The organism is Bacteroides sp. GD17 (genome assembly GCF_038448625.1).
Classification (GTDB): domain Bacteria; phylum Bacteroidota; class Bacteroidia; order Bacteroidales; family Bacteroidaceae; genus Bacteroides.
The window spans coordinates 115,344-173,014 of record NZ_JBCEZS010000009.1 but is presented as its reverse complement, the minus strand read 5'-3'; the positions used below and the strand labels follow the sequence as shown (position 1 = coordinate 173,014).

The following is a 57,671-nucleotide window of genomic DNA, read 5'->3' as shown; positions in this document are numbered from 1 at the left end:
CGCAACTTGGCGAGGTGGATGAGCTGCTCGTATATCTGCCTGCGGGTAAGTCCGGTACGTGCGGCAAGCGAACTTTCGTTGATGAAAGCATAGTCGGTGAACAGGCCGGTGTAGGAACGCAATACGGTTTGGATGAGCTTGTCCATATCTTCTCCCATCTCACGCAGCTTGTAGAGCTCGTCCCTGCGGATAGTAAAGAGCAGGCGGGAGGCGTTGTCCTGCTCGTCGGTATATTCCAGATAGCCTGCTTGTGTCAGTATCTTCAGGGCGCTGTCTACGGGGACAGGGAAGTACTTGAACTTCCGGCAGAAGTCTTCGATGTTGAATTCGCGCACGCAGTCCAGTCCGTCGCCCATAGCCATCTGGTAGTAGTATTGCAGATGCTCATACACTTCCTTGATATACTCTTTCTCGGGGAAAGTGTCGGGGATGCGTTTGTGGAGCGTGGTCTTGTCCGACTTGCCATAGAGGATGACGGCGTAAGCTTTCTGCCCGTCGCGTCCGGCACGTCCGGCTTCCTGGAAGTATGCTTCTATGGAGTCGGGGAGATCCAGGTGGATGACGATGCGTACATCCGGTTTGTCTATACCCATGCCGAAGGCGTTGGTGGCTACCATGACGCGGCTTTCACCCGTCTGCCAACGTTGCTGGCGGATGTCTTTGGTGGCATCGTCCAGTCCGGCATGATAGAAGTCGGCGGTGATGTCTTCGTTATGCAGCAGTTCGGTGATTGCTTTGGTGCGGCGTCGGTTGCGCACGTAGATGATGGCACTGCCGGGCATGCGGCGCNAAGTCGGCGGTGATGTCTTCGTTATGCAGCAGTTCGGTGATTGCTTTGGTGCGGCGTCGGTTGCGCACGTAGATGATGGCACTGCCGGGCATGCGGCGCAGGATGTGCAGCAGTTCTCCCGTCTTGTTCTCTGTTTTCCGTACGATGTAGGCGAGGTTCTTGCGTTCGAAGCTCATGCGGAAGACATTCTCCTTGCGGAAGTGCAGGCGTGCCTGGATATCTTTTACTACTTCGGGGGTGGCAGTGGCGGTCAGTGCAAGGACGGGGACGCCGGGAAGCAGTTCGCGTATCTCGGCTATTTTCAGGTAGGCAGGGCGGAAGTCATATCCCCATTGGGAGATGCAGTGGCTTTCGTCTACGGTGATCATGCTGATTTTCATCTTCTGCAATTTGGTGCGGAAGATTTCCGTGCCCAGCCGTTCGGGGGAGATATAGAGGAACTTGAAGTTGCCGAAGATACAATTCTCCAGTGTGACGATAATCTCTTGCCGGCTCATGCCGGAGTAGATGGCAAGTGCTTTGATGCCTCGCTTCTTCAGGTTCTGCACCTGGTCTTTCATCAAAGCTATCAGGGGGGTGATGACCAGGCAAAGCCCTTCCTGGGCAAGCGCCGGGACTTGGAATGTTATGGATTTGCCGCCTCCCGTCGGCATTAGTCCCAAGGTGTCTTTTCCTTCGCCAATGCTGGTTATGATGTCTTCCTGGATGCCCCGGAAGTCATCATAACCCCAGTATTGCTTTAAGATAGACTTGTACATATATAAGAAGGTGATAGAGTGATAAGGTGGTAGGGTGATAGGGGGGATGTTGCTTCATCACTCTATCACCTTATCACCCTATCACTTTTTAGTTAGGTTTTATATCCTCAATCTGCAACTGTACCTCGCCGCGCTTATGCGTATTTTCCTCGATGGTATAGCAGATGTCGAACGAACGTTTGGACTTGATGAAACGTACATGCGAACTTTGTCCGAAGGCAATGCCGTTCATGACATTGTTCGACTTGTTGTCTACCAATTCCAGCTTGATGTGCTCCTGGTCGCGTCCTACGACTTTGCTGGTGCCATAGTCGTACACATTGTGCGTGCAGAATACGGGCTTGGTGTTGTCGGGACCGAAAGGATTGAACTTCTTCAAGTCGCTGGCAAACTTCGGAGTTATGTCTCTGAAGTCAATCTCGGCATCTATATCAATCACCGCACTGGTCTGTTCGGGCAGGATATGTTTGGAAACAAATTCTTCAAAGCGCTCCGTAAAGGCTTGTACATTCTCCACTTTCATGGAGAGTCCGGCAGCGTATGTATGCCCGCCGAAGTTTTCCAGCAGGTCGCGGCAGTATTCTATGGCCTTGTATACATCGAAGCCTGAGACGGAACGTGCAGAACCGGTTGCCATATCATCCGTCCGGGTCAAAACCACGGCAGGACGGTAATAGACTTCCGTCAGTCGGGAAGCCACAATGCCGATAACACCTTTGTGCCAGTCTTCATTATACAGTACGATGGAACGGCGGTCTGCCAGTCCGTCCAGCCCGGCAACAATCTGATTGGCTTCCTCGGTCATGGTCTTGTCGAGGTCTTTGCGGGTTTCGTTATATTGGTTAATCTGCCCGGCCTTTTCCAGTGCCAGGGAGAAGTCTTTTTCCGTAAGCAGGTCTACGGCCTCTTTTCCGTTCTGTATGCGCCCCGAAGCGTTGATGCGGGGACCGATCTTGAACACGATATCACTTACCGTGATGTCCTTGTCCGTCAGTCCGCAGACGTCGATAATTGCTTTCAAGCCCACGCTGGGGTTGCTGTTCAGCTGTTTCAGTCCGTGGTAGGCCAGGATGCGGTTCTCTCCCATGATGGGCACGATGTCCGAAGCAATGCTGACAGCGCAGAGATCCAGTAAAGGGATCAGGTGATGGAATTCGATGCCGTTGCTTATGGCGAATGCCTGCATGAACTTGAAGCCTACTCCGCAACCGGACAGGTGTTCGTAAGGATAGGTGTTGTCTTCCCGTTTGGCATTCAGGATGGCTACGGCAGGAGGCAGCACGTCGTCGGGAACGTGGTGGTCGCAAATGATGAAGTCGATGCCTTTCTCTTTGGCATACGTTATTTCATCGACGGCCTTGATGCCGCAATCCAGCACAATGATAAGCCCTACGCCGGTTTCGGCAGCGTAGTCCACTCCTTTGGTCGAAACCCCGTAGCCTTCGTTATAGCGGTCGGGGATGTAGTAGTCAATGTTCGAATAGAACTGTTGAATAAACTTGTAGACCAGTGCCACGGCTGTGGTGCCGTCTACGTCATAATCTCCATAAATAAGAACGCGCTCTTTCTTTCCCATTGCCTTGTTCAGGCGCTCTACGGCCACATCCATATCCTTCATAAGGAAAGGGTCGTATAGGTCCGGTAGTTGCGGGCGGAAAAACTTCCGGGCACTGGCTGCCGTCGTTATTCCCCGCTCCACCAGCAATCCCCCAAGTATCGGGCTAATTCCCAATTCTTGGGCCAGTTGTTGGCTTGCTTCTGCCTGTTCGGGTGTAATGGGTTGATAATTCCATTTGTGAGTCATTTTATATATTATTTTTTCTTTTTTCTATCTCCAAGTGCCAGAGCATAAAACTCCAACAAGGTGTAAAGGTATGAAAAACTCTTGAAACGGAGGTGAATTCTTTAGAAAATATTCTTAATGATATGTATTCTCTGCCGAAAAGCCCTTATTTTTGCATGAATTTTAAAAAGGACGATTATGCTTACTTTTATCTCTTGCGCCAAGACGATGGCATCGCGCAGTTCCGTAGCCGTACCCGAAGTAACGATCCCGAAGTTTGAGAGGGAGGCTGTGGAGAACGCACTCGAAATGTCGCAGTACCCGGCACCGGAGTTGGAAAAACTCCTGCGTGTGAATGCGAAGATTGCTGCTGAGAACCGTTTGCGCTACCACGATTTCTGTTCGGCAGACAATCGTCCGATGCCTGCCATTTGCGCCTATACGGGTGCCGTCTTTAAACGTATTCTTCCGAAGGACTTCACAGTGGACGATTTCTATTACGCGCAAGAGCATCTGCGTATCACTTCATTTCTTTACGGTCTGCTTCGCCCGCTGGATGGCATCAAGCCTTACCGCCTTGAAGGGGATGTACGCCTGCCGGAGAAGGGAGGAGTCTCCATGTTCGATTATTGGAAGCCTTTGCTGACCGATTATTTCATCTCGGAAATCAAGAAGCAGGGAGGCGTACTCGTCAATCTGGCAAGCGGCGAAATGAAGGACCTGTTCGATTGGAAGCGGGTGGAGCAGGAAGTACGCGTCATCACTCCCGAATTCCAGGTGTGGAAAGGCGGGCAGTTGAAAACAATCGTTATATATGCCAAGATGTGCCGCGGAGAAATGGCACGCTTCATCATTAAGCACCGCATCGAACACCCCGAAGATTTGAAGGCTTTCTCGTGGGAGGGGTTTGAACTGGATGCGGAGAAATGTTCGGAAAATCACTTGCAGTTTACTCTTCTAAACCCTTAGTCTCCTGGAGATCGTGTGAAAGGTATATGCATATTGTACCATGAACGTAATTATTTACAATGAGAAGGGAGAAAAATTCAGTCGTTATTTGAGGGTACCTCAGTCGTATACTTAGGGTATCTCTGTCGTATACTTAGGGTGCCTCAGTCGTATACTGAGATACCCTCAATTCATCATGTTGGTAATCAGGTGATTATAAACCTGCATTTTGAAGCTTTCAGAATTAATTTATTCGTACAAACAAGCTTATCTCCTGGTCATACAAGAAATTAATCTTTTATTTGCGCAAAGTGAGGATTCTAATGCGCAAAAAGAGCGTAAAATTTGTAAATGAACGCATACTTTTGCCATTACGAAAGACGTCTGACGAAAAAATAATAACTTTAACACGAAGGAATAAAGGTGGGCAAAGAGAATCCCCCCCCCTCTAAATGTCTCTTTGCCTGCTTAGTTCCTATTATAAACAAAGGAGAAATGAAAATAGGTGTCGATTTAGGTGGAACCAATATGCGGGTTGCCCTGGTAAAGAATGGAGTAATTGTAAAGAAAGAGATTATCCGGTGTCCTTCCAAAGGTACCGAGCAGGAAGTGTTACTCTGTCTGGAGAGTTTGATTGACCGTATGATGTGTGCGGAAGTAGAAGGCATAGGTGTCGGCGTACCTTCGGTGGTGGATGCTAAGGAGGGTATTGTATATAATGTGACAAATATACCTTCGTGGACGGAAGTGCCGCTGAAGAAGCTGCTGGAAAAGCGTTTCTCTGTTCCCGCATACATCAATAATGATTCTAATTGCTTTGCTTTAGGTGTCAAACTGTTTGGTGAAGGGCAAGGATATCGCGATATGGTTGGTATGACTATCGGCACCGGTGTAGGAACGGGTATTATTATTAACGGTGAATTGTATTGTGGACGAAATACCGGTGCGGGTGAAGTGGGAGAGCTTCCTTATCTCTCTTCCAACTTCGAGCATTATTGCAGTAGCGGCTTCTTTGTCCGATATCATAATATGACGGGAAAGGAGGCTGCGGAGAAGGCTGCTTCGGGCGATGCGGATGCTTTGGCTATTTGGGATGAATTCGGTTCCCACTTGGGTGAGTTGATGAAAGCGGTTCTCTTTACGTATGATCCGGAAGCTATCGTGATAGGCGGGGGAATTGCATCGGCTTTCAGTTTTTATGAGCCTTCCATGCGCAGGGCGATGCAAAGTTTTCCTTATGCAGAAACAGTAAGGCGGGTGAAGATCCTTGTGACCCGGGTAGAGGATGTGGCTTTGTTGGGAGCTTCGGCTTTAGTTCGTGATTTGAATTAGATAATAGATTAAGTAAGAATAGAAATAAACGTTTTTAGTTATGAAAAGTAACCTGATAAAATCGTTGGCTTTGTGCGGCTGTTTTGTAGCTGCTGCGACTTCTTGCCAGAACCGTGATTTGTTGGCAGACGATCTTTTGCTTTCCGATGGGTGGAGCGTACAGTCCTCTGCCAAGACAGCCTTGTCGGGCGAACAGTTGTCTGTACCTCAGGCGGAAATAGAAGGTTGGTATGATGCGGTAGTACCTTCTACCGTAATGGGAACATTGACCCGGAACGGATTGTATAAGGATGCGTTGGAGGGTATGAATTATAAGGATATCGACAAGTCGCTGTTTGATACGACCTGGTGGTACCGGAAAGAGTTTGAATTGCCGCAACCGGCCAAAGGGCAACATGTATCGTTGATGTTCGATGGCATAAGCTATGCTGCCAATATCTGGCTGAACGGAAAGCAGATAGCAAACCGTGATTCTTTTTATGGAACCTTCCGCCGTCATAAACTCGACATCACGGATGTGGTCGGTGAAAAGAATGTATTGGCAGTCGAGGTATTCCGTGCCCGGCCCGGAGAACCGAACATCGGTTTTGTGGACTGGAATCCGCGTCCGGTGGATGAGAGCATGGGTATCTTCCGTGAAGTACGCGTCTTGACAAGCGGTGAAGTGGAAATGGCGGATGCTGCCGTACACTCCAAAGTCAATACAGAAACTTTGGATGAGGCTTGGCTGACGGTAGAAGCCCGATTGACAAACAACTCAGGGGAGGCCGTGACAGGACAATTGAAAGGTGTATTGGAAGGCCAAACGTTCAGCATTCCGGTATCACTTGCTGCCGGAGAAGCCAAAGTGGTGAAAGTGACTTCGGAAGAAGCTGGTTTGCTACATCTGAAGAATCCCCGGCTGTGGTGGTGCCAGAATATGGGCAAACCGGAAATGTACAGCATGGATCTGGCTTTTGAAGTCAATGGCAAAGTGTCGGATAAAGAAACGGTGGACTTCGGTGTGCGTGAGGTAAAGGATTACCTTACGGAAGAAGGCGCCCGTGGCTTCTTGCTGAACGGCAAGAAGGTGCTGGTGAGAAGTGCCGGTTGGACGGATGATATTTTTCTGCGCGATACTCCCGAGAGTAATGAAACTCAGGTGAAGTATGTACGTGATATGAATTTGAATTCCATCCGTTTTGAGAATATCTGGGGTACTTCACAGAATGTATACGACCTTTGCGACCGTTACGGACTGTTGGTATTGGTAGGTTGGAGCTGCCATTGGGAATGGGACAATTATCTTGGTTCGCCGTGCGATGAATATGGTGGTATAAAGACGGAGCACGATATGGACTTGATAACCCGTTCGCTGAACGACCAGGTGTTGTGGTTGCGCAATCATCCCAGCATCATCGCATGGTTTGTAGGTAGTGACATGATGCCGCGTCCTGAATTGGAGAAACGTTATAAAGCATGCTTGGAACAGATAGACAATCGCCCGTATATCACTGCTGCCAAAGAAATGACCAGTGAGATAAGCGGCCCCAGCGGTATGAAGATGGCCGGTCCTTACGAATACGTAGCACCCAATTATTGGTATGCCAAGGAAGCCCCCGGCGGCGCTTTCGGTTTTAATACGGAGACGGGTATCGGTGCACAACTTCCCGTCATCGAGTCCATTCGTAAGATGATACCGGCGGATAAACTTTGGCCGCTGAATGAGGAATGGGATTATCATTGTACGGCTTCCTCCACGGATATGAATACCCTGCGTGTACTTACGGAGAATATTACATCCCATTACGGAGAAGCAAAAGATCTGGACGATTATCTCCGGAAAGCCGATTTGCTGAATTATGAGGGCACACGTGCCATGTTTGAAGCCTTCCGTGTCAACATTCCCCGTGCTACGGGCATTGTGCAATGGATGCTTAATTCTGCGTGGCCGTCATTGTACTGGCAGTTGTATGACCACTATTTAGTGCCTACTTCCGCTTATTATTCGGTGAAGAAAGGCAATGCAACTCAGCAGTTGATTTACGACTATGGCAAGAAAGCCGTCTTTGCTGTGAACGAAGGATTGGATGCACGGCAGGTGAAAGGCAAAATGATGCTTTATGACCTGAACGGCAAGTTACTGACAGAGAAAGAAGTGGATTTGCAGGTTCCTCCTTATGAAGTGGTAAAGGCTTTTGATATTCCTACACCGGCTGACAATGCTTTCCTGATGCTGCAATTGTCTGACGGACAAGGCACCCGTCTGGCAGATAATTTCTACTGCTTGTCTGCTACCGATGATGTGTACGATTGGGCAAAGTCGAGCTGGTATCAGTCTCCGATCAAGAAACCGGCTGATTTTACGAAACTGGCTTCTATGCCGCAGGCTGATTGCACGGTGGAGACCTTGACGAAGCAAGACAGTGACGGCACATTGGTAGAAGTAAAGTTGACGAATGCTTCTTCCGCTTTGGCATTCTTCCTCCGTTTGTCATTGATGGATAGTCAGGGTGAATTACTCAAGCCGGTATTTTGGGAGGACAATTATCTTTCTCTCGCTCCCGGGGAGACAAGAACCGTGCAATGTCTTATCCCTCAATCGGTAGACTTTGCATCTCCCGTTACCTTGACTGTTTCCGGCTGGAACTTGGCGAAGAAATATCTGGAGCTTGATTTGCAAAAGAAGAAATAAGTGGCTAACTTGCACTCTGTATGGTTAGATTGATACTATTGACTGATTTTACAGAAGCATTTGCCCATAATTTATTAAGGGGCATTCTGGAGTATTCCAAAGGTCGCGAGCCTTGGGTGGTATGCCGGATGCCCCCTTCTTATAAGCAGTCTTACGGTATTCCCGGTGTATTGGAATGGGCTAAGAAGTGGCAGGCCGATGCCATTATAGCCCAATTCAATGATAATGATGAAGTGGAATTGTTCCGGGAAAATGGTATCGTTGCACTGGCTCAGGATTTCCAATCCCGCTTTTCCGTTATTCCTAACATCACGAGTAGATACGAATTGACCGGGCAGATGGCTGCCGACTTCTTCTTGCAGAAAGGTTTCCGGAATTTTGCTTTCTATGGTTATAAGGATGTGGTTTGGTCCGAGGAACGCTATATGGGGTTCCGCAACCGGATTATGGAGAAAGGATTGGGTGATAATTTCTTTGAATATAAGAATCAACCCCTGGAAAATCTTTGGTATTATGAATCAGAGCCTTTGGCCGATTGGATAAAGTCGTTGCCCCACCCGGTTGCATTGATGGCTTGTGATGATACGCGGGGAAACAAGATTATGGAGATGTGCCAGGTGTTAGGCATCAATATCCCGGAAGAAATTGCCGTATTGGGAGTGGACAATGACGAGATTATCTGTAACTTGTCCGAACCTCCCCTGTCCAGCGTAAGCCTGAACATCGTGAAAGGAGGATATGAAGCAGCCCGGCTGATCGACAGATTGATTCATAACGAAGCTACTTCTTGTGAGGATGTCATCATACAACCCATAACTATTGTAAACAGACTGTCTACCGATATTTATGCCACTGATAACCCTGCTATATTGGCAGCACTAAAATATATCCACCAGAACTTGGCGAATAAGATCAATGTGGAAGATATTGTAAAACAAGTCCCCCTATCCAGGCGTTTGTTGGAGATTCGTTTCAGGCAAGTGACGGGGCAATCTATTTACCAATATATATCCGATCTGCGGATGGAGCGTTTTTCCCAGTTGCTGCTGGCAAGTACCGAACCGATTGCAGATCTTGCCATGCAGGTAGGGCTTGCCGATTCCAAAAATCTGGCACGCCAGTTCAAACTGTGGAAAGGCTGTACCCCCGTTGAATACCGCAAACGGAACAAAGTCAGTTAAGACTTACTTCTTCTTTCTCAAATCCCGTCCCTCATATTTACAGATAGCCTCAATCCATTCCTCTTCCAGCGGCTTGGACTCATGTTTGTCAAGGTCGAAGGTTACCATGACGGAGGTACAGATGCACTTTACTTCTTGTGTCTCTGTATCAATGACACGTTGCACCAGATGAAAACTCTTGGTGCCGATTTCTGTTACGGCAGTCTGTACGGCAATGTGGTCGGAACCATAGATTTGTGCAAGGAAGTCTGCTTCGATGTGAACAACGACGATGCCGTCTTTTTCCCAATCGACGTGCGGGCATACGGAAGCAAAGTATTCGGTCTTTCCCAGATCGTAAAAAGAGAAATAGACCGTGTTGTTTACATGGCCGAATTTATCAACATCATTGAAGCGTAGTTGTATAGGCAGGGTGTGGTTAAATTGAATTTCTTCCATTGTTTTCTCTTAAACTTTGTTTATTTCGCTGCAAAAATACTATTTTTGCACGTTAATCACTGATTTATGCATCAAGAAATGATAGAAGATATTAAAAAAGCCTGCCAGGTGATGGCTGAAGGCGGGATTATTCTATACCCTACCGATACAATCTGGGGCATAGGCTGTGACGCTACCAACGAAGAAGCGGTGCGCCGTGTGTACGAAATCAAGCAACGCTCTGACAGTAAGGCGATGCTGGTGTTGGTGGACTCTTCCGTAAAGGTGGATTTCTATGTGCAGGATGTGCCGGAGGTAGCTTGGGATTTGATTGAACTGGCGGACAAGCCTCTCACCATTATTTATTCCGGAGCACGCAATCTGGCTCCCAACCTGATAGCCGAAGACGGCAGCGTGGGCATCCGGGTGACGAATGAGGAATTCTCAAAACGCCTTTGCCAGCAGTTCCGTAAGGCGATAGTCTCTACTTCCGCCAATATCAGCGGACAACCTTCGCCAGGCAATTTCAGTGAAATAAGTGAGGAGATAAAGTCAGCAGTCGACTATATTGTAGGAGTACGTCAAGAGGAAATGGGACGTCCGAAACCGTCCAGTATCATCAAACTGGATAAAGGCGGAGTGATTAAGATTATCCGCGAATAAAAAGAAAGATGGCAGGAGAAAAGAGAAGTTTATTACAGCGCTTTATTATATGGCGCGAACAAAAGATTAAGGAAAAGCAGTTCATTCTGATACTCAGCTTTTTGGTCGGTATCTTTACGGCGTTTGCAGCATTGATACTGAAGGCCATCATACACTGGATTCAGAATTTCCTGACGGAAAACTTTAATTCTACGGAGGCCAACTACCTCTATTTGGTTTATCCGGTAGTAGGTATCTTCCTGACAGGATTATTTGTTCGCTACATAGTGAAGGACGATATCAGTCATGGAGTTACCAAGATTTTGTATGCCATATCCCGGAGGCAGGGACGCATCAAGCGCCATAATACTTGGTCGTCTATCCTGGCCAGTTCTATCACGATCGGCTTCGGTGGATCAGTAGGAGCGGAGGCACCTATTGTTTTGACCGGTTCGGCTATTGGTTCCAATCTGGGAAGCATCTTCAAGATGGAACACCGTACGCTGATGCTGTTGGTGGGGTGTGGTGCTGCCGGTGCCGTGGCAGGTATCTTTAAGGCGCCGATTGCGGGATTGGTATTTACGCTGGAAGTCTTGATGATAGATTTGACCATGTCTTCCCTGCTACCCCTGTTGATATCTGCCGTAACGGCGGCTACGGTCTCTTATATTGTGACAGGGACGGAAGCCATGTTTAAATTCCATCTGGATCAAGCTTTTGAGCTGGAGCGTATTCCGTATGTCATTATGCTCGGCATTCTTTGCGGACTGGTTTCGCTGTATTTTACCCGTGCCATGTATTCGGTAGAGGGCGTTTTCGGTAAACTGAAGACACCATACAAAAAGCTGATACTGGGAGGAACCATGCTGAGTATTCTTATCTTCCTCTTTCCGCCGCTCTATGGTGAAGGATATGACACGATAGAATTGCTGCTGAACGGAGTAAGCAATGCTCAATGGGACACGGTGATGAACAACTCCTTCTTTTATGGACATGGAGATATGCTGTTGATTTACCTGGTGCTGATAGTCCTTTTTAAAGTCTTTGCTTCGAGTGCGACGAATGGCGGCGGTGGTTGTGGTGGTATATTTGCACCTTCCTTGTATTTGGGGTGTATTGCCGGCTTTATTTTCTCGCATTTCAGCAATGAATTTGAGATGACAGCTTTCCTGCCTGAGAAGAACTTTGCTTTGATGGGGATGGCGGGTGTTATGAGTGGCGTTATGCATGCTCCATTGACGGGTGTCTTCCTGATAGCCGAGTTGACGGGAGGTTACGATCTCTTCCTGCCGTTGATGATTGTTTCCGTAAGTTCATACCTTACTATTATTATGTTCGAACCGCATAGTATCTACTCCATGCGTTTAGCAAAGAAGGGTGAACTATTGACACATCACAAGGATAGGGCTGTACTAACCTTGATGAAAGTAGAAAATGTAGTAGAGCAGGACTTTGTAGTGGTACATCCCGAAATGGATTTAGGTGAATTGGTCAAAGCAATTTCTGCTTCACACCGTAATATATTTCCGGTGACAGATAAGGCTGGGGTATTGATTGGCATTGTCTTATTGGACGATATCCGGAACATAATGTTCCGTCAGGAGTTATATCATCGTTTTACGGTAGGCAAGTTGATGACTTCCGCTCCCGCACGTCTGTACGATACGGACAGTATGGAACAGGTGATGCGTACTTTCGATGATACAAAGGCCTGGAACCTGCCGGTAGTGGATGCAGATGGCAAATACCTCGGCTTCGTTTCCAAATCAAAGATATTTAATTCGTACCGACAAGTGCTGGTACATTTTTCAGAAGACTAAAATGGTATGGTGAAGAAAGAAGATTTAAGAATTGTGTATATGGGTACTCCCGACTTTGCGGTGGAGGCTCTCCGTTGTTTGGTGGAAGGTGGCTATAATGTGGTAGGTGTCATTACGATGCCGGACAAGCCTGCCGGGCGAGGACATAAACTTCAGTTCTCTCCGGTGAAGCAGTATGCACTGGAACATGGTCTTCCGCTTCTTCAACCGGAGAAGTTGAAGGATGAGGCTTTCGTAGAGGCACTGCGGGCATGGAAAGCCGATCTGCAGATTGTTGTAGCATTCCGTATGCTGCCGGAGGTGGTATGGAACATGCCCCGCTTAGGCACTTTCAATCTGCATGCTTCTTTGCTGCCGCAGTATCGCGGTGCTGCCCCCATCAACTGGGCGGTAATCAATGGCGATACGGAGACAGGCATCACTACCTTTTTCCTGAAGCATGAGATTGATACGGGTGAAGTTATCCAGCAAGTACGCATACCTATTGCCGATACGGACGATGTGGGGGTGGTGCACGATAAGTTGATGATGCTTGGCGGGCGTTTGGTAGTAGAAACAGTAGATGCTATCTTGGACGGTACGGTAAAAAGTATTCCTCAGGAAGAGATGGCTGCGCCCGGTGAATTGCGTCCGGCACCGAAGATCTTTAAAGAAACTTGCCGCATCGATTGGAATCAACCCGTGAAGCGTATTTATGACTTTGTGCGCGGACTGTCGCCTTATCCGGCTGCGTGGACAGAGCTGGTTCAGCCTGACGGAACGACGGTGGTTATGAAGATTTTTGAGACAGAAAAGATATTGAAACCTCATCAATTGTCTCCCGGTACTTTACTGACGGATGGCAAGACTTATATTCGTATTGCCGCTACGGATGGTTTTGTAGGTGTACATGCCTTGCAATTGCCCGGTAAGAAGCGGTTGAAAACGGATGAACTGCTGCGTGGCTTCCGGTTGACGGAAGGGTTCAAGATAAGATAAACTCCCCTTTATAGTAACAATTCTCTGTTCGCGCCTTGCGAATACATATTCAAGCCTTGTGAATATCCGTTCGCAAGGCTTGAATATATATTCGCGAGTTCTGGATGGAGCTCTATCTATAGTCTTTGTACTTTTTATCCATATTCAGAATACTTTTTATCTATATTCAGCGCTTCTTTTATATATATTCAGTACTCTCTTTTTCCGCTTCATTCCTTATTTATTCCACTTCACTGACTTTTCTCCGCAACTAATTGCTTGCTGAGCTACTTTTGCATTATCATTTAAAACCCGATAAAAATGTTTAATGCAATAGTACGTTTCTCTGTCAGAAAGAAGTTGTTCGTCGGATTGACAACACTCTTCCTCCTTATCGGAGGTATTTATGCAATGCTCACATTGCCTATTGATGCAGTGCCGGATATTACCAATAATCAGGTACAGATTGTAACCGTCTCGCCTACCTTGGCACCACAGGAAGTGGAACAACTGATAACTTTCCCTATCGAAGTTGCCATGAGCAATATCATGAATGTGGAAGAGATCCGTTCGGTCAGCCGTTTCGGTTTGTCTTTGGTTACGGTTGTTTTCAAGGAAAGTGTTCCTACCTTGCAGGCACGCCAGCTCATTAACGAACAGATACAAACGGTGGCAGGGGAGATCCCTACGGAATTGGGTACTCCCGAATTAATGCCCGTCACTACCGGATTGGGAGAAATCTATCAATATACGCTAACCGTAGCTCCGGGATATGAAGATAAGTACGATGCCATGGAACTGCGCACCATTCAGGACTGGATTGTAAAGCGGCAACTGTCCGGTATTCCCGGTATTGTGGAAATTAACAGCTTTGGCGGATACCTGAAGCAATATGAAGTGGCGGTCGATCCCGATGCACTGTACTCCCTTAATATTACCATCGGTGAAGTTTTCGAAGCTTTGAACCGTAATAATCAGAATACCGGAGGCAGCTATATAGAAAAGGTGAACCGTGCTTACTATATCCGTTCCGAAGGTATGATAAACAGCCTGAAAGACATTGAACGCATTGTGGTGACCAACCGTAATGGCATTCCTATTCATGTGAATGATGTAGCTACCGTCCGTTTCGGCAGTGCCAAGCGCTTCGGTGCCATGACGATGGATGGTGAAGGCGAGTGTGTGGGCGGCATCGCCATGATGCTGAAAGGCGCCAATGCCAACGTTGTGACGACAGAACTTGAGAAACGCGTTGAGAAGGTACAGAAGATGCTTCCCGAAGGTATTAGCATTGAACCTTATCTGAACCGTTCGGAATTGGTAAGCCGTAATATTTCCACCGTAGTCCGCAATCTGATAGAAGGCGCGGTGATTGTTTTCCTTGTCCTTATTGTTTTCTTGGGCAATGTGCGTGCCGGACTTATTGTAGCTTCCGTCATTCCTTTGGCAATGCTTTTTGCTTTTATTCTGATGCGTATTTTCGGGGTTTCTGCCAATCTGATGAGTTTGGGCGCTATTGACTTCGGTATTGTGGTGGATGGCTCTATCGTTATTCTGGAAGGAATCCTGGCACATATTTATGGCAAACAATTCCGTGGCCGCACGCTGACGTACGAGGAGATGAATACGGAGGTGGAGAAAGGAGCCGGCAATGTGGTGCGTTCCGCTACTTTTGCCGTCTTTATTATCCTGATTGTATTCTTCCCTATATTGACATTGACAGGCATTGAAGGCAAGTACTTCACTCCGATGGCGAAGACGTTGGTTTTCTGTATTATCGGTGCTTTATTGCTTTCCCTTACTTACGTCCCGATGATGGCTTCCCTTTTCTTGAAGCGTACCATTAAGAACAAGAAAGTGTTTGCCGATTACTTCTTTGAGAAACTGAACATCGGATATCATCGGGCACTGGAATGGTGCTTGCATCATGTGCGCACAACTGTTTCCGCCGCTTTTCTGGCATTGGCTTTCAGTTTGTTCCTGTTTACCAAACTGGGCGCAGAATTCATCCCCACGTTGGACGAAGGAGACTTTGCCATGCAAATGACGCTTCCCGCGGGAAGTTCGCTTACGGAAAGCATTGAAGTTTCCCGCCTGGCAGAAAAGACATTGAAAGAGAGTTTCCCCGAAATCAAGCATGTGGTGGCAAAGATTGGTACGGCCGAAGTACCCACTGACCCGATGGCCGTTGAAGATGCCGACGTGATGATTATTATGAAACCGTTTAAGGAATGGACCAGCGCTTCCAGTCGTGCCGAGATGGTGGAGAAGATGAAGAATGCTTTGGAACCCCTTGCCGAGCGTGCCGAGTTCAACTTCTCCCAGCCTATCCAGCTTCGTTTTAATGAATTGATGACCGGTGCCAAAGCCGATATTGCAGTAAAACTGTATGGTGAGGATATGGAAGAGTTATACTCCAAGGCGAAAGAGGTAGCAGGATATGTGGAAAAGATTCCTGGTGCTTCCGACGTCATTGTGGAGCAGGCCATGGGGTTGCCCCAATTGGTGGTACAGTATAACCGTGCCAAGATAGCCCGTTACGGAATTAATATCGAAGAACTCAATACGATTGTCCGCACGGCTTATGCCGGTGAGGCTGCCGGTGTGGTCTTTGAGAACGAACGGCGCTTTGACCTGGTGCTTCGACTGGATTATGATAAAGTGAAGGATCTGAATCTTGACAAACTGTTTGTCCGGACTACGGACGGCATACAGATTCCGGTCAGTGAGGTGGCTACGATTGATTTGGTAAACGGTCCGTTGCAGATAAACCGGGATGCTACCAAGCGGCGTATTGTCATCGGAGTAAACGTACGTGATGCGGATATACAGCAAGTGGTCAGTGAAATCCAGAATACGTTGGAAAAGAATATCAAGCTGAAGCCGGGTTATTACTTCTCGTATGGCGGACAGTTCGAGAATTTGCAGAATGCCATCGACACTCTGCTGATAGTGGTACCCGTGGCATTGTTGCTGATTTTATTGCTGCTCTTCTTTGCATTCAAGTCGGTTACTTACACGTTGGTGGTATTCAGTACGGTGCCCTTGTCCCTTATCGGAGGCATCCTGGCATTGTGGTTGCGCGGACTTCCTTTCAGTATCTCGGCGGGCGTAGGTTTTATAGCCTTGTTCGGAGTGGCGGTGCTCAATGGTATTTTGATGATTAACCATTTTAATGATAGTCGTGCAAGCACTCGATATCCAATGAGTACATCGCGCATCATCCGTGAAAGCTGTCCTCACTTGCTTCGGCCGGTATTCCTCACCGGGCTGGTTGCTTCGTTAGGCTTTGTGCCGATGGCTATTGCCACTTCTGCGGGAGCGGAGGTACAACGTCCGCTGGCAACGGTGGTGATTGGCGGTCTGATTGTCTCTACCGTGCTGACGTTATTGATTATCCCCGTATTTTATCACATAGTAAATTCTACTGTTATGTTGCGTCATAGTAAAATAATGAAATGGTTTGGTCTTGGTTTCTTCTTGTTGTTGATAGGCTCACCGATGTGTGCCGATGCTCAGGAAGCCCCTCGAACCATCAATCTGGAGCAAGCCATCGAGATGGCTATAAAGAATAATCCGCGTTTACGGATGGCCGAGACTGATATTAAACGTATCCGTGCTACTCGTGGCGAAGTCGTTGAACTCTCTTCTACCGAGTTTTCCTACTCTTGGGGGCAGCTTAACGGTACGGAGCGTAAGGACAAAGAAATGGCGGTGACCCAGCCTATCGGTTCCCTCTTGGCTCCATTTTATAAGAATGCTCTTGTCAACAAGCAGGTCAGCACCGGTACTTACTACAAACAGATGGTTGAGAAAGAAGTGAAAGCTGAAGTGAAACGTGCCTGGACCTACTATCTGTATGCCTGGAACCTCCGTGAAATGTATAAGGAACAAAGCAGTTGGGCCGACCGCGTACAAAAGGCCGGTGAGCTGCGCTACCAGCAAGGGGAGATCTCTCTTTTGGAGAAAAGCATGACCGCTACCATTGCTGCGGATATGCGCAACAAACTGTTCCAGGCAGAAGAGGAATTGAAGCTTGCCGCTTCCCGCTTGCAATGGACGTGTTATACGGACTATCCCGTTATGCCGGATGAAACGTCGATACAACTCTATCCGGTCAGTGCAGATACTTTGGCGCTTTCTTCGGCCCATCTGAACTACTTCCAAAGCCAGGTGGGTGAGAAGCAGGCGATGCTGAACATCGAACGCAGCCGCTTCTTCCCCGAGCTTTCGTTGGGCTATGTCCGCCAGAATATCCTTCCGGAGAAAGGGCTGGACTCCTGGATGGTAGGCGTATCATTCCCTGTTTGGTTCCTGCCGCAACGCAGTAAAATCCGTCAAGCCAAGTTTGAAAGGAATATAGCCCAAACACAGGCAGATGCCAATGTACGTGAGCTTAATAACAAAGTGACGGAACTTCGTGCCAGCATCCGCCGCTATGGAGAGAGCATCCGCTTCTACACCACGACTGCCCTTGCCGAGGCGGACAATCTGATAAAGACTGCCGACCTGCAATTCAGGGAAAGCGAAACGGATATCACCGAGTACGTGCAAAGCATGAATGCCGCCCGCGAGATAGAGAAAGGATATATCGAAGCTGTTTACCAATATAATGTAGCTGCTTTGGAATACGAATTGTACCACCAATAATACTTGTTTAAGATATGAAAAAGATAGTTCTCCCCATTGCAGTTCTGCTGTTAGCATCCTGCGATTCCTCGAATAAACAAACTGAAAATGCAACCGAAGCTCCATCTTCTGATACAGCGGTTGTAGCAACTGCCCTTCCCGATACAGTGCAGGTAGATGGCGTAACGTCCGCAACCGCCATTGCCAATCCGGCTTCTTTCAATGGCGTACTGGTTATTCCGCCTCAGAACTTTGCCACTGTAACGCTCAGTATGGGTGGAATAGTGAAAGAACTCTCCCTGTTGCCGGGTACATACGTCCGCAAGGGAACCTTGTTGGGCGTTTTAGAGAATCCCGATTTTATTGATTTGCAACAAGCCTATCTGGATAGCCGTGCGCAACTGGAATATCTGGAAGCAGAATATCAACGCCAGCAGAATTTGTCACGAGAAGAAGCGGCATCGCAGAAGAAACTACAACAGAGTAAGGCAGACTATCTCTCCATGAAGAGCCGTTTGCAAGCTGCCGCTGCACGGCTCCGTTTGTTGGGTGTTGAACCGGAGGCTCTGAATACGACCGGCATTCATCCATACATAGAAGTGAAAGCGCCCATCAATGGCTATATCAGCAATGTGCAGGCCAATTTGGGTAAATATCTGAACGTAGGTGAACCGCTTTGCGACCTTATAGACAAGAGCCAGACGATGGTACGTCTTACCGCTTATGAAAAGGATTTGGAAGGAATGACCGTCGGCAGCCGTGTACAGTTCCGTGTCAATGGTTTGGGGAAAGTTACTTTCCATGCAACCCTGGTGTCCATTGGCCAGCAGGTAGATGATGCCAACCGTTCCATCGAACTGTATGCAAAAGTCGCAGATGCAAGCCCTTTATTCCGTCCCGGTATGTATGTATCTGCCAGAATGGAAAAGGAATAAATAAGAATCATTATCTTTGCGCCGAATACAAATGATTTTACGAATGATAAAAACAGATAAGAAGTATATCCAGCTGACGGTACTTGTGTCGCTTGTCGTCGGTTTCCTGATACATTTCCCGGAACTGGTATCGCTAACGGATGCATTGGAGCAACAAATGTTGTTTCCCGGCATGTCTCCGGTGGATGTGCTGTTTGAAGTAGGCTATACTTTTCTTTCCCTTTTGATACTTTTCATTGTGAATACGTTGCTGTTCGGATTTAACAATCCGGCGGTGCGCATGTCCTGGTGGAAAGTGCTGCTGTCATTCATGCTCACCTGGTTGTTGAGCAGATTGCTTGGGGAGTTGTTTGTCTATCTGCACCGTAATTTCAATATTCCCGCCATAGATGCGATGGTGCATCACTATCTTCACCCGATACGCGACCTTATCATAAGCCTGATTGTGACAGGAACCTGCTATATCAGCTATTTGATACGCGAACGTCAGGAAGTATTGCTGCAAAATGGCAAACTGCATGCTGAAAACATCCAGAACCAGTATCAGGCATTGAAGAATCAGCTGAATCCGCACATGCTGTTCAATTCTCTCAATACGCTTCAGTCCCTGGTGCGCGAAAGCCCGGAGAAGGCGCAGGATTATATTCGCGAACTCTCCCGCGTTTTGCGCTATACGCTTCAGGAAAATGATACGCATACCGTTACGCTGAGGGAGGAAATGGACTTTGTGGATGCCTATATCTTCCTGATGAAGATGCGTTATGAGGACAATCTTCATTTTGAGATAAAGGTGGACGAGCACTTGATGGACTATCGCTTGCCCCCGCTTTCGGTACAAACCTTGGTGGAGAATGCCATCAAGCACAATGAAATCAGCAACCGGAACCCGCTTACGATTGAGATTAGAACGGTGGCGGCATCCGGAGGAGAGGATACACGGCTTTGCATTGACAATGACTTGCAGCTTCGCCGCACTGTTTCTTCGGGTACTGGGATCGGTTTGGCTAATCTTTCCAAACGTTATGAATTGCTGCTGGGCAAGGAGATACAGATTACCGAAGCAAACGGAAAATTCAGCGTTTGCGTTCCACTCGTTAAACCTTAAAGCTCATATCTTATGAAGGCTTTGATTATAGAAGATGAGAAAGCTGCTGTCCGTAACCTGACGGCGGTTTTGGAGCAGGTGGCTCCCGATATGGAAGTTATCGGCATACTGGACAGCGTGGCAGATGCGATAGATTGGTTTGCCGCCCGTGCCATGCCGGAGTTGGTGTTCCTGGATATTCATCTGGCAGACGGCTCGGCTTTTGAAATCTTTGAGCATGCGGACATTACTTGTCCTATTATCTTCACTACGGCTTACGATGAGTATGCCTTGCGGGCATTCAAGGTGAATAGTATAGATTATCTGTTGAAACCTATCGGAGAAGAAGAGGTGCGGGCGGCGCTTGCCAAATTGGAGCATCTGCACGGAAAGCGCCCGGACGAACCGGAGTTCCTGCAACTGATAAGGACACTAAAGCGGGAGGATAGTTATAAAACTCATTTCCTGGTGCCGGTCAAGGGCGATAAGCTGATACCTTTGTCCGTAGAAACAGTCTCTTATTTTTATATTGCAGAAGGGATTGTGAAAGCGGTGGCTATGGACGGCAAAGAATATGTACTTAGTCAGACATTGGATGAGTTGGCAGAGTGTCTGAATCCAATTTCTTTTTTCCGTGCCAACCGGCAATATCTCATATCAAAGAGTGCGATCAAAGATATTGATTTATGGTTCAACAACCGGCTTGCCATTAATCTGCGTATCGCTACTCCCGAAAGAATTCTTGTCAGCAAGGCGCGTGTTGGGGAGTTTAAGGAGTGGTTTGCAGGAGAACATTAGGCTGTCTGAAATCTTTTGTCTACATTTGTACGTTATTAAGATATATAACCTTTAAGAATGTAGCATTATGAAACCAATCATATCTCCTTCTATACTGTCTGCCGATTTCGGTTATCTGGCAAAAGATATTGAAATGATTAACCGCAGTGAGGCCGGATGGGTGCATATCGACGTTATGGACGGTGTGTTTGTTCCGAATATATCTTTCGGCTTTCCGGTACTAAAGTATGTGGCGCAGTTGTCGCAGAAACCTTTGGATGTGCATCTGATGATTGTGCAGCCGGAGAAGTTCATCCCGGAGGTGAAGGCTTTGGGGGCGCATGTGATGAATGTGCATTACGAGGCTTGTCCGCATTTGCACCGGGTGGTACAACAGATACGTGAGGCGGGTATGCAACCGGCGGTGACAATTAACCCGGCAACACCGGTCTCTTTGTTGAAAGATATCATAGAAGATGTATATATGGTGCTGGTGATGAGTGTCAATCCGGGATTCGGAGGACAGAAGTTCATAGAGCACACCATCGTGAAAGTGCAAGAATTGCGGGAACTGATAACGGTTACCGGTTCGCAGGCCTTAATAGAAGTGGATGGCGGTGTAAATCTGGAAACCGGTGCACGGCTGGTAGCTGCCGGTGCCGATGTATTGGTAGCCGGGAATGCTGTATTTGCGGCACCTGATCCTGAGGAGGCGATCCGGGCATTGAGAAATCTGTAAAGATAATAAAAGCTAATACTATTTTGTGCTTTGATAATCGACGACTTGCAACGGCATCCTTTCCTTCGACTTTTGATGCCGTTGGCAGGTGGTATTTTGTGCGGGGATGCGTTTCCTCATGTATTTCCTATGTGGTTGTGTCTGGCCGGTTTTCTGTTGTTGCTCTTCGTCTTTGTTCTTTGCCGGTATTGGTATTCCCGTTGGCTATATGGGGTGACGGTGTACTTTTTCCTTTTTGGTCTGGGCTTTCAGCTTGTAAGTCGGCAACTGGAACAGACAGAGTATACTTTTCCGAACAAACCTTCTGTTTATAAAGTCTGTATCCGGGAGAAGCCGGAAGTGAAGGAGCGCAGTATTCTATGCCGCGTGTCTTTAGAGAAAGAACTTCGTCAGGATACGGTTATTATCAATCCCCGGAATAATCTTTTTCTGCTTTATTTCCCGAAAGACTCGGCGGCAAATGGCTTGCAGCAAGGTGACGAATTGCTGATACATGCCCGTCTTTCTCCTCCCAGCAATAATGGTAACCCGGATGAATTTGATTATGCCCGCTACTTGAGACGGAAAGGTGGTAGCGGTACGGCATACATTCCTGCCGGACACTGGAAGGTAGTAGGGCACAATGCTTCCCGTACCTTGCGCCAGACAGCATTGGAGTATCGGGAAAAGATCGTCTCTCTCTATCGCAACTCCGGTTTCAAGGGCGATGAACTGGCGGTTCTCTCAGCACTCACCGTAGGAGATAAAGAAGAACTGAGTGACGATATTGTAGAAACCTATTCCGTAGCAGGCGCCAGCCATGTACTGGCTCTTTCGGGACTGCATATCGGCTTTCTTTATGCACTGCTCTGGCTGCTGATGTCCCCCTTGTGGAAGCGATGGAGGTGCCTGAAGCCTATTCTGCTTTTGCTTATCATCCTTTTCCTGTGGAGTTTTGCCTTTCTCACGGGATTATCCTCTTCGGTGGTACGGTCGGTCATCATGTTTTCGCTTCTGGCACTTGCCGGCTTGCAACCGGAGAAACCTTTGACGATAAACACCCTTGCAGGAACTGCTTTCCTGATGTTGTTATACAACCCGGTTTGGCTTTTCGATGTCGGCTTTCAGTTATCCTTCTCGGCAGTAGCTGCAATATTGCTTTTTCAGCCTAAGCTATATGCTTTGTGGAAAGTAGAAAACCGTCCCTTGCGCTACCTATGGGGCTTGATAACCGTTTCTGTAGCTGCCCAACTGGGAACCGCTCCTTTAGTCATCCTCTATTTTTCCCGTTTCTCCACCCACTTCCTGCTGACTAATTTGTGGGTGATTCCAATGGTATCTCTTATTCTATACTCGTCTGTGTTTTTTCTGGTGCTGACTCCTTTCCCCTTTTTGCAACATGCATTTGCATCGGTGTTAGAAGCGTTGGTGCGTACTCAGAATTCAGTGCTCCAATGGATAGAGCAACTTCCTTCCGCTTCGGTAGATGGTATTTGGACGGATGTATGGGAGGTTTTGCTATTCTATCTGTTTCTTGGATGGGCGTACACCAGCCTCACCAGGCGTACTATCCGCAATGTCTATGCCGCCTTGTTTGCGCTGTTACTGCTGGTTTCTTATCATTCTGTTTCCACTATTTCCAATGCTCCTCATCGTAGCATCGCCTTTTACAATGTACGCGGCTGTCCTGTTGTTCATTGCATGACGAACGGTAGCCGTTCCTGGCTGGCATGTGCCGATAGCCTGCCGGACATCTCACGATTGCAGCATGTCCTTTCTCCTTATTGGAACCGCCTGCGTTTAGATACTCCCCAACTTATTACGGGAGATTATTCTACTCCCAATCTATCCGTAAGAAATCAGATCGTCTCTTATGCCGACAAGCGTATCTGCCTCCTTCATGATGCCCGTTGGCAGTACAAAATCTCTTCCCGTCCTGTTTCTATTGATTATCTTTATATTTCCAAAGGCTATAAAGGCCGCATTGCAGACCTTACTTCCCTGTTTTCTATCGGTACGGTAGTGCTGGACGCCTCCCTTTCTGCCTATTACCAAGAGCGGATTATCAACGATTGCATTCGCTTGGGGCTTCCTCATCTTTCTCTTTCCGAAAAAGGTTCTATCCGCATATTATTATAAATCATAAACTTTTCGTACTTTTGTCCCCTCAATTGTTATAGATGATATGGAACAACTCCAATCGTCTAATCATAAAATCGCAAATAATTATATGCTGACTAAAGTAATAGAACAATCCAAGATAGACCATTTCACCAAATGGTTTGAGCGTGCAGACAAGATAGTAATCGTTTCACATGTAGCCCCCGACGGAGATGCCATTGGTTCCTCCTTGGGGCTGTGGCACTTCCTCGACTCGCAGGGCAAGACTGCGAACGTCATTGTACCGAATGCCTTTCCCGACTTCCTGAAATGGATGCCCGGAAGCAAGGATATCCTTCTGTACGACCGCTACAAAGAGTTTGCCGACAAACTGATTGCCGAAGCCGACGTCATCTGCTGCCTGGACTTCAATGCCATTCATCGGATTGACGCCATGGGGGATGCTGTACTTGCTTCTCCCGCCCGTAAGATATTGGTAGACCATCACCTGCATCCCGAAGAATTCTGCCAGATTATTATTTCCCATCCGGAGATCTCTTCCACTTCGGAACTCGTCTTCCGTCTGATTTGCCGTATGGGTTACTTCAGCGATATTTCCAAAGAAGGAGCAGAGTGTATCTATACGGGTATGATGACCGATACCGGCGGCTTCACCTACAACTCCAACAATCGCGAAATCTATTTCATCATCAGCGAATTGCTGTCGAAAGGTATTGACAAGGATGCCATCTACCGCAAAGTATTCAATACTTACTCCGAGAGCCGCCTGCGCCTGATGGGCTATGTATTGTCGCAGATGAAAGTATATCCCGAACATCATGCCGCCCTGATCTCTCTGACCAAGGCTGAGCAGAGCCGCTTCGACTATATCCGTGGAGACAGTGAAGGCTTTGTGAATATACCTCTGAGCATCAAGGGTGTTATCTTTTCCTGCTTCCTGCGTGAAGATACGGAGAAACCGATGATAAAGATTTCCTTACGTTCGGTAGGCACTTTCCCTTGTAATCAGCTGGCTGCCGAATTCTTTAATGGCGGCGGACATCTGAATGCCTCCGGCGGGGAGTTTTATGGCACGATAGAAGATGCCCGGAAGCTCTTTGAACAAGCATTGGAGAAATATAAGCCGTTGCTTAATGCCAAAGGATAAAAAAAGTTCAGCGGTAAAGGTTAAAAGATACGAACTTTCCACGTGCAACTTTCAACTTTCAAGGAAATCAGATACTTTTGTACGAATTTACTAAATAACAGCAATGAAGAAACTTACTTTATTCTTTTTGACTTTACTGGCATTCGGCCTGGGCTTTCAGGCCTGCGACAATACAAAGACTTATGCTGAGATGCTCGAGGAAGAGAAAGACGCAATAAAGGCATTTATCAGAGACAGTAGTATCACAGTCATTTCCCAAAGCCAATTTTATGCACAGGACTCCACGACGGATGTGAATAAGAACGAGTATGTGCAACTTGCAAGCGGTGTGTATATGCAGATTGTAGACAAAGGCTCTACTAATCCGGCAGATACCGTGAAGCCGAATGACCTGATACTGGTGCGCTTCTCGGAATTCAATATTCTGACGAATAAACCTACCGGCGTCTCCAATCTGAATGATCCGACTCTGGTGGATGAGTTCAGATATAGCGTGACTTCTTCTTCTATCGCAGGTATATTTACTCAGGGAATTATGCTCTATTATGGTCAGGCAGTGCCTGCCGGCTGGCTGGTTCCGTTGATTTATGTCCGCGACAGGGCGCATGTAAAGCTGATTGTTCCTTCCAAGATGGGACAGACAGATGCCATGCAGTCCGTTTACCCTTGCTACTATGATATTCAGAAATACCAAATCTGGAACTAACCAATAATTTAAATTATTAACCTATGACTCTAATCAAATCTATCTCTGGAATCCGCGGAACAATCGGCGGAGGCGCAGGCGAGGGATTGAATCCGCTCGACATTGTGAAATTCACTTCTGCGTATGCCACACTTATCCGCAAGACGTGTACTGTAAAAAGTAACAAAATCGTAGTGGGACGCGATGCCCGTATCTCCGGCGAAATGGTAAAGAACGTAGTTGTCGGTACCCTGATGGGTATGGGCTGGGATGTAGTGGACATTGACTTGGCTTCTACACCGACTACCGAACTGGCTGTGACGATGGAAGGTGCCAGCGGCGGTATCATCCTCACTGCCTCGCACAACCCCAAGCAGTGGAATGCATTGAAACTGCTGAATGAAAAGGGTGAATTCCTCAATGCTGCCGAAGGCCAGGAAGTGCTCCGCATTGCTGCTGCCGAAGAATTCGATTATGCCGAAGTAGACCAACTCGGTTCTTATCGCAAGGATCTGACGTACAATCAGAAGCATATCGACAGTGTGCTGGCGCTCGACCTTGTAGATGTAGAAGCCATCAAGAAGGCAAACTTCCGCGTAGCCATTGACTGTGTAAACTCTGTGGGCGGTATCATCCTTCCGCAGCTGCTTGAGCAACTCGGCGTTCAGCATGTAGAAAAGCTCTATTGCGAACCTACCGGTAACTTCCAGCACAACCCCGAACCTTTGGAAAAGAACCTGGGTGACATTATGAATCTGATGAAGGGTGGCAAGGCAGATGTTGCTTTTGTGGTAGACCCCGACGTAGACCGTCTGGCTATGATTTGTGAAGACGGCAAGATGTACGGCGAAGAATATACGCTGGTTACCGTTGCCGACTACGTTTTGAAGCATACTCCGGGCAACACTGTTTCCAATCTGAGCTCTACCCGTGCGCTGCGCGATGTTACCCGCAAGTACGGACAAGAATATTACGCTTCTGCCGTAGGCGAAGTGAACGTTACTACCAAGATGAAAGAAGTAGGCGCCGTGATCGGTGGCGAAGGCAACGGTGGAGTTATCTATCCTGCCAGCCATTACGGTCGTGATGCTTTGGTAGGTATTGCTTTGTTCCTGAGCCATCTGGCACACGAAGGTAAGAAGGTGAGCGAACTGCGTGCCACTTATCCTGCATACTTCATGGCAAAGAACCGTGTGGACCTGACTCCGGAGACGGACGTAGACGCTATCCTTGCCAAGGTGAAAGAGATCTATAAGAACGAGGAAATCAACGACATCGACGGTGTTAAGATTGACTTCCCCGACAAGTGGGTACACCTGCGTAAGAGTAATACGGAACCGATTATCCGTGTTTATAGCGAAGCCGGTACACCGGAAGCTGCCGAAGAAATCGGCCAGCAGATTATGAAGGTGATTGAAGATCTGGCAAAATAATCTGAAAATATAATAAGATTGTCCCACTTTCCCGTGAAGCGAAAAGTGGGACTTTTTTTAAACTACTATGAACGACATTCTTAATTCCATCGGTACTACGATTACTTCCATCAGTGACTTTGTATGCGGCTATCCGCTGTTTATCCTCCTGATAGGCGGAGGGTTGTTCCTCTTCTTTTATTCGGGAGGCGTTTCTTTGCGTCGTATCGGTTATTCGGTGAAGGCTTTGCGGTATAAGTCGGAGCTTTCGGGCGAAGGGCAGATCAGTTCTTTCCAGGCATTGATGAGTGCCATTGCATCTACGGTGGGGATGGGGAACATTGCCGGAGTGGCCATTGCCATCACGGTGGGAGGTCCGGGTGCCATCTTCTGGATGTGGGTGAGTGCTGTGGTGGGAATGTCTACCAAATTCTTTGAAGGGGCTCTTGCCATCATGTACAAGGGGCACGACTCGGCGGGCGAGCCGCAGGGAGGTACGATGTATATCATTCTCCACGGACTTGGCAAGCGATGGAAGCCGCTGGCATATTTCTTTTCGATAGTGGGGCTGATAGGTACGCTGTGCGTGATGCAGGCCAATCAGTTGGTGGAGTCGGTTACTACGGTTTTCACTACGCCTGCGGGCATTGAGAATACGTTGGGGCTGCGTTTTGTGATGGGAGTGGTTATCAGTCTGATAGTAGGGGCGGTGATTATTGGCGGCATCCGGCGCATATCGGTAATCTCGGCAAAGGTGGTGCCGGTGATGGTGGCTTGCTACATGCTTCTTGTATTCGTTATTATCTGCTTGAATCTTGATAAAGTGCCGGGCGTGCTGGCATCTATCTTCGAGTCGGCTTTCAGCATGAAGGCAGGGATAGGTGGTATACTGGGTATTGCATTGACCGGTGCACGCCGGGCGGCGTATGTCAATGAGGCGGGAGTGGGCACAGCGTCCATGATGCACGGCGCTTCGCGCAACGATAATCCTGTGCGCGAAGGGTTGGTGGCTATGATCGGGCCGTCCATCGACTCGGGACTTGTTTGCACGTTGACGGCGCTCCCTATCCTGATTGCGGGAAACTATGCGTCGGACGGAGGGATAAAAGGGCTTTATATTGCGTTGAATTCATTTGAACAACTGCTTCCCGGCTACGGGCAGTACCTGTTGATGGTGATGGTTTTCTTCTTTGCTTTCTCTACAATGTTTTCCTATTCTTATTACGGGCTGAAGTGTACCAACTTCCTGTTTGGTGCAGAGAATGCCAAATACTATAATTATTTCTACCTGGTAATGATTGTCGTTGCCGCTATGATTCCGCTGGGGGCTGTGGTGGCTGTCATGGATCTGGCGTTCGCGTTGATGGCTCTGCCTACGATGCTTTCGTTGCTGTTGCTTGCGCCCCGGGTGAAGAAGTTGATGAAAGAGTACTTTGCAGCTTAGTTTGCTCGATTCTTGTCAAGAGCAGATTTATGTAAGATTAACGGACGGGAGGTTTACACTCCTGTTTTCTATTCTCGAAACAGATGGTCTGTTTGCTCAGAACGCATGGTCTGTTGAGTAGAGATAGACCATGTGTTTGCCTGGAACAGACCATGTATTTCCCAAAGGTGAACGTACCGATTACTAAGGTGTGGCATTGGGAGAGCAAACATGTGGTATTGCGAATGATGCGCTGTTGGGAGAAAAAAAGAACGGAGAAGCAATGCCCCTCCGTTTATACTAATTTAAAATTGAATTCTAAATAGAATTACGAATACAAATATACGAAATCAGAAAGGCGATGTCAAGTGTTTGGACGGATTTCTTATGCCCACTGTTTCTATTTCTCCTTCAAAGTTCGGAGTGAATACTCCTTTTCCGATGTTCTCTTTGATTTCATCCATGCTCCAGAAACGTCCGCCCTCTAGTTCGTCGCTGGGATGTATTTCTCCGTCGTACACGGTTTTGTGTACAAAGACGAGCTCGCGTTCGCGGGCAGACTCAAAGACGTAATGCATCAATGTTTCGGGAGTGAAGTCCGTAATGCCCAATTCTTCGCGCACTTCGCGCTTTAATGCCATTTCCACGCTCTCGCCCAGGTCTACATGACCACCTACGGATGTGTCCCACTTACCCGGCTGGATATCTTTCCATTCGGGGCGCTTCTGCAGATACAGTTCACCTTTGGAGTTGAACACATGAAGGTGTACGACCGGATGCAGCAGTTTGCTTCCGTCGTGGCATTCTCCGCGCGTGGCGGCACCTGTGATGTTGCCTTGTTCATCGACAAGGGGAAACATTTCTTGATTATTGTCGCTGTTCATTGTTTAAGGTATTAATAAAGAGGAATCCCCATAACTGAGGAACCGGAAATTGTGGCTCAGTGCATAATCGTATATTTTCCGCCAATCTCCGTGTACGAAAGCCGATACAAGCAACAGCAGGGTGCTTTGCGGTTGGTGGAAGTTGGTGACCATCGCTTTCACGATACGGTACTTATATCCCGGGGCAATAATAATCTGTGTACTGGTATGCAATGTCTCCATCCCGTGCCGGTCGAGGTAGCAGACGATGGCCTGCAGGGCATCGACAGCAGGAGTGGCGGAGGCTTCGGCAGACATTTCGTATGGCTGCCACTGCTTGACGTGCAGTTCTTCTTCCGTAGCATCGGGATTATTCAGAAGGGTAATTCCGATGTGATACAGGCTTTCCAGTGTACGGACGGAGGTCGTGCCTACGGCAACGGCTTTGCCGTCGTGTGCTATCAGTTTCTGCAACGTGCTGCGCGATACGGAGATATACTCCGTATGCATCTCGTGCCCTTCAATCTCTTCACTCTTCACGGGCTTGAATGTACCTGCCCCTACGTGCAGGGTCAGTTCTTCCAGGTCGACGCCTTTGTCACGCAGTGCGTCGAGTACGCGCGGTGTGAAGTGCAGTCCCGCGGTGGGAGCGGCAACCGAGCCTTTTATTTTGGAATATACGGTCTGATAAGTTTCCTTATCGCTTTCCTGCGTCTCGCGGTTCAGATAAGGAGGGATGGGCAGTTCGCCGAAAACTTCCAGGATATCGGCAAAGGTCACTTCGGGATTGTTCCACCGGAAGTCTATCCAATGGCTGGTTCCGTGGCATTCGCCGCGTTCGGCGGTCAGGGTAAGCGGCTGGCCTTTGACAGTCATCTCCCGTTTCAGAATGCCTTCTTTCCATTTCTTCAGATTACCTATCATGCAGAGCCAGGCGGCATGTTCCGTCTGCTGGAAGTTCAGTACGTAGTCGTTCGGCTGTATCGGTTCCAGGCAGAATACTTCGATCAGTGCCCCCGTCTCTTTGCGGAAATGCAGGCGGGCCTGGATCACTTTGGTATTATTGAATATCATCAGACTGCCTGTCGGCAGATACTCGGGCAGTGAGGTGAATACGTCTTCGGAAACTTCGCCGTGGCGATACAATAGCAACTTGGATTGGTCTCGTATGGGAAGCGGAAATTTAGCGATACGCTCGTCCGGCAACGGGTAATTGAATTCGCTGATATGAATGTGTTTAGGGTCTTGCTTCATGACTTTATATTTTTACGCTGGGCAAAGGTACGGATATTTATCGTCTTTTTTCTATCTTTTTTTGTTGAGTTGCCGTATCTTTGTGCATTAAATAAAATAATTGATAAGATGAAAATTGGAGATAAAGTACGTTTCCTCAGCGAAGTAGGGGGCGGTGTTGTGACAGGATTTCAGGGAAAGAACATTGTGTTGGTAGAAGATGCGGATGGTTTTGACATACCGATGCCTGTACACGAGTGTGTGGTGATAGAGACGGATGATTATAACATTCCCACTCCGGCTGCCAAGGCAGCTGCCAATAAAAAAAAGGCGGAAGAGCAGCATGCACGCTCGGCTACGGCCTTATCGAAACCTGCTGCCGGTGCATCTGCCTCCTCCGAACCGCAATCCGTGCGTTTGGAGAAACCTCAGGTTTCAGTCTATCGCCAGCCTGAAATGAAAGGCGGGGATGTACTGAATGTCTTTCTTGCTTTTGTTCCGGAAGACATCAAGGCAGTCAGCACCACGCCTTTTGAGGCTTACTTGGTGAATGACAGTAATTACCATATGTACTACACCTATCTCAGTGCCGAAGGCAAGTCCTGGACTGTCCGTTCGCATGGCTTGCTGGAGGCGAATACAAAACTCCTGCTGGAAGAATTCGAGAAGTCGGAACTGAATGACCGTGAGCGTGTGGCTGTACAACTTGTCGCATTCAAAGACAACCGTTCATTTGCCATGAAACCGGCTGTCAGTGTAGAGGTTCGCATTGATATGGTGAAGTTCTACAAGTTGCATACTTTCCAGGATTCGGACTTCTTTGAAACACCGGCACTTATCTATGATATCGTGAAGGATGACCAGCCTGTCAAGCAGGTCTATGTCTCTGCCGAAGATTTGCAGGCTGCTTTGATACAGAAGAAAACCGTCGACGTTCCTGCCAAACCTCAGACTCTTGTCAAGCGTGGCGGCAAAAATGAAATCGTTGAGATAGATTTGCATATCGGTGAATTGCTGGACGATACCCACGGCATGAGCAATAGCGAAATCTTGAATTACCAACTGGATAAGTTCCGCGAAGTAATGGAGAAATATAAGAATAAGCGTGAACAGCGTATTGTCTTCATCCACGGAAAAGGTGACGGTGTACTCCGCAAGGCATTGCTGGATGAACTGAAACGGAAATATTCCAACTGCCGCCATCAGGATGCTTCGTTCCAGGAGTATGGGTTCGGGGCGACGATGGTGACGATAAAGTAAGGTTAGAGTTCCAAACTTATTTTAGTACTCTTTCTGACAGTTTTTTCCTGCGGTGAAGCGGATTGCATCATCTCAGCTTCTATTTGCTGGATTGCTCTTTTGGCTTTATACACAAATCTGCCTTTAGGGTATTGCCGTAGATATTTCTCATAGTCAGCCACGGTTTGACAGTTATAAAAGAAACGCTCTTCATTCTCTCTTCTTATCTTTGCGCTGTCGGGAGCAGGGGAGGGCGTTTCGGCTTTTGGCTTGGGTTTGAATCTTGTGGGCTGTTTCGCCGGCAATTCTTCTTCTATGGGTTGTTCTGCTTCTATGGTATCTACGGTTATTTGAACTGCTGCCTCTCTTCGTTGGACCTCTTTTATGCTGTCTTCTACCAGCATTTGAATTTTCAGTTTTACGAATTCAGCATGAGAAGAGGTTGGGTAACGGTTCAGGAAATGCTTGAAGTCTTCTTTTGTACGGCATGCAGTATATGTGCGTTCTTCTTCCAAGTTTCCGAAGAATGTGGAAATGCCTTTGATCAGTAGTAATACCAATAGTATGCTAAGGGCAATCCAGCCGGCTAGCCGCTTGCTTACATGTTTATTGGGTTTCTTCTTAATATGTGGCGACGTGCTTGGTGGCAGGGCAGAAGATACAGAAGGTGTAGCGTGTGTTACCGGGCCTAAACTGGGCTGTGATGCTTCTTGCTTCAACATGGAACAAGCATATTCATAGGCTTGTCGGGCTGTAGGTCGGTCCCATGTATTGATGGAAAGACATGTATGTATGAATTTGGTCAGTTGGGAAGAATATTCTTTATTCAAAGCAGGGATACGTGCACCGTTTAGTTGGACGCAACCGCCCATGCCTTCCCATAGCAGGTGTCCGCTTAATAATTCATACGCGCTCATACCCAGAGACCATATATCACTGGTTGCTACTATAAGTGGATTTTCGGAGAAACGTTCCGGTCCCATATAAGCAAGAGTTCCCGAACTTTCTACTTTATTGACGCTTTTGCGGAAGGTGTGTTCCAGCTTACGACTGATTCCAAAATCGGAGATGATGAATCTGCCGTCATCGCCAATCAGAATATTGTCGGGCTTGATATCTTGATGGATGACCGGAGGAGTCTGTCCGTGTAGGAACATCAGTCCGCATGATACGTCGCGGATGAAGTGCCATAGTTGTTTCTCGGACATCTTGCCTGCCAAGATAGCGGAGGAGCCATTGGAACAGTAGGGCATTACCAGGAATGGACACTGTTCGAAAACATCGAAATGGTTAAGATGCAGCAAGTTAGGATGATGTAATTTATAGGCAAGTTTAAATTCTTCCCGAAAATCCTTTATGCCATTGTCATCCAACCGACCGTAGTACTTTATGGCAACTTCCACATCTGCCAATAAGTTTTGTGCCAGCCAGACTTCACCAAAGCTGCCTGTACCCAACCTTTTCTTCAACTGATAATGTTCAGCAAATATGTCTCCACTCTTTAGTTGCATCATCTTTAAAGAATCTTATAACAATAGAAGCCTATTGCCAGAATCAGAATCAAAAGCAGCAGTAGAACTTTCTGAAACTTATGGTTATTAGGCTTGCTGAATACGGTGTTGTTCAGTTTGGTCTTGGGAGCTGCATCTCCCTCCTGGATGATGTGGCAAAGAACGATGGTAACATTGTCATACCCTCCTGCAGCAAGGGCTGCTTCTATCAGCTGGTCTTTGCAAACGCCGAGATCCTCCTGATTTGCTTCTATGATTTCCATGATTTCCTCGTCGTGGCACAAACCGCATAATCCGTCACTGCATAGCAGAAGAATGTCGCCATCCTTTAAGCTATAAGAGCGGAAATCCGGATTGGATCGATTGGTAGGATCGCCTAAACATCGGGTAATTATATTGCTGTAAGGATGATCAAATGTGTTTTCCGGATTCAGTTTCCCTTGGTCCACCAGATCTTGTACATAAGAGTGGTCCTTGGACAAACGGTAAAAACCCGAATTGGCATTGAATACATAGCAACGGCTGTCACCGCACCAGGTAATGTAAGCTTTATCATTCAATATCCAGGCAAGGACAATAGTAGTACCCATCCCCTGGGTACTACTATCTTCTTTACTTGTATTGACAATATTTAAATCAGCGGTCTTGACTACCTTTGTCAGAAACTCTTCGATGGCTTCTTCTGAGTTAACAATACCTTCTTGAGTAACGATTTTCTCCAGTTTCTCAGTTGTAAATGCGTCTTGTATCGTCTCGATGGCAATGGCGGATGCAACCTCTCCGGCATTTGTACCACCCATTCCGTCGGCTACGACCAGCAAGCTGCCGAACTTGCCCAAAGAAATCGTTTCAGAAGACTGCGGGACAAACCATTCAGTCTGGCTTAGATCACGGTTGACTACGAAATTGTCTTCGTTGTTCTTCCTTACCAAACCAACATTGGTACCTGCCGCTAATTTAATTTTAATCTCAGACATATTTAATTCTTTAAATTTCCTATTGGCACTAAACGGTCTTTACCTTCTATACTGCCCACCATGAAACCGATTACTTTGTAACCATCATCTTCTAGAAGGAATGCCGGAGAACCGTAATATCCATGTTCTGCTACGCGATTCTGTAATATGATGGTTCTATATTTTGTATCAGCTATATTGGTGTGATCGTTGAAATGTGCCGGAGTAAGGTTATGAATATCTGCATAGCCTGCATAACCTACCATTTGAACTTCTGTCCCTCCACTCATATTGTCTGCTGCAGCTATATCATAAGGGAGTCCTTCACCATGAATCCCTTTTCCTCTAATATATGCCCAGCTATAAGCTGTAGGGGTAACGATGCTGACATTGATATATTTTCTGCGCTCATACTTCACTTTTATGCCATGTTCTCTTAACTGTACTCTGATTGATTTATCGACCTCTATTTCGGTCAATTGCATGTCATTCATTCTGTTAGTTGCAAAATCACCATTCGTAAATGTCAGAGGCCTTCCTGTTCCCTTTGTGCTATAGGCACGATAATGGATAATAATATTACATCCGCCTCCTTTATATACCGCCAGAAGCTTGCGCCATGAATCCTTCCATTCGGTATTGGAATAAATCCAAGGCTCTATATTCTGTCTATCCGTTACAAATGTTCCGTCTGAAAGCATAAAACCGGTTCCACAAATGATGTCTGATACTTGTATGCCCGGATCGAATTTGGCACCATTATATTCTATTTCAATACGGTCTACTTTGATCGTATAAATATGATCATAATAGTCTTTCAAGTCTCCCGAAGCATTCTCGTCTTCTTTTGCGGTTATAGCCGGTTCTTCGTCATATTGTGGCTTTGCTTGAGGCGCGGTATTTTGTGGTCTGATGTCACTTGCTTCTTCCCTTGCAGCAATCATACTGCTCGAAAGATTATCCAAATCAGATTTCACTTTATAGAAGCTGGCATTCACATGACTTAACTGTCCGTTCACATTGGCTAATTGTGTTTTCAAGGCTTCCGTATTTCCGTCACTATTGCGAAGTTTTGCTTCCAGATCCCTTTGTTGAGCTTCTAAGGATGCACGTTCAGTACCCAATGAATCCAATTGATTCTGATATCCTCTTAACTGAAGTTCTTGTTGCTCTGTTTTCTCTGCCAGCAGTTCGTTCTTTACACCTAAGCTATAATTCCAGGCAGCTAAACCGGCTATGGCCAATACGAAAACGATTCCCATAACAGTTAGTGCTGTCTTGTAAGGGCGCAGGGCTTGTTTACGGAAAAGGCTCATTCTTTCTGTCAAGCCAATGCTGGAGGTCAATGCTTGGCGGCCTTGCGGAACAATAAATCCTAAACGTGGTCCTCCTACGGACAATTGTATCTCGTCTCCGGTTTGCAGATAGTAGGAACCGTTGATCGGATGTCCGTTCACCAATGTCGGATTGGATTGTGAGAGATGAATCAGTTTCCAATTCTCGCCATCACGTACAATTGCAGCGTGTTTGCGACTGACAGTCTCGAAGCTTTCGTCAAAGCGCACCTGGCAGGAGGCATCTCTACCCAGTTCTACCTGATCGACAATGATTTTCTGAGATTCGCCTGCCTGATGATACTTTGAGGAGGCTTTGTGTTCCAAGATGAAGTAAGTTCTACCCGAAGCACCCATCAATGCTCCCATTCCGGCACCTACGGAGCCGGCTAAGGTACGTTTGTAATTTTGTGTATCCATACTATTTGGTATATAAATTAGTAATTTTCAAATCTCATCTTTACATCTCCGATAGATACAATATCACCTGTTTTCAGTATATAACCCTGTTGGGTGACTTGCGTGGAATTAACATAAGTGCCGTTACTGGATTCTTGCCATGTCTTCTGTTCTTTTTGCCATTGTCCATCCCTGATAATCCAGTAGTCGCCGGCAGGAGTGGTCTCTATGGTACAATGATGACGCGATACATAGGCACTTTGTCGTTCTTTCACAGGCAACAGATTATCTGAACCTCTTCCAATGGTAAGTATTCTTCTGCCGTGCTGAACTAAGTCGCTCAATTGATAAATCTTTCCAAATTCTTCCCCCTGCATGATGCGCATACAGAAGCCGCGAACAATCTGTGGTGGGCAATATCCTTTTTCCATGACAACCTGAGTTACTTCGGGTAGGTACTTCAAAACCTCCTTAATGGATTGGAAGCGGCTTTTAAAGTCCGGGTTCAGACATCCCGAGAAAAGTGGATGCCATTGTTCCCCATTCTTTATATGTGCCAGCTTTTGTCGGTTCCATTCTCCGTTTTTTCCTCGCTTTTGGTACTGTGCCAATTCATTGTGACTGGTCAGTTCACCGAAGGGCAAACTTCCGGTCAGCAATTGAAAAGCCAGAACTCCAAAAGAGAAGATATCGGTTGTTGGCAAGACGGTAGCTTCGCCCCGCACACGGTTTACTTGTTCGGGTGGCATATAGGCATAAGTACCAAATATCTGATTGGGTTTACCGAAGATATTTCGCTCCGTCATGCGTTTATTTCTGTCGCCTGCAATACCAAAGTCCGTCAGTGCAGCCATTCCGTTACTTTTGAAAAGAACGTTCTCCGGTTTTAGGTCACGATGCACTTTCCCTCTGATGTGCAAAGCATGGAGACCTAAGAGGATTTGTTGGCAAATCAATGGAATCTTGTTGCTGCCGGAACCTAAATACGGGGTAAGGTCTCCTCCGGAGCAGTATTCCATGACAATAAAAGGATTGCCCCCGACTGTACCATAGTCTAATGAACGGACCAGGTAATCGCAATCTATCTGTCCCGTTTTGAATTCCATTTCAAAACGATCCATCAGTGGTTTGCGGATGTCGGGAGGAACTTCCCACAACCGCAGTAATTTCAGTGCATAGTTCTTTCCCGCGCCGTCCGTCACTCGATATACTTTACCGAATGAGCCTTCGCCCAATGTTTTGGAGACTTGATAACGGTTATCAATGTACTCGCCTACATTATAATCACATCTATCGACAGCTTGGTTGGTCACAGTCAGTCACTTTCAAATTTGAATCTTCGATCGCCTAACACTATGATATCATCCGGCATTATTTCTATTTTTCTGTTTGCCTGGATGTAGGTAGTTTTGAGTTCACTTCGGTCAACGATGTACCAATGTCCGTCTTCGAAGACTATTTCTGCTTGTTCCTTCGAGGTGATAGTACGGTTGGCTACCTCTGTGTTTTCCCGGTTCAGGATGACGGACTTGCCTTCATAGTCGAATCGTTCGGGAGAGATCTTCTCGTCCTCTTCCGGGATAATTGTCAGAGAACAGCGAGGCAGTGCATCGGGTTCCGTATCTGCTATGTTCTTTATCTGTCTGCGGATGGTCGGTCTGTGCATGCGAATGCCACAGTTGGGACAACTTGCAAACTCACCTGCTACCGGATAACCGCAATTAGGGCATTCTGTAGTCAACTGCGTAACGGTTGGACGGTTCTCTGCATCATTCACAGCGGAGAACACAACCGTTTTTCTGCATTTCTCTTCGTCGGGATTTGCATTTAATACTGTAGGTTTGGGAATTGCTTCTCCATACCTTTCTCCTTGAACAAAATTGTTCTGACTGTCAGCATACCCTTCCACGCTTCTCAACGGTTGTCCGCATTTCAAGCATACTGTTGTGTTGGACCGATTGTCCCAACCGCAATTCACGCATCTCATAAGAACTTATTTTTAGAATAATCCTCCTTTTTTCTGGGAAATGATGATTGAAGAGATTTCTCCTCCTTTGCTCTTCACAATGAGAGTTCCCGTTCTGGCTTTCTTAGTCTTCTCCACTTTTAGGATCAGTTTGCCACGGTCTTTTGCTATGGCTTCGCACCACTCGGGTATATCTGCGACTTCCCATTCGGCATTGGTGTCTACTTGCAGTTCTTTTATCTCTCCTTTGGCGCTGAATTCCAATGTTTCTAATGCTATGTTGATAAACTCTTTCTGTCCGCCTTGTATCACGATGACTTTCTCTTTCATCTTCTCGTTGCTGATAGTGATCGTGGCTCTACGTTCTGTAGTCAACCAATTAGTCTGACAGTTTATAGACAATGTTTTTTCTTTTGGAACTACAGTACACCAGTCGGCATCCGATGTAGCTGTCCATTCTTGTGGGGTGCTTTCTACTTTGATGGTCTCTCCACTTTTTGTCTCGCAGCCAAATTGTACAGACTTTGGAGTAACCGCAAGTCTGGATATGACAGGCTCAGGGGCGGGAGTAGGGTGAAGGATATTCTCACATGTCTTGATTTTGCTCATGCAAGCTTCCGTCAGCTTACTGTCACATTGCATGGCTGCTTTAAAAGCTTTGATTGCTTCTTGATATTTCTTTCTCTTCATGTTTGTTTCCCCTTTTTGATAAAGGGCTGCACATTGTCCCCATGCACTACTTATTGGCATAGAAAGCGCGAAGGCAAGAATAATTAATTTAATGTACTTCTTCATTTTCATTATTATCTATGTTTATGTATGGTTCTATTTTCTTTGCGCGATTTTCAAAAACTTGAGAGGCTTCTGCCTGATCCAGCTTTTTCATCGTACCTGCCAACTCTGTAAATACATAGTATGCAGAGTCTAATACATCTTCTACTTGGCTCATCCTTTCTTTTATATCTTTATATATCGTTGTTGAAACGGAGTCTTTGTAGTAGTCCGCTTGGCGGTATTTTCCCATAGCGATAATATAGAAGTCTTCGAATACAGAATCGTTCTTTTGCTTCAAACTGTCAATTTGATACCGGAATGTGTCTCCGAGGGCTTCATAGCTCTTGCCTTCCAGAATGATGGACATACACAGTTTGTTATAATCAATGGCAGGAATTGTGTCTTGTATTGGTCCCGGTTCCGCTTCTGTTTTTCCTCCGCTCGTAGATAAATAGATGGTCAGTATAGCTATGATACATGCAGCTATACCGGCAACTGCAATGATAAACTTATTGTTTTTCTTTTTAGGTTGAACCGGAATATTCTCTTTTATATCAGACGGTTGCGGTTCTACGGAATTCTTTTCATTTATATGTTGATTTGTGTAATCAGCCACTTGTTTTGCTGTAGGTCTGTCCCAAGTATTCAAGGCAAGACATTTATAAATGATATCTTTCAGCTCTTGTGAGAAATCTTCATTGATGAGTGGGATATCTGCACCGTTTTTCTGCAATACACCTCCATGGTCTCCATAAGGCGGCATACCGGTCAACAATTCGTACATCGTTGCGCCCAATGACCAAATGTCACTGGCCATGATGGGGGCAGGTGATGGTCCGAAACGCTCCGGTCCCATATAGGCTAATGTTCCTCCACTTGATTCTTGCGCTTGATTTCTACGTAACGTACTTCTAATTCTTGCGCTGATACCAAAATCGGTAATCATATATCCACCTTCATCATTGATCAAGATGTTATCGGGCTTGATGTCTTGGTGAATAACGGGGGGAGTCTTTGCATGCAGATAAGCCAATCCTTCAGCAACATCATGAAGCAAATGCCAACTTTCAGTTTCTGTAATCCGACTATTATTAGTAAGATATTTGAATGTAGATCCGTTTTTGCAGAAAGGTAAAATGAGATAAGGCATTCGCTCCCAACAGTCATAATAGGTGGGATGTAGCAAATTGGTGTGATTCATATCAAAAACCAAAGCAAACTCTTGCGTGAAAAGAGAAATACCTGCATCATCAAGTCCCATTCCCGGTGCATATATTTTTATGGCAACTTTGACATCCGTCAATTTATCTTGTGCCAACCAGACTTCAGAAAAGCCTCCTCTGCCTAATTGTTTGAGTAGCTCATATCTATCTGCTATAATCTGTCCTGTGTTTAACATACCCTATAAATTAAAAGATTTGTCCTTTTTTGGAGAATTGCCTCTTTATGTATTTGTAATTCTCTCTCTACAAAGTAATTAATAAAAATGTAAATAAGAAAATAGAGAAAATTGAGAAATGTACCAAAATGCTTTATTGTGGTTTATGAGGATAAATGTATTACTATGCTGCTCTTTTTTGTTGAAAAAAGAATGGCTTGTTATACGATTCTTTGTATTTACTTGCAAGTAAATACAGTAATTCTTTTTATTTTCATTCCAGTTTGATGCGTTGAGGCATATTAGCTAAGTAGTACGTGAAGCAGGAATAGAAAAAGAGAAAGTGGCGTGTGAAGTTGGAATCCGGTTGGTAAATATTCTCTGTCTGTTAAGAAAAACTTGTTTTATTTTATTGTTATTCGCAAAAATATTTTAAGTTTGCAAAATACATTGAATAAACAAGCTAATTGAAGAGTGAGATATGAGTGAAAGTGCAAGAAAGCGTACCCTGTTTTATATCTATTTCTTATTGATAGGGTTAATTGTTTTTAATGCTTGTGTATCTGGAAATAAGAAGCCCGAAGACTTGGACCTACAGGCATTCGAGACTTTTTCCCGCATGCACGGAGATTCCGTGGCCATTGCTCCCCGAAGGGTGCGGGCAAAGGCTTTTCAGCGAATGGAAGAAGCACAGGACAGTCTGGTGAAGTACAGTTATCTGTCTATGACTTTGAAGACCTATCTGATTACTTCGCAACTCGATTCGGCACGAATTGTCATTCGTCAGATAGAAGATTTTGTACAAAAGCAACCGTATTCCCCGCAGATAGCGGATTTGAGTTCGGAATGCTTCAATATGCGGGGGAACATTTACGCGCGGACGGGCTACATGGACTCTGCCGAATATTATTTCCGGAAAGCCTATGAACAGCGGATGCAAGGCACCAAGATTGAAGTCATCCCGGACATCTTGATGAACCTTGCCGATGCCAGCAACCGTCTGGGAAAGTTGGATGTGGGCGCTGCCTGGTATAGAAGGGCCTTGTTGTTGTGCGATTCATTGAACATCACTTCCGCCAAGAAGCCTCCTATTTATTACGGATTGGCACAAGTCTACGTCACGATGCGCGATTTTGAGCAGTGCGACTATTACAATAACCTCGCTGCCGGAAGTTATGAAAGCATGCTGCCGTATGAGAAATATATCTATCTGAATAACAGAGGAACCTCTTACTACTATCGGGAAGATTACGAGACGGCTATGGATTATTTCAAAAAAGTAGTCAGCTTGGTAGAAGACTATCCCGATATGGGTTTTGAGTTAAATCTGAGCTGGCTGAACTTGGGAGACTGTTTTCTTCAACTCAATGAGGCCGATTCTGCTGCCAAATACATGAATAAGTGTGAGCCTTTCTTCGAACAGCTGGGTGTGACTACTGCCCTTTACTATATCGATACGCAGAAGATTGAACTGGCATTGTTGCAAAAAGACTTTCAGAAAGCCCGCCGCATACTTTCGGAGAGTGTTGCTCCGCCGGATATTGACCCCGACATGGTGCATATCCGCAATAAATACCTTCAGCAGTTCTATGAAGAAACAAACAATTATCAGCAAGCCTATTACTATCTGAAAGAAAACAACCTGCTTGATGATTCCGTCCGGAACGAGCGTGTGCGGATGCATACGGCGGACTTGACTATGCGTTACCAGCAAGATTCTACCTTGATGGCACATAAAGTCCTGTTCCAAAAACAGCGGAACGAAATGTTGACGTTGCGGCAAACCCGCCTTGTGATACTTGCCATCGCAGTGGTAGCTGTTTTAATTGCCGGTTTCCTCTATCTCTATAGTAAGAAGAAACGTGCTTTACTGCTTGCTCAGAGTCGTCGCACCGTTTCCACACTCCGCTTGGAGAATATCCGTAACCGTTTGTCGCCTCATTTCATCTTCAATGTGCTCAACCAGGAGATGGCAGGCCGGAAGACGGAGGAACAACGGGAACTCTCCTCATTGGTAAAACTGATGCGCCGTAACCTCGAACTGGCGGAACAACTATGTGTTACCCTGGCCGAGGAACTGGATTTTGTGAAAACTTATATCGACTTGGAACGCCGTTCTTTAGGTTCGGCATTTCATTCGGAGATAGAGATAGGGGAAGATGTGCATCCCGAACATGTTTCGATTCCCTCCATGATGATACAGATTCCGGTTGAGAATGCCGTGAAGCATGCCTTGCGGGGGAAGGAAGGCGACCGTAATCTCTGGATTTCCGTTTGCCGCCAGGAGAGTTTCATCTGCATTAAAATCACGGATAATGGGGGGGGCTATCGACCGAACAGTAAGAACAGAGGTACCGGCACGGGAATGAAGGTTATTATGCAAACCATCCAGATACTCAATAATAAAAACAAAGAATCTATTGATGTTTCGGTGCATAATGTCTCCCTGCCCAATGGGGAAATAGGGTGCGAAGTTGCATTCCGGTTGCCCGATAACTATGATTATCGAATTTAAAGAAAGACTGCTTAGTCCTGTTTTTAGTAAGGATAGGATGTATTATAGACGAATGGTTGGTAAATGGCACTTGGTCACTTTGCCCGAAAGTAATATAATACCTATATTCGCCGTGAGAAAAACATAAAATGAACATGGATAAGTATAAGGTTGTTATAGTCGACGATGACGAAGTGGCTCTTGAAAATCTGAGCTTCGAACTGAGAAAAGATGCCCGTTTCTCTTTGGAGGGAACGGCACGGAATGGTAAACAAGGGAAGAAACTGATACTAAAGATACAGCCGGATCTGGTGTTTCTGGATGTAGAGATGCCGGATATAACCGGTATGGAATTGTTGCAGGAGATGCGCGACAGTGTTTCATGGAATATGCGGGTGGTATTTTATACAGCCTACGACAAATACATGATACAAGCTATCCGCGAAGCGGCTTTCGACTATCTGTTGAAACCTTTCGAAGAACAGGACTTGAAAGATATCCTTGTCCGTTTTATAAAACAAGCCGAAGCGGGGCAAGGAGTATCCTTGCCCGTAGGTACTCCTCTGCATACCGGACAGACGTTTATCGTATTTACACCGACCAATGATATGCGTGCATTGCGCCCGGCCGAGATTGGTTTCTTCCGTTATTGCTCGGACCGCAAGCAGTGGGAAGTCATACTCAATAATCAGCCTCCGCTGGTTTTACGCCGTGGAATGACTGCCGAGCAAATTACCCAGTATTCATCCAGCTTCGTCCAGATACACCAGTCGTATATTATCAACATTGACTATCTGATGATTATAAAAGATAATAAGTGTATGCTTTATCCTCCTTTCGATAAGGTGACAGAACTTCTCGTTTCCAGAAAATTCAAGAAAGAATTGCAGGATCGATTCTGTTTATAAAAGAAGAGAGGCGCTGAACGCAAAGTCCGGTGCCTCTCTTTATCTACAATCAAATACTTTTTCTGTAATTATCAGAAGTGGGTTTTACTTCACTTCGATGCCTTTGTTCTGCAGTGTGACGTTCAGTACTCTGGCGTAATCTGCATATTGCTTTTCGTCCAAAGTCTTCTTCATCAGTTTCAGATTTCCATAAACTGCATTACGAAGCAGCTTTTCCTGGTTTTTCTTTGAACTTGTGGCGCGTTCCATCTGTTCGGTGAAGAATTCGCAGATGTTTGCTACTTCTTCGTGCTGGTCGGCGTTCAAGTTCAGATACTTGCTCAGCTTACTTACGTTGATGCTGCCTTCCCATTTTGCTGTTTCAATTGTTTTTGCAGTTGTAGGTTGCTTTCCTGCTGCAAATGTTGCTGTAGCCAGACATACTGCTGCTACCAATGTTAATCCTAAACGTTTCATAATACCTACTTTTTTAATTGTTAATCCTAAAAACTAATCTCAATCTAAACCTAATACCTACTGAAAACTATCTAAGCGCTTAGCTTTTTCTTTTTACCTATGCAAATGTAGAAATATGTTTTATAACACAAAAACGAATGCAAAGGAAAGTGTAGGTTATGCTGTCATTTCTTGATTTATATCAATTAATAGGTGTGAAAACGGCTGTTTTCGAATTAAAATGTAATGTATTTGTAATAAATACCCTTTAGAAGTCATCTGTTTGATGTAATATCGACTATTTTGAGAGCAAAACGATAATCGCTATCTCAATTCCATCGTTGCACTTCAGGAAATTCCATTCTTATTTTCGCCTCTGCAGCAACCCCTACAAAGCCCAGTCCTCCCTCTACATTGCAGGGTAGGCTGACCGGTTCCATCAGTGCTTCGTCATAATCCTCATCGTCCAGACTGTTCAAGGCATTCAGGTAGCGGTATTCTGCTTCGGTGAGTGTGAGTAACCGGATAGTGATGGTATGCGTATAGTATATTTGGTCGTAATTGATATCCGACGGAGAAGAATAATCATTCAGCATCGGATAATAATTGATGTAATGGGGGGTATAGACTTTCAACGTGGCAGAAGAATTACTGAAATTGTTGTCGGTGAAGATATTGTATTTGTTCTTGATGGTAGGGAACAACTCATTTTCTTCATCATCGTAGCTACCGGGATGTCCGTCGGTTAGTATCACGTCTTCGCGGTTGATAAGCTCTGTATTGCTATAATTGAAAAGGGTATCCTTTTTGTTGTAGAGCCAGCTCCATCCGTCTTCGCTGGGGATGAGGTCACCGTTTTCGTCTGTTATGTATTCGCGGTATTCACCACGGTAACTGAGGTCGTTCCGGATATCCAGACGATAGTAGTTTTTTTCGCTGGGACGGTCTTGCAGGGTTATTTTGTATTGGCGGTAAAGTTTTTGTCCGTTGTACTCGCGCAGGTAGGCGAGGGTGGTATCCACGTGCAGGCTTTCTATCGGCTGTGGTACGGTCACTTCGGCGCTGGCATGATATCTCCCGTTCTCGGCGGTAGCTTCCAGGCGGATGTTGTCGCCGGGATGCAGTACGGTAGTAAGACGATACTTTTTGAACTGTATACTTTTCAGTAATACTTCATAACCATCTTTATCAAGTTGTCCCTTCAAATCACCGTATAATTCTTCTGGTGATATAGCTTCCGGCGATTCTACCAGTTTATCATTTACATAGAGTGAAAGTGTTGCTTCATTTACGCGCTCGATGCTGTAACCTGCGCCTAAGTGCAGGAAGACGTAGTTCTCCGCTTGTTCGGCATCAAGCAAAGCGTTCATAATGAGTTGTGTCTCCTGCTTTCCGGGATTGTATGGAATCTCGTTTTCGCAAGCTGCCAGAAAGCTGGCAATTACTATATATATAATAAGGTGTAATTTCATTTTCGTTTTCATATTCGGGCTCTTTTAGAATCTGTAGGTATAGGTAACAGAAGGGATGCAAGGCAATATTGTCAGTTTTTTGATGGTGGTTTTGCCTTTCTCCCTCTTTATAGGTTGACCATTGCCTCCTTGATAGATACTTTCATAATAATTATTGTAGTTATCATATCCATTTTGGTATTTACTGTAAACGATGTTAGGATTCATCGCATTGTATGCATTGTAAACGCTTATATTCCAGGTTCGCATGCCGTGTTTGGTTTTCTTGTTGAAGTTGATGCCCAGGTTCAGACGGTGGTTGGCGGGCAGGCGATAATTATTTCGATGGGAAATGTAGCCGGCTTCTTCAACGCTGCCATCGGGTCTGATTACGATCGTTGCTTTCTCGGGCACGGTAATGCAACCGCCGGTATTGAAGATCCACGAAGCGCCCACGTCGATACGTTCACTGAACTTATGGTTCAGGCAGAGACTGATGCTATGGCGACGATCGTACTTGTAGGGAAACCACTTGCCTTGATTGATGGTACCGTTCTTAAAACGGTGGTCAGTCTTAGATAGTGTGTATGCCAGCCAACCGGTAGTCTTTCCCAGTGTCTTTTGCACCATGAGTTCCAATCCGAAGGAGCGCCCTTCGCCCATTTCTACTTTCTCTTCCCAGTTGGTAGAAGTTCCGAAGAAAGACACGCCTTCCTGATACTCAAGTATATGCCGCATTTGCTTATAATATCCCTCAATGGAAAATTCCCAGCCTGCCAGGCCGGAGTAATAGCCTCCGATGGAGTATTGATTAGCGTACATCGGACTTATATCTTTGGTGATGGGCACCCAAAGGTCGGTAGGCATGGAGAAAGGGGTAGAAGAAAGTAGGTGCACATACTGCGCCATGCAGGTATAAGATGCTTTGGCGGAGAACCCTTGTCCCATATCGTAACGGGCAGACAGGCGCGGTTGCACTGAGAAGTAGCTTTTTCCTTGCGTGTGAAACAGCGATGTACGCACACCTGCATTCAAGCTGAGGTTACTGCCTATGTTGAAGTTGTCTTCGGCGTAAAGAGATACTTCCTGCCCGTGCATTTCCCGACTGCTGCTTGTATTATAGAGTGTATCTTCCTGAAGGGTTCCGTCGTCTATATCCTGCACTTTCGAGGTGGAGATCCCGGGGCGGAAAGTATGGTAGATGTATTCCGCTCCGAACTTGATGTGGTGTTGCGGCACAGGTGTATAGTCAAAATCCATGCGTGCACTCCAGTCGCGGATGCCGGAACTGAATCGGGAAGTGTAGTGGTACTGGTCGCGTATCTGATTACTGACCGTGTAAGTATCTTCCATATCTCCGTTCAGGCTCATCTCATAGTTATTGTACGAAAGGGTGGTATTGCAGAACAGTTTGCTGTTGAAGACATAGTTCCAGCGACCGTAGGCGATGGTGTTTCCCCAGTTCAGGTGGCTGTTGTCTCTGTAGTAACTTTGGTATGTGTTGTCATTTCCAGAGCTATTGCTGTCGTAGCTGTCGAAGTGATAATGGTCTTTCCCTTTGTAGAAGCTGAGGAAGAGGCGGCTGCGGTCGTTGAACTTGTGGTTCACTTTGGCGTTGACGTCATAGAAGTAATAGTTATATTTGTCGGCATAGGAACCGTCCTTGTCCACAATGAGGTTTTTGAAGAAAACCGTAGGGATGGCACGTGCACTAAAACTGAAAGAGGTCCGTTCTTTCCAGATGGGCCCCTCGATGTGCAGTTTGTCCGTCAGCATACCGATGCTGAGTGCGCCATGGTAACGGTGCATGTCTCCGTCGTTGGTACGCACGTCAACGATGGACGAGAGACGCCCGCCGTAGCGGGCGGGAAAGGAGCTCTTGAAGAGGGTGGTGTTCTTTACCGCTTCGGGTGTGAAGATGGAGAACACACCCAGCAGATGGTCGGCGTTGTACACCGGAATGCCGTCCAGCAGCACCAGATTCTGGTCGGGGCCGCCGCCACGCACATACATGCCCGCAAATCCCTCCATACCTGCCTGCACGCCCGGCATCAGCTGGATGGTTTTCAGCAAATCGGCTTCACCCAGTATGGAAGGAGTGTTGCGTATCTGCGTCATCGGAATTTCGTGCGCTCCCATGGCGGTGCTCTGTATGCCGGCTTCGTGCTTGTCCGATAGCACCACCACTTCTGCCAGTTCGTTATTGCTGTTCAGGGGAATATTCAGCACGGTGTCCTTCGTCAATTCAAAGCGGCTGCGCCGGGTAGCATAACCCAAGTAAGAGAAAGTGAGTTCCGTCTCCCCCTCCGGCAGAGTGATGGTATAGAAACCGAAAGGATTGGTGGCAGTACCGGCGGAACGACGACTCTCAAAGATATTGGCACCAATCAGCGTCTCGGAAGACGCTCCGTCGGTCACGTATCCGCTGATAGTGAACTTACGGCTAACGGATTTCTGCGGCGCGGGCCGCTTGTACAGTAAGATATGCTTCCCGGAGATTTCGAACTCGATGGGCTCTTTCTCGAAAGCACGTTGCAATATCTCGCTGATAGTCTGTTGCTTTACTTCCAGACTGATACGCCGTGTCAGTTTCACTTCTTCTCCATACACGAAGGAGAAGCCGGTGGCATTTTCCAGTTGTTTCACAAAACTTTCCAGCGTGGCATTGCGGATGTTGAGGCTTAGGCGTGTTTCTTTATTTTGTGCATAGGCCGAAGTGTTTAAGATAACCACGCACATCAGGAGCACAGCTCTGATGTGGTGGTGTGAACAGATAGTAGAATAGTTCATGATCAGTTAAGTTTGCTAGTAAGGGTAATAGTGTCGTTGGTTTGAGTATAGGTAAAGTTGCCTGCCACTTTCAGCAGGTCGAGAATATGCGTCAGACCTTCTTCCGAACTGAAGGTACCCGTCATGCGGTAGTTCTTCAGGCTGTCTCCCTCGATGCGGATGGGCGTGCGGAATATTTCAGACAGTTGGCGGGTGATGTCCTCCAACGGCTGTTGGCTGAAGTAGAGCGTGTCCGGCAGGGAGACGGGCTTCGGAGCATGCGTTTCCATGGGGGCGGGCTGAGGCTTTGCAGGCTCGGGGGACAGGATATAATAGTAGGCTGCCCAACTGGCCACGCACAGTAGCACCACTGCCGCACTGCTTGCCACTCGCAACCAGAACATCCGCTTTTTGCGCTTGGCAAACAGCTGTTGTTCCAGCAGTTTCCAGCTGTTGCTTGCTGCAAAGCGTCCTCTGGGCGAGCGGGTAGAAGCTATCAGCTTGTTCAGTACTTTGTCGAAATTCTCGTTGTTTACCTTCATTCTTTATTTTATTTGGCAACCAACTTTAGGGTCAGTTGCGTTTGTTTGGCTTCCGTATCTTGGGGCGAGCAGATAATGCGTATCTCCTCGCTCTGTTTTATCCGTTTCGGAAAGACAAGGATGCGCGCGGTTGCCGATTTCTTCTTTGCGGGGATTACCACTTTGGTATCAATCAGCCGGAACACGCCTTGTGCACCTGGTTTCCATTTGCCGGTGAGTTTTACTTCCCGGTCTTTCTCACTCTTCTGGGCAGCAATGATTTTGATGCCGATTTCTTTTTCTTCCGTTTGTTTGTCGAACGTGTAGCTGTCGTTTACCTTGTCAAAACCGAGGTACTCGTCCGGATACTTGGCATTGTTGTCACTGCATGCGCTCAGGCTGAGCATGGCAAGCATAAGGCTTGCACCATAATAACATAAATTTCTCATAAGTCTTTGTTCGTTTAGTTTTCTGTAAGTAAAGACAGGTGGTTTTGAGAAACTCCCTATATGCTATCATGCAAAAGAATGTTAAGACAAAAAACTACACCAGCAGACTTTCCTTTAATCGTGTCACTGCCTTCTGCAACTGTGCATCTACGGTCTTCACGCTGATATCCAACTCTTCTGCTACTTGGGCATAGCTCTGCTTCTCTTCGCGTATGCGGATGAAGACCTCCCGGCAACGTTCGGGCAGGCGGTCCAGTGCCTTGACGTAGCGGGCAAAGAGTTCTTCACTGATGAGCGTGTCCTCCGGTGAGTCGGCCCGGTCGGTAGGTTCGGGAAGTTGTTCGGTGGAGAGGGTAGCGTGGCGGTTCTCCTTTTCCAGATAATTGAGCGAGGCATTCTTGGTGAGGATGAAGCAATAATCTTCTATGTTCTTCACCTCCGGCAACTTGGCGCGTTGCTCCCAAAGGCGCATGAAGACATCGAGTACGATCTCCTGCGCCCATTCTTCATGTTTCACGAAGTAGTAGGCGATACGGAACAAGCGGTCGTAGCACAGATCGTAGAAACCATGGAACGCTTGTTCCGAGTTTTCCTCCTTCATTTGGCGCAAGTATCGTCTGACTTCTTGTTCGGTCATACAGCCTCTTTAAGATAAGTAGTGGGCGCAAAGGTAAAACTTTTCGGTGAAATATCCTATATGTTACTATTCTATGAACATTAAGTCGCTTATGATATCGTCTGAAACAAAAATACCTTCCCGCGTGAGGTAGAGATGATTATCCTGCATCTTCAGCTTGCCGCTTTTCAGATGCGGAGCAGCCATCTTCGTACAATATCCCTGCAATTCTGCACCGAACTTTTGTTTTACTTCTTCCCGATCGACACCCCACTTGGTGCGGAGGGTGGTCATGATGTATTCGTTGTAGCGGGTCGTGGTGTCCAGATGTTCCGTCTCGAAGGCCCGCCGCCCAGCTTCTATGGAGCTGATATACTTTTCCAGTGAAGAAACGTTCCATTCCCTGCTTTCGGTGTCGAATGAATGTGCCGAAGGTCCGCACCCCAGGTAGGGAATGCCTTTCCAGTAAGAGGTGTTGTGGCGCGAGTACATGCCGGGCTTGCAGAAATTGGATATTTCGTAATGCTCGTATCCGGCGGCATCGAGTGTATCTATCAGGGTTGAGAAGAAGCGTACGCTGCTTTCTTCGTCCACTTCGCAGATGCGGTGCGCTTGCAGCATTTTGTAGATGCGGGTTCCTTCTTCGTAAGTCAGGTGATAGGCGGAGATGTGTTCTACGTTGAGGCTGACGGCTTGCTGAAGGTCGCGTTTCCAGCGCTCGTCCGTTTCGCCCGGCAGTCCGTAGATGAGGTCGATGCTGATATTGCGGAAGCCTGCCCGGCGGCAACGGCCTACGGCTTCGATGGCTTGTGTGGCGCTGTGGCGGCGGTTCAACAGTTGCAGGGTAGCGTCGTCAAAAGTCTGTATTCCCATGCTGATGCGGTTGAAGGGGAGGGTGCGCAGCATGGCTATGTATTCGTCCGTCAGGTCGTCGGGGTTGGCTTCGAGGGTGATTTCCCGGACAGCTTCCATTCCATAGACTTCTGCGATGACGTCGAACACTTGCCTGAAGTCTTCTTCGGCAAGCTGCGAGGGCGTTCCGCCGCCCAGGTAGATGGTTTCTACGGGTTCGCCTTTCAGATATTCTTTGCGTGTTCTCAGTTCCCGACATAAAGCGCTGATATAGCGTTGCTTCAGGTCGCTACGGGTGGTGGAATAGAAGTCGCAGTAGATGCAACGCGTCTTGCAAAAGGGGATATGTATATAGATGCCTGCCATGATGCTTGAAGATTGTTTGCTGCAAAAGTAAGCTTTTGATGGGAGATAGCCATAGCAAAGATGCCTTTATAGGCATCGAAACTTAGAATAAAGGCTTTATTCTTATAAATAAAGCTTTGATTCGTACAAATAAAGGCTTTATTCTTAAGAATAAAACCTTTATTTATAGATTGCCTTGCACCTAAGAAGACTTTTCTTCCTATGAATACAGACTTTTCTTCGTAGTGTCGGACAGAATGACTGATATTTCCCCCTTATTGAACGATGTGCGGTGCGCAAAGTATCATTAAAAGGGTAAATTTGCCACAATAACTAATATGTTGTTTATCTAAATTAAGATTTTGTATGCTACGAAAACACTGTAAAAGAAAGATCCTGTTCACGCTTTTGGCGTGTTGTGCTTTGACTTCTGTTTCTGCCCAGGAATGGAAGTTAGTTTGGAGTGATGAATTCAATCAGGAGGGTCGTTTGGATGATGCCACCTGGAACTACGAGAACGGCTATGCCCGCAATGAAGAAGACCAGTGGTATCAGCCGGACAATGCATCTTGCAAAGGCGGCAGCCTGATCATAGAAGCCCGGAAGGAGCATCGGAAGAATCCTTTGTACGAAGCCGGAAGCCGGGATTGGCGCAAGAAGCGCGAGTTCGTGGAATATAGCTCTTCGTCGGTGACTACTGCCGGTAAGTTTGAATTTTTGTACGGGCGCCTCGAAGTGCGTGCCAGGATTCCCGTTGCGGGAGGTGCCTGGCCTGCCATCTGGTTGCTGGGACGCGGCTTACCGTGGCCTTCGTGCGGAGAGATTGATGTGATGGAGTATTATCGCATCGGCGGTGTGCCGCACATCCTGGCTAATGCATGCTGGGGAGGCGACCAAGGGTATAATGCCGTCTGGAACAGCAAGAAGATTCCGTTTACCCATTTTACCGACCGCGATCCTCATTGGGTGGACAAGTTTCACACCTGGCGCATGGATTGGGACGAAACGGCTATCAAGATTTATCTGGACGACGAGCTGCTGAATGATATTCCGTTGAGCAAAACTGTGAATGGCAGTAGTGCCGGTGAAGGAACGAATCCTTTTCACAAGCCGCAGTATATTTTGCTGAATCTTGCCATCGGCGGTATCAACGGCGGGAAGATTGATGACAAGGCAATGCCGATGAAGTACGAGGTGGATTATGTCCGGGTTTATCAAAAAGATGCTTCCGGTCGCTAATCTGAGAGTGATTGACTGATATTTTATCCTTTTTGAAAGGATTGTAGGTGTTCAGATAGCTTTAAAAGAGATATTTTTGCAACGATGTTTTTATTGAGAGGATAAATGGGAATTTAGCGGAGTATCTTAAATTCCTCCGCCTGAAAGGGGAGGTGCCCGCTTGCGGGCGGAGGGGTTTGAGATACACTTGTTATCACACGCCCCTAAATTATCATTTATTCTCTTGAAAGATGAATTAAAACAAACTTAAATAATATCATGAACATAGGTAAATGTTTGGGACTGCTCTTGGTAGTAGCCCTGTTGCTGCCCGCTCAGGAAGCCGCAGCTAAAAAGAGTAAGGAAAAGGAAGTGACGGACCGTGAACTCTGGACCGGTGTGCTTTATCAGATGGCCGCCCCGGTGCTCAGCAATATGAGCGAGGGCAAGCTTCAGGAAAACATGTTGGTGGAACTGAGCCCCACCTGGGACGGACGGGACAAGCGCGTGACTTATATGGAATGCTTCGGCCGCCTGATGGCAGGACTTGCTCCCTGGCTTTCGCTGCCCGATGACGATACCGCCGAAGGCGCACAACGCAAGCAACTGCGCGAATGGGCTTTGAAGAGCTACGCCCAAGCCGTAGACCCCGAAAGCAAGGACTATCTGCTTTGGCGCAAAGAAGGCCAGCCGCTGGTCGATGCTGCCTATGTGGCAGAGAGTTTCCTGCGTGGTTATGAGGCACTTTGGTTGCCTTTGGACGATGTGACCAAGCAGCGTTATATCGAAGAGTTCACGCAACTGCGCCGTGTAGACCCGCCTTATACCAATTGGTTACTGTTCTCGTCTACCGTAGAATGCTTCTTGAAGAAAGCCGGTGCCAAAACGGATTATTACCGCATCTCTTCCGCTCTGCGCAAAGTGGAAGAATGGTATGTGGGCGACGGTTGGTACAGCGACGGGCCGGGCTTTGCATTCGATTATTACAATAGTTTTGTACTCCATCCCATGTATGTGGAATGCCAGGAAGTGATGACGGACGGCGGCAAGAAAGGCGGCTGGAACCTCAACTCCAAGAACTTCGACCGGGGCGTGAAACGCATGCAACGCTTCGGAATGATATTGGAACGCTTTATCTCCCCCGAAGGTGCTTTCCCGGTATTCGGCCGTTCCATTACCTACCGTACGGGTACGCTTCAGCCCCTTGCCCTGCTGGCATGGCGCGGCTGGCTGCCGGAAGAGTTGCCCAACGGACAAGTGCGTGCAGCTATGACCGCAGTCATCAAGCGGATGTTCGGAGACAACCGTAACTTCAATGAGAAGGGATTCCTGACGCTGGGCTTCAATGGCTCGCAACCTAAAATATCTGATTGGTACACTAATAACGGCAGCCTCTACATGGCCTCGTTGGCATTCTTGCCGTTAGGTCTGCCTGCCGACCATCCTTTCTGGACAGATGCTCCTCAATCGTGGACTTCGAAGAAGGCATGGGAAGGCGAAGACTTCCCCAAAGACCATGCTTACTATGAGAAATAAGGTAAAAAGAAGGTATAGAGCGTTTACGTTAATTGTGTTGGTGATTGGTGGCTGTTTTGCAACACTTTGGGCACAAAGTGTTGCCAGCCCCTCTCCAAAGGCACATCTGGTGGAAGTGGGGAAGGGGTACAGTCAGACTTCCGTCAATACGACCGTATTCCGCAACAATTCGCTGGTGACCCATGGAAACGAGCAGTACATCAGCTATTACGATGGTGACGGCTATCTCGTATTGGGCAAACGTAATCTCGGTTCGGAGCAATGGACGCTGCACCGCACGCAGTATCAGGGAAATGTAAAAGATGCCCATAACATTATCAGCATGATGCTGGACGGCGATGGCTATATCCATGTCTCCTTCGACCATCACGGGCAGAAGCTGAACTATTGCCGCAGCCTTGCCCCCTATTCGTTGGAACTGGGAGAGAAAGAACCGATGACGGGGATAGACGAGGGCAATGTGACTTATCCTGAGTTTTACTCACTGGCCGGAGGGAATTTGTTGTTCGTTTATCGTTCCGGTTCGTCCGGCCGGGGAAACCTGGTGATGAACAGCTATGATGTAAAGACCCGGAAATGGCAACGCGTGCAAGATGTGCTGATTGACGGCGAAGACCAACGGAATGCCTACTGGCAACTGTATGTAGACGAGCAGGGAACGATTCATCTGTCCTGGGTGTGGAGAGAAACGTGGCATGTAGAAACCAACCACGACCTCTGCTACGCCCGTTCCTACGACAACGGAAAGACCTGGTACAAAGCCAACGGCAAGCAGTACGACCTGCCTATCCGTGCCGCTAATGCCGAGTATGCCTGCCGCATTCCGCAAGGTTCCGAACTGATCAATCAGACCAGTATGAGTGCCGATGCCGGAGGTAATCCGTACATCGCCTCCTATTGGCGCGACCCCGACAGTGATGTTCCTCAGTACCGCATCGTCTGGCACGACGGGCAAACGTGGCACAGCCGCCGGGTTTCCGATCGTCACTCTCCTTTCTCCTTGAAAGGTGGAGGCACCAAGATGATTCCCATTTCCCGCCCGCGTATCGTAGTGGATGGCGGGGAGATCTTCTACGTCTTTCGTGATGCGGAGCGTGGAAGCCGGGTGTCTTTGGCACATGCAACAGACGTTGCCAACGGCAAGTGGACTGTTTGCGACCTGACTGATTTCTCCGTCGATGCCTGGGAACCTTCCCATGACACCGAATTGTGGAAGCAGAAACGCCGGTTGCATCTGTTTGTGCAGCATGCCAGGCAGGGAGACGGCGAGCGGGTGGTGGAGTTCGATCCCCAGCCGGTATATGTATTGGAAGTCTTGAAATAATAAGGTATTAGGTAATTAGTAAACCATGAAGAAGATTTTTTTAGTCCTATTGGGGGCCGCCTTCTGTTTGGCAGGCACCTCATGCACGGCAAAGCAACCCAAAGCAGAAGAAGTTGTCGGTATTATCGACAAAGTGAATAACTATTGGCAGGAAACGCATCCCCAGCATGGCCGCTCCTTTTGGGACAATGCGGCCTACCACACCGGGAATATGGAGGCTTTCTTCCTGACGAGTAATCCCCGGTATTACGACTACTCCAAAGCCTGGGCGGAACATAACGAGTGGAAAGGAGCCAAGTCGGATGATAAACAAGAGTGGAAGTATAGTTATGGAGAAAGTGACGATTATGTTCTCTTCGGAGATTATCAAATCTGCTTTCAGACTTATGTCGATCTGTATACGGTAGATCCTGATTCTCAGAAGATAGCCCGTGCCCGCGAGGTGATGGAGTATCAGATGAGCACGGACAAGAACGATTATTGGTGGTGGGCAGACGGATTGTATATGGTGATGCCCGTCATGACAAAGATGTACAAGCTGACAAAGAACCCGTTGTATCTTGAAAAACTACATGAATATTGGACGTATGCCAACAGCATTATGTACGATGATGAATCCGGTTTGTATTACCGCGATGCTAAGTATGTCTATCCCAAACACAAAACCGTAAACGGCAAAAAAGACTTTTGGGCGCGTGGTGACGGCTGGGTACTGGCCGGTTTGGCTAAAGTGCTGAAAGACCTGCCGGAAACGGATAAGTACCGTCAGGAGTATATCGACCGCTTTCGGACAATGGCAAAAGCGGTAGTCGCCTGCCAGCAACCCGAAGGCTACTGGACCCGTAGCATGCTCGACGCCGAACATGCTCCCGGACCTGAAACCAGCGGAACTGCTTTCTTCACATACGGTCTGCTATGGGGAATGAACAACGGACTGCTGGATAAAGCAACCTACCAACCGGCAGTGATGAAAGCCTGGAACTACCTGACTACCGTAGCCTTACAGCCGGACGGACGCGTAGGCTATGTGCAACCTATCGGTGAAAAGGCAATTCCGGGGCAAGTGGTCGATGCCAATTCTACTGCCAATTTCGGTGTGGGAGCCTTTTTACTGGCTGCCTGCGAGATGGTACGTTTTTTGAATGCCGACTGATAGAACGAAATAAATGAGTGTATATGTTGTGTAACATATACACTCATTGTGTATTATATAAGGTAAAGTGTTACTTTTACACTCGCTAAATAATTCAATATAAAACTATTATGATGAATAGAAAAACACCTTTGTTACGGATGAACTTGTTGGCAGTATCATTACTGCTTTTTGTCCTTCCCGGATTTTCTCAGCAGAAGTCCTTCTATGAAAAAGATTGCGTTGCTTATTTGTTCACTTATTTCACGGGTAATCATATCAGTGAAGAGGCCGTATGCTATGCCGTCAGTATGGACGGATACACCTATTGGGCACTGAACGGCGGCAAGCCGGTGATTGACTCAAAAGTCATCAGCTCTACGGGCGGCGTGCGCGATCCCCATATCCTGCGCTGCGAGGATGGAAAGACTTTCTATATGGTAGTGACTGATATGGTTTCCGGCAACGGATGGGATTCCAACCGGGCGATGGTATTGCTGAAATCTACCGATCTGGTGAACTGGTCGCACTCGGTCATCAATATGCAGAAACGTTATGAAGGTCAGGAAAAATTGAAACGTGTGTGGGCTCCGCAAACGGTTTATGATCCGGAAACCGGAAAGTACATGGTATATTGGAGCATGAAGTATGGTGACGGACCGGATGTTATCTATTATGCGTATGCGAATGAGGATTTTACCGATTTGATAGGCGAGCCGAAGCCCCTGTTCCTGCCGAAAGAGGGTAAATCGTGTATCGACGGGGATATTGTCTATAAAGATGGTGTCTTTCATCTTTTCTATAAGACAGAAGGGCACGGCAATGGTATCAAGGTAGCCACTACCCGCTCGCTTACTTCCGGACAGTGGACTGAAGAGCCCGACTACAAGCAACAGACAACAGATGCGGTGGAAGGGGCAGGTACCTTTAAACTGATAGGGCAGGATAAGTATATATTAATGTATGACGTATATATGAAAGGTAAGTATCAGTTTACGGAAACTACCGACCTGAAGAACTTTAAGGTGATAGACAGTGAAGTAAAGATGAATTTCCATCCGCGTCATGGCACGATTATTCCTATTACACGGGATGAGTTAGTTCGGATCACGGATAAGTGGGGTAAACCGGCAGAGCTGGGCGAACTGCCCAATAATCCGATATTGCCGGGCTTCCATGCCGATCCTGAGGTGCTGTATTCCAATCAGACAAAGAAATATTATATCTACTCTACTACGGACGGACAACCGGGCTGGGGAGGCTGGTATTTTACCGTATTCTCGTCCACAGATCTGAAAAACTGGAAAGACGAAGGTGTTATGCTGGATTTGAAGTCGGAACAAGTACCTTGGGCCGATGGAAATGCCTGGGCGCCATGCATTGAGGAAAAACTGATAAAGGGACAATATAAATACTTCTTTTATTATAGCGGAAATCCCAAAGATGGAGGGGGTAAGCAGATTGGAGTAGCCACAAGCGATTCTCCGACGGGACCGTTCACAGACTTGGGACATCCAATCATAACCACTTCTCCCGTGGGTGGCGGACAGCAGATCGACGTAGATGTCTTTACCGATCCGGTTTCGGGTAAGCCTTACCTTTACTGGGGCAACGGTTATATGGCGGGTGCCGAGTTGAATAAGGATATGCTTTCCATCAAGAAGAATACGATTACGGTAATGACACCCCAGGGAGGCACTTTGCAGGACTATGCCTATCGGGAGGCACCATACGT

43 protein-coding genes and 2 pseudogenes (2 of these 45 cut by a window edge) are annotated in these 57,671 nt (G+C 47.0%); 26 read left to right on the top strand and 19 right to left on the bottom strand.

The genetic code is table 11. The features are described from left to right. A pseudogene (locus AAE250_RS15310) lies at positions 1-1,548 on the bottom strand (RecQ family ATP-dependent DNA helicase) (it extends 451 nt beyond the left edge of the window). An 88-nt stretch (positions 1,549-1,636) separates the two neighbouring features. Next, positions 1,637-3,352, bottom strand: coding sequence for a single-stranded-DNA-specific exonuclease RecJ (gene recJ / locus AAE250_RS15305; RefSeq protein WP_294598454.1), 1,716 nt, complete (start codon positions 3,350-3,352; stop codon positions 1,637-1,639). A gap of 177 nt (positions 3,353-3,529) precedes the next feature. Between recJ and yaaA the strand changes: the two genes are divergently transcribed. The 4 genes from yaaA (at position 3,530) to AAE250_RS15285 (ending at position 9,466) form a co-directional block, all read left to right on the top strand. Next, positions 3,530-4,300, top strand: a complete 771-nt coding sequence (gene yaaA, locus AAE250_RS15300; protein ID WP_294598451.1) for a peroxide stress protein YaaA — start codon at positions 3,530-3,532, stop codon at positions 4,298-4,300. 474 nt (positions 4,301-4,774) lie between these two features. Next, complete coding sequence (locus tag AAE250_RS15295) at positions 4,775-5,611, top strand: ROK family protein (protein ID WP_294598449.1); 837 nt, start codon at positions 4,775-4,777, stop codon at positions 5,609-5,611. A 40-nt stretch (positions 5,612-5,651) separates the two neighbouring features. Continuing rightward, positions 5,652-8,285 carry a glycoside hydrolase family 2 protein gene (locus AAE250_RS15290; protein WP_294598446.1) on the top strand — a complete coding sequence of 878 codons (2,634 nt, stop codon included), beginning with the start codon at positions 5,652-5,654 and terminating at the stop codon, positions 8,283-8,285. Between the two features lie 20 nt (positions 8,286-8,305). After that, complete coding sequence (locus AAE250_RS15285) at positions 8,306-9,466, top strand: AraC family transcriptional regulator (RefSeq protein ID WP_294598443.1); 1,161 nt, start codon at positions 8,306-8,308, stop codon at positions 9,464-9,466. Between the two features lie 3 nt (positions 9,467-9,469). On the opposite strand, the gene AAE250_RS15280 is transcribed toward AAE250_RS15285, so the two are convergent. Then, a complete protein-coding gene (locus tag AAE250_RS15280; RefSeq protein WP_294598440.1) occupies positions 9,470-9,904 on the bottom strand; it encodes an acyl-CoA thioesterase in 435 nt (144 codons plus the stop codon). Positions 9,905-9,982: 78 nt separating this feature from the next. Between AAE250_RS15280 and AAE250_RS15275 the strand changes: the two genes are divergently transcribed. The 14 genes and pseudogenes from AAE250_RS15275 (at position 9,983) to AAE250_RS15215 (ending at position 28,254) form a co-directional block, all read left to right on the top strand. Further along, the gene (locus tag AAE250_RS15275) at positions 9,983-10,546 is read left to right on the top strand and encodes an L-threonylcarbamoyladenylate synthase (RefSeq protein WP_294598437.1); all 564 of its coding nucleotides are present in this window, start codon (positions 9,983-9,985) and stop codon (positions 10,544-10,546) included. A gap of 8 nt (positions 10,547-10,554) precedes the next feature. Beyond that, positions 10,555-12,345, top strand: a complete 1,791-nt coding sequence (locus AAE250_RS15270) for a chloride channel protein (protein WP_294598434.1) — start codon at positions 10,555-10,557, stop codon at positions 12,343-12,345. 6 nt (positions 12,346-12,351) lie between these two features. Next, positions 12,352-13,323, top strand: coding sequence for a methionyl-tRNA formyltransferase (gene fmt, locus AAE250_RS15265; protein ID WP_294598431.1), 972 nt, complete (start codon positions 12,352-12,354; stop codon positions 13,321-13,323). 300 nt (positions 13,324-13,623) lie between these two features. After that, positions 13,624-17,377 (top strand): annotated as a pseudogene (locus tag AAE250_RS15260) (CusA/CzcA family heavy metal efflux RND transporter); the annotation flags it as partial. A gap of 8 nt (positions 17,378-17,385) precedes the next feature. Next, complete coding sequence (locus AAE250_RS23650; protein WP_446715765.1) at positions 17,386-17,952, top strand: TolC family protein; 567 nt, start codon at positions 17,386-17,388, stop codon at positions 17,950-17,952. A gap of 14 nt (positions 17,953-17,966) precedes the next feature. Then, a complete protein-coding gene (locus AAE250_RS15255; protein WP_294598426.1) occupies positions 17,967-18,866 on the top strand; it encodes an efflux RND transporter periplasmic adaptor subunit in 900 nt (299 codons plus the stop codon). 31 nt (positions 18,867-18,897) lie between these two features. Continuing rightward, the gene (locus AAE250_RS15250; RefSeq protein WP_294598423.1) at positions 18,898-19,971 is read left to right on the top strand and encodes a sensor histidine kinase; all 1,074 of its coding nucleotides are present in this window, start codon (positions 18,898-18,900) and stop codon (positions 19,969-19,971) included. A 12-nt stretch (positions 19,972-19,983) separates the two neighbouring features. Continuing rightward, complete coding sequence (locus AAE250_RS15245) at positions 19,984-20,748, top strand: LytR/AlgR family response regulator transcription factor (RefSeq protein ID WP_294598420.1); 765 nt, start codon at positions 19,984-19,986, stop codon at positions 20,746-20,748. Between the two features lie 67 nt (positions 20,749-20,815). Then, complete coding sequence (gene rpe / locus AAE250_RS15240) at positions 20,816-21,466, top strand: ribulose-phosphate 3-epimerase (protein WP_294598417.1); 651 nt, start codon at positions 20,816-20,818, stop codon at positions 21,464-21,466. Between the two features lie 75 nt (positions 21,467-21,541). After that, positions 21,542-23,584, top strand: coding sequence for a ComEC/Rec2 family competence protein (locus tag AAE250_RS15235; protein WP_294598498.1), 2,043 nt, complete (start codon positions 21,542-21,544; stop codon positions 23,582-23,584). A gap of 91 nt (positions 23,585-23,675) precedes the next feature. After that, entirely contained in the window at positions 23,676-24,713 is a 1,038-nt protein-coding gene (locus tag AAE250_RS15230; RefSeq protein WP_294598414.1) for a DHH family phosphoesterase, read from the top strand. Between the two features lie 103 nt (positions 24,714-24,816). Next, on the top strand, positions 24,817-25,419 hold the full coding sequence (locus tag AAE250_RS15225; protein WP_294598411.1) for a DUF4827 domain-containing protein: 603 nt from the start codon (positions 24,817-24,819) through the stop codon (positions 25,417-25,419). A gap of 23 nt (positions 25,420-25,442) precedes the next feature. After that, positions 25,443-26,831, top strand: a complete 1,389-nt coding sequence (glmM, locus tag AAE250_RS15220; protein ID WP_294598409.1) for a phosphoglucosamine mutase — start codon at positions 25,443-25,445, stop codon at positions 26,829-26,831. A 67-nt stretch (positions 26,832-26,898) separates the two neighbouring features. Beyond that, a complete protein-coding gene (locus AAE250_RS15215; protein ID WP_294598406.1) occupies positions 26,899-28,254 on the top strand; it encodes an alanine/glycine:cation symporter family protein in 1,356 nt (451 codons plus the stop codon). A gap of 329 nt (positions 28,255-28,583) precedes the next feature. Here AAE250_RS15215 and AAE250_RS15210 read toward each other — a convergent pair whose 3' ends face one another. Further along, positions 28,584-29,117, bottom strand: coding sequence for an NUDIX hydrolase (locus AAE250_RS15210; protein ID WP_294598403.1), 534 nt, complete (start codon positions 29,115-29,117; stop codon positions 28,584-28,586). Between the two features lie 3 nt (positions 29,118-29,120). Next, complete coding sequence (locus AAE250_RS15205; protein ID WP_294598400.1) at positions 29,121-30,350, bottom strand: S-adenosylmethionine:tRNA ribosyltransferase-isomerase; 1,230 nt, start codon at positions 30,348-30,350, stop codon at positions 29,121-29,123. Positions 30,351-30,458: 108 nt separating this feature from the next. Here AAE250_RS15205 and AAE250_RS15200 point away from each other — a divergent pair, with 108 nt between their 5' ends. Continuing rightward, complete coding sequence (locus tag AAE250_RS15200; RefSeq protein ID WP_294598397.1) at positions 30,459-31,589, top strand: DUF2027 domain-containing protein; 1,131 nt, start codon at positions 30,459-30,461, stop codon at positions 31,587-31,589. Between the two features lie 2 nt (positions 31,590-31,591). Here the strand turns inward: AAE250_RS15200 and AAE250_RS15195 are convergent, their stop codons facing one another. From AAE250_RS15195 to AAE250_RS15165, 7 genes are all read right to left on the bottom strand, one after another. Next, positions 31,592-33,082, bottom strand: coding sequence for a serine/threonine-protein kinase (locus AAE250_RS15195; RefSeq protein WP_294598394.1), 1,491 nt, complete (start codon positions 33,080-33,082; stop codon positions 31,592-31,594). Between the two features lie 2 nt (positions 33,083-33,084). Then, complete coding sequence (locus AAE250_RS15190; protein ID WP_294598391.1) at positions 33,085-34,056, bottom strand: PP2C family protein-serine/threonine phosphatase; 972 nt, start codon at positions 34,054-34,056, stop codon at positions 33,085-33,087. Between the two features lie 2 nt (positions 34,057-34,058). Beyond that, complete coding sequence (locus AAE250_RS15185) at positions 34,059-35,789, bottom strand: FHA domain-containing protein (RefSeq protein ID WP_294598388.1); 1,731 nt, start codon at positions 35,787-35,789, stop codon at positions 34,059-34,061. Positions 35,790-35,806: 17 nt separating this feature from the next. Next, positions 35,807-37,081: an FHA domain-containing serine/threonine-protein kinase gene (locus AAE250_RS15180; protein ID WP_294598385.1), complete on the bottom strand. Its 1,275-nt coding sequence runs from the start codon at positions 37,079-37,081 to the stop codon at positions 35,807-35,809. A gap of 2 nt (positions 37,082-37,083) precedes the next feature. Further along, positions 37,084-37,755 carry an FHA domain-containing protein gene (locus AAE250_RS15175; RefSeq protein ID WP_294598383.1) on the bottom strand — a complete coding sequence of 224 codons (672 nt, stop codon included), beginning with the start codon at positions 37,753-37,755 and terminating at the stop codon, positions 37,084-37,086. 12 nt (positions 37,756-37,767) lie between these two features. Then, positions 37,768-38,424, bottom strand: coding sequence for a BACON domain-containing protein (locus AAE250_RS15170; protein ID WP_294598380.1), 657 nt, complete (start codon positions 38,422-38,424; stop codon positions 37,768-37,770). Positions 38,425-38,512: 88 nt separating this feature from the next. After that, positions 38,513-39,907 (bottom strand): serine/threonine protein kinase, encoded by a 1,395-nt coding sequence (locus tag AAE250_RS15165; RefSeq protein WP_294598377.1) that lies wholly within the window; start codon positions 39,905-39,907, stop codon positions 38,513-38,515. A 460-nt stretch (positions 39,908-40,367) separates the two neighbouring features. Here AAE250_RS15165 and AAE250_RS15160 point away from each other — a divergent pair, with 460 nt between their 5' ends. Together AAE250_RS15160 and AAE250_RS15155 are read left to right on the top strand one after the other, a co-directional pair. Continuing rightward, positions 40,368-42,401 carry a tetratricopeptide repeat-containing sensor histidine kinase gene (locus AAE250_RS15160; protein ID WP_294598374.1) on the top strand — a complete coding sequence of 678 codons (2,034 nt, stop codon included), beginning with the start codon at positions 40,368-40,370 and terminating at the stop codon, positions 42,399-42,401. Positions 42,402-42,535: 134 nt separating this feature from the next. Then, positions 42,536-43,288: a LytR/AlgR family response regulator transcription factor gene (locus AAE250_RS15155; protein WP_294598372.1), complete on the top strand. Its 753-nt coding sequence runs from the start codon at positions 42,536-42,538 to the stop codon at positions 43,286-43,288. A gap of 84 nt (positions 43,289-43,372) precedes the next feature. On the opposite strand, the gene AAE250_RS15150 is transcribed toward AAE250_RS15155, so the two are convergent. From AAE250_RS15150 to hemW, 7 genes are all read right to left on the bottom strand, one after another. Further along, positions 43,373-43,744 (bottom strand): hypothetical protein, encoded by a 372-nt coding sequence (locus AAE250_RS15150; RefSeq protein ID WP_294598370.1) that lies wholly within the window; start codon positions 43,742-43,744, stop codon positions 43,373-43,375. A gap of 308 nt (positions 43,745-44,052) precedes the next feature. Then, a complete protein-coding gene (locus tag AAE250_RS15145) occupies positions 44,053-45,207 on the bottom strand; it encodes a DUF4249 domain-containing protein (RefSeq protein ID WP_294598368.1) in 1,155 nt (384 codons plus the stop codon). 12 nt (positions 45,208-45,219) lie between these two features. Further along, positions 45,220-47,964, bottom strand: coding sequence for a TonB-dependent receptor (locus AAE250_RS15140; RefSeq protein ID WP_294598366.1), 2,745 nt, complete (start codon positions 47,962-47,964; stop codon positions 45,220-45,222). 2 nt (positions 47,965-47,966) lie between these two features. Beyond that, on the bottom strand, positions 47,967-48,485 hold the full coding sequence (locus tag AAE250_RS15135; RefSeq protein WP_294598365.1) for a DUF4974 domain-containing protein: 519 nt from the start codon (positions 48,483-48,485) through the stop codon (positions 47,967-47,969). A gap of 8 nt (positions 48,486-48,493) precedes the next feature. Then, positions 48,494-48,913 (bottom strand): hypothetical protein, encoded by a 420-nt coding sequence (locus tag AAE250_RS15130; protein WP_294598364.1) that lies wholly within the window; start codon positions 48,911-48,913, stop codon positions 48,494-48,496. Between the two features lie 94 nt (positions 48,914-49,007). Continuing rightward, positions 49,008-49,550 carry an RNA polymerase sigma-70 factor gene (locus AAE250_RS15125; RefSeq protein ID WP_294598362.1) on the bottom strand — a complete coding sequence of 181 codons (543 nt, stop codon included), beginning with the start codon at positions 49,548-49,550 and terminating at the stop codon, positions 49,008-49,010. A 66-nt stretch (positions 49,551-49,616) separates the two neighbouring features. Further along, entirely contained in the window at positions 49,617-50,747 is a 1,131-nt protein-coding gene (gene hemW, locus AAE250_RS15120; protein WP_294598359.1) for a radical SAM family heme chaperone HemW, read from the bottom strand. A 345-nt stretch (positions 50,748-51,092) separates the two neighbouring features. Here hemW and AAE250_RS15115 point away from each other — a divergent pair, with 345 nt between their 5' ends. From AAE250_RS15115 to AAE250_RS15095, 5 genes are all read left to right on the top strand, one after another. After that, positions 51,093-51,965 (top strand): glycoside hydrolase family 16 protein, encoded by an 873-nt coding sequence (locus AAE250_RS15115; protein ID WP_294598356.1) that lies wholly within the window; start codon positions 51,093-51,095, stop codon positions 51,963-51,965. A 258-nt stretch (positions 51,966-52,223) separates the two neighbouring features. Beyond that, positions 52,224-53,480, top strand: a complete 1,257-nt coding sequence (locus tag AAE250_RS15110) for a DUF2264 domain-containing protein (protein WP_294598353.1) — start codon at positions 52,224-52,226, stop codon at positions 53,478-53,480. Then, on the top strand, positions 53,470-54,804 hold the full coding sequence (locus AAE250_RS15105; protein WP_294598350.1) for a BNR repeat-containing protein: 1,335 nt from the start codon (positions 53,470-53,472) through the stop codon (positions 54,802-54,804). The genes AAE250_RS15110 and AAE250_RS15105 overlap by 11 nt, the downstream gene beginning before the upstream one ends. Positions 54,805-54,829: 25 nt before the next feature. Then, on the top strand, positions 54,830-55,957 hold the full coding sequence (locus AAE250_RS15100) for a glycoside hydrolase family 88/105 protein (protein WP_294598347.1): 1,128 nt from the start codon (positions 54,830-54,832) through the stop codon (positions 55,955-55,957). A gap of 110 nt (positions 55,958-56,067) precedes the next feature. Continuing rightward, positions 56,068-57,671 carry the 5' portion of a family 43 glycosylhydrolase gene (locus tag AAE250_RS15095; RefSeq protein WP_446715762.1) on the top strand. Its footprint extends 337 nt past the window's final position, so only the first 1,604 of its 1,941 coding nucleotides appear in the window; its start codon is at positions 56,068-56,070; its stop codon lies beyond the right edge, outside the window.

What these genes read in the sequence shown, in the direction of transcription:
- AAE250_RS15210 (WP_294598403.1), bottom strand. Translation starts at nt 29,117, where the DNA reads ATGAACAGCGACAATAATCAAGAAATGTTTCCCCTTGTCGATGAACAA.
- AAE250_RS15170 (WP_294598380.1), bottom strand. Translation starts at nt 38,424, where the DNA reads ATGAAGAGAAAGAAATATCAAGAAGCAATCAAAGCTTTTAAAGCAGCC.
- AAE250_RS15275 (WP_294598437.1), top strand. Translation starts at nt 9,983, where the DNA reads ATGATAGAAGATATTAAAAAAGCCTGCCAGGTGATGGCTGAAGGCGGG.
- AAE250_RS15140 (WP_294598366.1), bottom strand. Translation starts at nt 47,964, where the DNA reads ATGAACTATTCTACTATCTGTTCACACCACCACATCAGAGCTGTGCTC.
- AAE250_RS15245 (WP_294598420.1), top strand. Translation starts at nt 19,984, where the DNA reads ATGAAGGCTTTGATTATAGAAGATGAGAAAGCTGCTGTCCGTAACCTG.
- AAE250_RS15255 (WP_294598426.1), top strand. Translation starts at nt 17,967, where the DNA reads ATGAAAAAGATAGTTCTCCCCATTGCAGTTCTGCTGTTAGCATCCTGC.
- AAE250_RS15155 (WP_294598372.1), top strand. Translation starts at nt 42,536, where the DNA reads ATGGATAAGTATAAGGTTGTTATAGTCGACGATGACGAAGTGGCTCTT.
- AAE250_RS15195 (WP_294598394.1), bottom strand. Translation starts at nt 33,082, where the DNA reads ATGATGCAACTAAAGAGTGGAGACATATTTGCTGAACATTATCAGTTG.
- AAE250_RS15150 (WP_294598370.1), bottom strand. Translation starts at nt 43,744, where the DNA reads ATGAAACGTTTAGGATTAACATTGGTAGCAGCAGTATGTCTGGCTACA.
- yaaA (WP_294598451.1), top strand. Translation starts at nt 3,530, where the DNA reads ATGCTTACTTTTATCTCTTGCGCCAAGACGATGGCATCGCGCAGTTCC.
- AAE250_RS15225 (WP_294598411.1), top strand. Translation starts at nt 24,817, where the DNA reads ATGAAGAAACTTACTTTATTCTTTTTGACTTTACTGGCATTCGGCCTG.
- AAE250_RS15280 (WP_294598440.1), bottom strand. Translation starts at nt 9,904, where the DNA reads ATGGAAGAAATTCAATTTAACCACACCCTGCCTATACAACTACGCTTC.
- AAE250_RS15230 (WP_294598414.1), top strand. Translation starts at nt 23,676, where the DNA reads ATGCTGACTAAAGTAATAGAACAATCCAAGATAGACCATTTCACCAAA.
- AAE250_RS15100 (WP_294598347.1), top strand. Translation starts at nt 54,830, where the DNA reads ATGAAGAAGATTTTTTTAGTCCTATTGGGGGCCGCCTTCTGTTTGGCA.
- AAE250_RS15160 (WP_294598374.1), top strand. Translation starts at nt 40,368, where the DNA reads ATGAGTGAAAGTGCAAGAAAGCGTACCCTGTTTTATATCTATTTCTTA.
- rpe (WP_294598417.1), top strand. Translation starts at nt 20,816, where the DNA reads ATGAAACCAATCATATCTCCTTCTATACTGTCTGCCGATTTCGGTTAT.
- hemW (WP_294598359.1), bottom strand. Translation starts at nt 50,747, where the DNA reads ATGGCAGGCATCTATATACATATCCCCTTTTGCAAGACGCGTTGCATC.
- AAE250_RS15250 (WP_294598423.1), top strand. Translation starts at nt 18,898, where the DNA reads ATGATTTTACGAATGATAAAAACAGATAAGAAGTATATCCAGCTGACG.
- AAE250_RS15200 (WP_294598397.1), top strand. Translation starts at nt 30,459, where the DNA reads ATGAAAATTGGAGATAAAGTACGTTTCCTCAGCGAAGTAGGGGGCGGT.
- AAE250_RS15185 (WP_294598388.1), bottom strand. Translation starts at nt 35,789, where the DNA reads ATGGATACACAAAATTACAAACGTACCTTAGCCGGCTCCGTAGGTGCC.
- AAE250_RS15270 (WP_294598434.1), top strand. Translation starts at nt 10,555, where the DNA reads ATGGCAGGAGAAAAGAGAAGTTTATTACAGCGCTTTATTATATGGCGC.
- AAE250_RS15215 (WP_294598406.1), top strand. Translation starts at nt 26,899, where the DNA reads ATGAACGACATTCTTAATTCCATCGGTACTACGATTACTTCCATCAGT.
- AAE250_RS15105 (WP_294598350.1), top strand. Translation starts at nt 53,470, where the DNA reads ATGAGAAATAAGGTAAAAAGAAGGTATAGAGCGTTTACGTTAATTGTG.
- AAE250_RS15115 (WP_294598356.1), top strand. Translation starts at nt 51,093, where the DNA reads ATGCTACGAAAACACTGTAAAAGAAAGATCCTGTTCACGCTTTTGGCG.
- AAE250_RS15205 (WP_294598400.1), bottom strand. Translation starts at nt 30,350, where the DNA reads ATGAAGCAAGACCCTAAACACATTCATATCAGCGAATTCAATTACCCG.
- AAE250_RS15125 (WP_294598362.1), bottom strand. Translation starts at nt 49,550, where the DNA reads ATGACCGAACAAGAAGTCAGACGATACTTGCGCCAAATGAAGGAGGAA.
- AAE250_RS23650 (WP_446715765.1), top strand. Translation starts at nt 17,386, where the DNA reads ATGCCGGATGAAACGTCGATACAACTCTATCCGGTCAGTGCAGATACT.
- fmt (WP_294598431.1), top strand. Translation starts at nt 12,352, where the DNA reads ATGGTGAAGAAAGAAGATTTAAGAATTGTGTATATGGGTACTCCCGAC.
- AAE250_RS15130 (WP_294598364.1), bottom strand. Translation starts at nt 48,913, where the DNA reads ATGAGAAATTTATGTTATTATGGTGCAAGCCTTATGCTTGCCATGCTC.
- AAE250_RS15285 (WP_294598443.1), top strand. Translation starts at nt 8,306, where the DNA reads ATGGTTAGATTGATACTATTGACTGATTTTACAGAAGCATTTGCCCAT.
- AAE250_RS15290 (WP_294598446.1), top strand. Translation starts at nt 5,652, where the DNA reads ATGAAAAGTAACCTGATAAAATCGTTGGCTTTGTGCGGCTGTTTTGTA.
- AAE250_RS15235 (WP_294598498.1), top strand. Translation starts at nt 21,542, where the DNA reads ATGCCGTTGGCAGGTGGTATTTTGTGCGGGGATGCGTTTCCTCATGTA.
- AAE250_RS15165 (WP_294598377.1), bottom strand. Translation starts at nt 39,907, where the DNA reads ATGTTAAACACAGGACAGATTATAGCAGATAGATATGAGCTACTCAAA.
- recJ (WP_294598454.1), bottom strand. Translation starts at nt 3,352, where the DNA reads ATGACTCACAAATGGAATTATCAACCCATTACACCCGAACAGGCAGAA.
- AAE250_RS15145 (WP_294598368.1), bottom strand. Translation starts at nt 45,207, where the DNA reads ATGAAAACGAAAATGAAATTACACCTTATTATATATATAGTAATTGCC.
- glmM (WP_294598409.1), top strand. Translation starts at nt 25,443, where the DNA reads ATGACTCTAATCAAATCTATCTCTGGAATCCGCGGAACAATCGGCGGA.
- AAE250_RS15175 (WP_294598383.1), bottom strand. Translation starts at nt 37,755, where the DNA reads ATGAGATGCGTGAATTGCGGTTGGGACAATCGGTCCAACACAACAGTA.
- AAE250_RS15295 (WP_294598449.1), top strand. Translation starts at nt 4,775, where the DNA reads ATGAAAATAGGTGTCGATTTAGGTGGAACCAATATGCGGGTTGCCCTG.
- AAE250_RS15190 (WP_294598391.1), bottom strand. Translation starts at nt 34,056, where the DNA reads ATGTCTGAGATTAAAATTAAATTAGCGGCAGGTACCAATGTTGGTTTG.
- AAE250_RS15110 (WP_294598353.1), top strand. Translation starts at nt 52,224, where the DNA reads ATGAACATAGGTAAATGTTTGGGACTGCTCTTGGTAGTAGCCCTGTTG.
- AAE250_RS15135 (WP_294598365.1), bottom strand. Translation starts at nt 48,485, where the DNA reads ATGAAGGTAAACAACGAGAATTTCGACAAAGTACTGAACAAGCTGATA.